Source organism: Legionella yabuuchiae, assembly GCF_900640115.1.
GTDB classification, from domain to species: Bacteria; Pseudomonadota; Gammaproteobacteria; order Legionellales; family Legionellaceae; genus Legionella_A; species Legionella_A yabuuchiae.
Window position 1 is genome coordinate 1 of record NZ_CAAAIW010000001.1, and the last position, 57,671, is coordinate 57,671.

Sequence of the window (57,671 nt, forward strand, 5' to 3'; positions counted from 1 at the left end):
GGTTTATTATGAAATTCATTCTGATGTCTACGAAGCAATAACCAGAGAAAAACGCATCAAGAAGTGGAACCGACAATGGAAAATAAACCTTATCGAGCAAAACAACCCCCAGTGGCTTGATTTGGGCATTGGATTATTTGGAGGGATGGTTGCCCGCCTGCGCGGGCATGACAGGTTTTTTGTCATGTACAGAGATAAATTTTATAGATATACCTGTGATCTTTCAAAATGCATGGTTTATATTTTTTCTTTTTCACCCTGCAGCATTTTAAAAAGCGAATAATGGCTCATTCCCTTGCGAGTTTTTTAAAATGCGGCAGGGCGGAAAAGAAAGGTGCCTAAAGCCGCACATTTTGAACGATGACGTGTATAAATGTGAGATAAGAAAGGAGATGGCACTGCTTCAGGATGATGATAGGACTATAAGTTAGAACCTATCATCACAGAACCTGAAGTGTATACCCGTTTAACCCGCGGCAGACATGCCGAGTTTTGTTTTAAAGAATTCTGCCATATGATCATGGCAAGTAGTAGGGTGTGATTGATTTTCTTCTAGCGGAACTAGCTTGCGACGTGGGAGGAAGTGAGGGACTTTTCCATACTGTTTCGCTTTTTCATTATGATCATCGCCTGAATTTGGAGCGGGCTTGAAATAATGATGTTCTGGATTATCCGCTAATAAAGCACTCTCATCAGGATTTAGAGACTTGCCTAGCTTCTCTTTAGTTAAAACTGCGTTTCGATCTTCATCAAATTTTGAAGCCATAGACGCCCAACTATCATGGATAATTCCATCTGTTTCTTCGAAGCTTCGCGAGTCCTTACTCATACGAACAACCGAATAGTTTTTATCTTCAGGCGGAATTTTTTCCCAAGCGCTGGCAGCATCGGTTCTCCAGCCTGCCAACCAAAGGACGGGCGCGAGAAGAACGTACATTAAACCTGCAACAAAATATTTTAACCAGGTCACTGGATTTTTTAAACTACTATCCGAATGTGGGAGTATATATCCAGATAAAAACCGTGGCATAGAACGAAACGAGCGTTCATTGTAAAGCTTAACTTTGTAGCCGTCTTCATGTAATTTCGCAGCGGCTATAGTTGCGGTTACTCCCCCGAGGCACAGACCTTCAATTCCAATATTTTCTGGCTTTGCTCCAAGTTCAATGAGTCGCTGAACTTGCGCAATAACATCGTTAACCATGTTTTCATGAGTCCAAACCATTCCTTTACTATAATCAACTCCTCGGTAATTAAAGCTTACCATTGTGCAACCAATGTGTTGAGCGGAGTAATTCATGTCTTTAATCCAATGCGTGAAATTACGTTCTCTAGGTAAGCAGGTAATAACAAATGTTCTTTGACTCATCGGTTTTGTTTCTTCACCGGCAGCAATAATCTCTGCGGAATCTAAAACCGCACCGTCTGTTGTTTTTAACGTGAAAAACTGAAGATTGTGGGTTCGTTTGGTTTCCAGCGCTTCAGTTCCATACTTTTCTTTTAACCGATTAAAAAAATACTCGAGTAGAGGTGCATCCAACAGTTCACGTCCTTTAAAATGAATTTGATTCCAACTAAACTTCCTATGTTTGCACTTCAATGCGGTAGATTTTCCTTGAACCAACAAATCAATTTCATTGAGCATCGAATCAATGTGAGCTTTATGCTTTGGATTGTCAAAACGAAGCGTTCTTCGTTTGATTGAATTTAAAAATGGAAGTTTCATTACTGCATTATTAAATTTCAACAAATAATCTTTAAATATCTTATGCGATTCATGTTTGGCCAGATTGACTATGACCAAGTCGTTTTCATCGGCAATAAAGTTATCCTGATTATTGTTGTCCGATGTAAGTAAAGCCTCGCTTTCTTTATCGGACATCACGACTAAATGAACTGGGCGTTGTCGTTTAACATCACTAGGATCTAAAGCAAGAATGGTTACAATACGGGCTAATAAAAAAGAAACCGTCCAAAATGGTATTGAAAATGGGGCTTTCAATAGATTAAATAACATCTGCCGGGCACTTGGTCGAGATTTAGAGAGTTCGAAATAATTATTTTCGGGCTTTAATTTAAAATTTTTTACTTGACTCATAGCTTCCTTATCCGTAAAAGAGTATTTGAAATGCAGAGTGGACATTATATAATCGATTTATTAAGAGAAGATTAACTGGAGTTTCCCTGTTTTGATTTTGCCATTCCCACGTTGCCTAGGAATCGAACACTAAGACTACTATAATGCACTTATTGCGCATGGATCTCCTGCCTTTATGAGATGACAAGCTACCACTATGACTTGGTGGTGGTTAGGTATAATTAAATGATCCTCATCATGTCTTAATTAAAACCTTTTTGCGCTTAATATTCTCTTAATTTTTCTTTCGTTATAATATCCCAACTGAATGCTTAAGGAGTTTAAGGTAATGACCGTCCAATACGAATATGATCCCCACAAACATATTAAAATATGGTTGAGCAAAAACCCCGCTATTTTCATGAACTTTGAAAATCAGATGCGGCTTATTGAAATGCGGGTAAAAAATCCTAAGGATGAAATAAATCTTGTCTATGATTCTTCTTTGTTAAATGAACAAGCGCTTCAAGATTTGGACAAGTTTTGTAAAGAGAACGACATTAAGCCAGTTGACATCGAAGACTTTTCCACGGATGAAATGACTGTACAGGAGCGGCAACTTTTTGCTGCATATAAGGACGAAATTCAACATTTAAATGAAGGCGGTAATTTAGCTGTAGCGAGTGATATTTTACGTTGGATAAAACCTGTCTATAGCTTAGGCACCTATACCGACTTTGATGTCCCGGTTGATACCTCTAGTTTACCAAAGCTCGTCCAGGTCGATTCTCCGTTGCTATTAAATATTGGAAGCTTAAAATTAGGTAATAACGAACTTATTATATCGAATAACGACTACATCGCTATTGTGGATGGTGAGGCTGGGAAGGAACAAATTGAAAAGGTCCAAAAAGGGATTTTAGATCGATTAAATGAATATGACTCCGACTTTATTGAAAGCGCTACTAAGAAATTAGGTGGGGATAGTTTTTTATATAGCCGAATCTCTAGCTATATGAAAAATCGAGCCGAATCCGAGTACATCGAAAAATCGCGGCAGTTCAATAGCGGAGTAAATACATCCAAAAACCCTCCTATGTCATCTAGAGAACTTCGCCAATTTATAAATAATGTGACCAAGGATCCTGACAGTTTTTGGAAGTTTCGTAGAAAAGGAAAGGATGATACTAAAGAATTAGTTGTAAAAAGACTTAGAAAAAATCTCTCAGACTCATTAGGCGTAATCAAATGGTTCTTTTTCAATAAAGAATATCGTGAAATAAAAGCGGTCCTCGCTAAAAGTGATGATGAAGTTTTAAAGTACCTCATGAAAAAAGAGCGTTCGTTGTACATGAAGTCTATCGTAGTATGTACGACTGGACCCGTTGAAATTGCTAAGTGTTTATTTAATGGCTATGTTCTAAAGTCCTCTGAGTTTGATAAGGATGCTGCACCAATGTCATTTAACCATTATGGCTTGAAGAAAGCCTTTCAATCTCAAAACTCAATTCCTATGCATGAAACTCCCCTAGGAATGCTTAAATTTCTTGGAGCAGCTGATGGCGAATTAAATGATTCTTCTTGGTTGGAGGAAGGGGTGCAGTTGCAGCAATCTCGCCAAGAAAGATTACTTGAAAAACAACGTGAATTGCAGTCCAACTTGCCGAGTGAGCTCCAAACATTACGTGCTAAAGCCGAAGAAAATATTAAGCGGATTGAAGACAAATCAACAGGATTCTTTTCTTTCTTTGGGCGAAGAGCAAGAGAGGCAAAATTAGAGGCATTGCAGAAGTTACTCAAATGTTTTCATGATGATACTCACGAGTTCAGCATTGATGAATATAGAACTTTGTTAGTGAGTATTCATGAGAAACGAAAGGACGTTTTCGCTGGCGTTTTCTTTAGTCGCACTCAGGATATTGTAGAGAAACTAGAAAAAGCTTGTACAGAAGCATTGGTGTTCCGTGTTGCTAAGGATGGTAAATCTTTGAATTTTGAAGACCAACCAGCAAATGATTGTTCATTGATATAGTATTTCTTTAATCTTCTGAAAGTAGATAACCACTCGATCAAAACCGAATGGTTATCTACCGCCAAATTCATTTCTTTTACCCCAAACTTCTAAAACTTGTCTAAACTAAAAAATAATAACAACAAGGAGTTTCATGATGCAACTTCAGGCCATTAATCCAGCAACGGAAGCTGTCACTCAAACCTATACCACCTATACCAAAGACCAAATCAATGCCTATATTGATGCTGCAGACATTAGTTTTAAAGCGTGGCGTACCACGACGTTTGAGCAACGGCGGGAACGAATGCTTGCGATGGCGGGGCTATTGCGTAATCAACAAGATGAATTAGCAAAACTCATGGCCACTGAAATGGGAAAGCCTATTTCCGCAGGCAAAGGTGAGATTGAAAAGTGTGCTTGGGTTTGTGAACATTTTGCTGATGAAGGGGAGCACTATCTCGAACCGCGATTGATTCAGACTGAAATGCACAAAACCAAAGTTTGCTATCAACCACTGGGTGTGCTGTTTGCTATCATGCCCTGGAACTTTCCTTTCTGGCAGGTCTTTCGCTTTGCCGCCCCCAACATCATGGCTGGGAATGCCGCCATTTTAAAACATGCGCCCATCTGCATGGGAACTGGTATAAGAATTGCCAAGTTATTTCTCGAGGCCGGTTTTCCCGAACATTTGTTTCAACATTTTGTACTGGATAATGAACTGGCGGCATATGTGATTGCTCAGGATAAAATTAAAGGGGTCACTTTAACCGGTAGCGAACATGCTGGATGCACGGTGGGGGCAGAAGCCGCAGGGCATCTAAAAAAAGTTGTCTTGGAGTTAGGGGGCAACGATCCCTACGTGGTATTAAGTGATGCCGATTTAGATTTAGCCGCGGACTCTATTGTCACATCACGAATGAATAATTCAGGACAAGTTTGCATTGCAGCCAAACGAACGATTGTGGTTGAAGACTGCGTGGATGAGTTAACAAATAAAATTATGGAACGAGTAAAACAATATTCCATAGGTGACCCCCTGGATCCAGATACGAATTTTGGACCAATGGCACGAGAAGACTTAAGAGATACCGTACATCAGCAAGTGTTAGACAGTCAGAAAAAAGGGGCCAAAGTACTTTATGGCGGCGAAATTCCAGAGAGAAAGGGATTTTATTATCCTCCTACGGTTTTAACGCACGTAAAACCAGGCATGCCGGCCTTTGATGATGAGTTATTTGGCCCAGTTGTTGCTATCATTGTGGCTGATAATGAGCAACATGCCATACAATTAGCCAATCAAAGCCGATTTGGTTTGGGCGCTGCGGTGTTCACGCGCGATATTGAGCGCGGTGAAAAAATCGCGACTTATGATATTCATGTTGGAAGCTGTTTTGTGAACGCGTATGTGGCCTCTGACCCGCGTGTGCCCTTTGGAGGAATCAATCACTCGGGCTTCGGACGCGAATTATCCAAAGAAGGAATCATGGAATTTGTAAATGTTAAAACCGTGAGTATTAAATAACTTATGAGTAATAAACAACTAATTGTAGTCGATTCCAAACGTCAAACGATGGCGTGTTATGAAGACGATCGATTATGGCGAAGCTATCTGGTATCTACAGGAAAAAATGGCATGGGCGAGCTTAAGAATAGTTATTGTACGCCTCGCGGTTGGCATCGGGTTCATAGCATTATTGGCCTTCGCCATGCGGAAAACAGCGTTTTTGTTGCACGGGAATGGACAGGCGAAATCTATTCTTCTGAATTAGGTCAAACTTATCCCGATAGAGATTGGATTTTAACCCGAATTATTCAGTTAGATGGTATGGAACCAGGTCGCAATAAAGGCGGTGAGGTTGATAGCCTAGAACGTTATATATACCTTCATGGCACTCCAGACAACACCATACTTGGTCAACCAGGCTCAAAAGGATGCATTCGCATGAGAAATAAGGACATCATTCAACTTGCAAACTGGGTTCAGACGGATGCAAGCGTTTATATTGAATAATCGTTTAAGTTTGCTTAAGCACGAACAATAGGTTTTGAGTTATTTTCACACGTTTAGGTTCCGCTCATTGATGAAATCCATGTACGATAGGTGTATAATCCTAGAAAAAGCAGTTAAGCCCTACTACGCAAGCTAATAGCACGAATCTGTTGGCTTTTTTTAATATTTTTTGCTCACCGTAGTGGTGTGACTACTGCCTTCACAAAAAATATTAAAAAAAGCCAACATCTTCAGCACTCTTAACTTGCTCGCTACAAGCTCAACTGCTTTTTTTGGGATAATTCGTGTCAATTTATATCAATACCGATTGGGGTTTTTGAATGTCATACAAATTTGAAGAGGGTAAAGATCAGATTTTAAACACGGTCGTTAAAAAAATTAAATCCAAAATGAATGGGCAGCAAGCAAAGCTTTGCTCTGAATTTTTCTTGCAGTTTTTTGGCACCGTCGCTTTAGAAGATTTGCAGGAATGGTCCTCTGATGATTTGTATGGAGCCGCGATTAGTTATTGGCATCTTCTTCAAAGTCGCGAGCCTGGGGAAATCAAAATACGCGTTTATAATCCCGATTTTGAACGGCATGGCTGGCAAACAACCCACACTGTGATTGAAATCATTTCTGATGACATGCCCTTTTTGGTTGATTCCGTCCGCATGGCGGTAAATCGTATGGGATTATCCTCGCATTTGATCATTCACTTGGGTGCATTACAAGTTGAGCGTAATGACCAAAATGAAATTAAAGCGATTGTTGCTCCCAGTGCAAAGCGTGCAAAGAAAACCGATGACACCGCGTTAATTTATATGGAAATTGATCGTCAAACTGACCCTCAAATTCTTGACGAGCTTTATAAACATTTAGAACGTGTATTAGAAGATAATCGATTAACCGTTGAAGATTGGATGGCTATGCGCGAGCGCGTTCGAGATATTATTCATGAATTAGACCATGCGCCTAAATCGCTTGATCCGGCTGAGGTTGAAGAAACAAAAGCGTTTCTCAATTGGATTGAAGATCATCATTTCACCTTTCTTGGTGTTCGTGATTATGAAATTGTACAAAAAGGTAAAGAAACCATTTTACAAGCAATTCCAGATACTGGCTTAGGCGTCTTAAGTCAGGGGTTAAGTAAATCGTCAGTACGCAGTATTTCTGCAATGACTCCAGAGGCACGCGAACTGACTTTGTCGTCGCGTATTCTGGTGATGTCAAAAACCAATACATTGTCTACGGTTCATCGCGATGCTTATACCGATTACATTGGCGTCAAACGCTTTGATAAAAAAGGCAAAGTGATTGGTGAGCGAAGAATCATTGGTTTATATACTTCAGCAGCGTATAACACCAACCCCAAGCATATTCCATTTTTGCGTCATAAAGTTGCGCAAATTATGAAAAACTCAATGCTTCACCCCCGCAGTCATGCCGGTAAAGTCTTGCTCAATATTCTTGAAACGCTTCCTCGTGATGACTTAATTCAAGCTTCCGAAGATGAGCTCCTAGAAATTGGAATGGGTATATTTCATATGCAAGAACGACGTCGCATCCGTATGTTTGCACGTACAGATGTATATCGTCGTTTTATTTCTTGTTTGGTGTATGTACCAAGAGATCGTTTCAATACAGAGTTGCGACAAGAAATGCAAGATGTGCTTAGCGACGCCTTTCATGCAAAAGAAGTTACTTTTTCAACGCATTTTTCTGAGTCAGTCTTAGCAAGAATTCATTTCATTATACGGATTGATCCTCAGGAAACGCCTAATATCAATTTTAAAGAAGTTGAACAGCAACTCATCGAAATTGGACGGTCTTGGACGGATGATCTTCATCAAAATTTAAAGGACGCCTTTGGAGAAGAAAAAGCCAATCAAGTTTATTCCACTTATAAAAATGCTTTTCCAGCCGTCTATAAAACCAATTTCACACCAAGAACAGCGGTTTTTGATATCAAGCATATTGAGCAGCTGTCTGATGAGCATCCCTTAGGTATGAATTTTTATCGTCCTTTAGATAACTCATCGGATACATTTCGTTTGAAAATGTATCAGCACGATACCACTATTGCAATTTCTGATGTGCTTCCTATTATTGAAAACCTTGGGATGAGAGCGATCACCGAGCGGCCATATGCACTTAAATTTGGCAAAGGGAAGGTCGCTTGGATTAATGATTTTATTTTGCAATACACCAACGGTTCTGTATTTAATTTCGATGAAATTCGGGAATTGTTCCAAAAAGCGTTCACTCATATCTGGTTTAATGATGCTGAAAACGATGGGTTTAATCAGCTCGTGCTGGGAGCTAGCTTAGATTGGCGCCAAGTCTCAGTGCTTCGAACCTACGCTAAGTATTTCAAGCAAATAGGAATTACGTTTAGCCAAGATTATATTATCTCCGCACTCAATAATAATGCTCAATTAGCTAAAAAATTGGTTCGGCTTTTTGAACTGCATTTCTCGCCTGAAGAAATCGAACACCGCGAAAAACAGATGCATTCGTTAGTTGCGGAAATATTAACGGATTTAGATTCAGTCGAAAATCTGGACGAAGATAAGATTATTCGTCAATACGTACAAGCCATCACCTCTACGCTACGAACCAATTTTTATCAGTTGGATGAAGAAGGACAGCCTAAATCATATATTTCAATCAAACTGAATAGTAAAACCATAGCCGGTGTTCCACGACCACACCCCATGTTTGAAATATTTGTCTATTCACCAAGATTAGAAGGCGTTCATTTAAGATGTGGTCGAGTCGCGCGGGGGGGGATTCGCTGGTCGGATCGTAAAGAAGATTTTCGCACAGAAATTTTGGGGTTGATGAAAGCGCAACAAGTTAAAAACGCAATCATCGTTCCCAGTGGCGCTAAAGGCGGATTCGTTGCAAAACAACTCCCAGTCAATGGAACGCGTGAGGAAATTTTAGAAGAAGGAATTAATTGTTATCGTTTATTTATTCGAGGACTTCTCGATATTACCGATAACTACATACAGGGGGCCATTGTAAAACCCGATAACGTGGTTTGTTACGATGAGGATGATCCTTATCTTGTTGTAGCGGCAGATAAAGGAACGGCTACTTTTTCAGATATTGCGAATGAGCTATCGCAGCGGTATGGCTTTTGGTTAGGAGACGCGTTTGCTTCTGGTGGTTCAATTGGCTATGACCATAAAAAAATGGGGATCACGGCTAAAGGGGCTTGGGAGTCTGTTAAACGCCACTTTTATGAAATCGGTGTTGATATTCAAACCACTGATTTTACCGTAGTTGGCATTGGGGATATGGCTGGCGATGTGTTTGGTAATGGCATGTTGTTATCAAAACATATTAAATTAGTCGCGGCCTTTAACCATATGCATATTTTCATTGACCCGGATCCAGAACCCAAGACAAGCTACAAAGAACGCGAGCGTTTATTTAATCTTCCTCGTTCTACGTGGGCTGATTATGATAAAAAACAAATCTCAAAAGGTGGCGGTGTTTTTAATCGTTCTGCTAAATCAATACCCCTTACTAAAGAAATCCGAGACTTGCTGGGTATTAAGCAAACCTCCGTTGAGCCAAACGAGCTCATCCGCATGATTTTACAAGCGAAAGTGGATTTACTCTGGAGCGCAGGGATTGGAACGTTTGTTAAAGCCAGAACAGAAACCAATCAGGAAGTCGGTGATAGAACGAATGACGCCATTCGAGTTAATGCAAAGCAGTTAAATTGTAAAGTCGTAGGAGAGGGCGGAAATCTTGGACTTACTCAGTTGGCGCGCGTTGAATATTCATTAAATGGTGGATTAATTTATACCGACTTTATTGATAATTCAGGGGGAGTGAGCTGCTCAGACAAAGAAGTCAATATTAAAATCTTGTTAGACATGATAGTACGAGCAGGTGATCTGACTGAAAAACAGCGAAATGAACTCTTAGTTGAGATGACTGACGAAGTATCTCGCTTGGTTTTACGTGAGAATAATGCACAAACTCGCGCTTTAAGTATGATGGAAGCGCAGTCGGTTCGTTCCATTGAACTACACTCTCGCTATATCAATGAATTAGAACGTACAGGAAAAATTGATAGAAGCCTTGAGTTTTTACCTGAGGAAAAAGTATTAATGGAGCGTAAGCTGGCGGGACGTGGTTTAAGTAGTCCCGGCATGGCTGTTTTATTTTGCTATAGTAAAATTCTTCTAAAAGAAGCCATTTTGGCTTCAGATGTTCCAGAGGATAGTTTTTTAAATTTTGCTTTAATACGTTCTTTCCCAATTCCATTGCGTGAGCGATTTAGTGAACAAATGCAATCCCATCCCTTGAAACGCGAAATTATTGCTACGAGCTTAAGTAACACTATTATCAATGAAATGGGATTTACATTTGTGTTTCGTATGCAAGATGAAACTGGGGCTCCTATTTCAGCGATTGTTCGATCGTTCATGATCGCAAGAGCAGTGATGGATATGGACTCCGTATGGAAACAAATTGATACGCTTGAAAATAAAATTTCAGCGGATGCACAGGCTGAAATAATGCTCATGTATGTTCGGTTGCTACGACGGATGGCTCGATGGTTTTTGCGGAATCAACGTAAAAGACTGGATATCAGTAAAACCGTTGAATTATGTGCCCCTGGAGTTAAAGAGCTTAAAAAAGCGATGCCAGAAGTCTTCGGTGCAACTCATCGTGTAAAATATGAAGAGCATTTAAATGTATATTTAGCGATGGGAATTAATAAAGAGCTCGCTCATGAGCTAACCATCACTCGTGGTATGTTTGCAGCGTTAGATATTATTGATATTGCGCATGAATTCAAAGTAAAAATATCTAAGGTGGCTGAAATCTATTTTAATATCGGTGAATATCTTGAGTTGGCTTGGATCAGAACGCAAGTGATTATTCATCCTACCGATAATCATTGGGAGGCTTTATCCCGAGAAGCATTGCGTGATGATTTGGATTGGCAGCAACGGCAATTAACCTATGGAATTATCCAGCTAAATGGTTGTAAAAAAGACTTTTTCAAGTGCTTTAATAGTTGGTCTGAAAAACACGCTTCGTTAATTGAGAGATGGCGGCATGTGTTAGGTAATCTACGTTCAAGTTCAACATTAAATTACACAATGTTTTTCGTCGCAACACGTGAACTGTTAGATTTAACTCAAACCACCGTGCAGTCTCAGCTAGCGGATAACAATTAGATTGTTCACGAAGCCAACGAGTAGGTTTTTATGTGTATTAATTTTACAGTTTTGTAGCCGGATTACGCCAAAGGCGTAATCCGGGATGAGTCTGGCAAGATTGAAATCCTGGGTTACGGTTAAGGTAATACAGAAAATTAATTGAATAGGGCTCTTGCAGAATAGGTGTTAAATCTCCTAATATGACCGTAGATTTAAATTGAGTTGTTCAAGGAGAGCATAAAAATGAAGTCTATGGCTCAGTATTCATCTGGATCAAAGTTTTTTCATTGGTTAATCGCAGTTATAGTTACCTTTATGCTTTGTTTTGGATTCTTTCTGGATGACCTGCCCAAGACGATTCAACCTATAGCTTATATGATGCATAAATCCTTTGGAATCACAGTACTAATGCTGATGATTCTTCGAGTCAGTTGGATTATTAAATCAGGAAAGCCGAGTTTACCTAACACCGTCCCATTTTGGGAGAAAGCGTTTTCACGTCTAGTTCAATATAGCTTTTATCTTTTTTTATTTGCAATGCCTCTTTCTGGTTGGATCATGTCTGCTGCAGCCGATAAAACCCCAGTATTCTTTGGGCTTTTTAAGGCTCCTTTACCAATAGCTCCCAACCAATCTTTGGCAAAATTTATGAATCAAACCCATGGTATTCTTGCTTGGGTGTTAATCGGACTTCTGATTTTACACATTGCTGGAGCGTTAAAGCATTATTTCTGGGATAGAGATCAGGTATTGCAAAGTATGCTCCCCGAATAAGAATGGCTTAATTTTTTAATCATCTAACGGAACTAGAGCAACTTCTTTATCATGCCCCTCAATGAAGCAGTGTGCAGGAAGGTTGTCTTTTAATACCGATGCTGCAATTAACACTTTGTCTTTTCCGATAGGACAAAAATCCACTAATTCTCCAACTTCTATGGATGGTTCATCTGTGGATATTAATTTCAAGCCCGATCGAAGCGTTTGGGCGCTAGAAATAATAAATAATTTCATCTCATGCTTTAATTTAGCTCGATAATGCGTGCGCGCAATAATTTCTTGCCCAAGATAACAACCCTTATTAAAACTTATTCGTTCGGTGTTATGTAACTCTAGCCGATGCGGTAAAAACAAACCTCGCGATACAGGATAAAGTTCATACATCTCATTAAGCAATTGCAGTTTATGCCAAGCCAAACTGCCTTTCCATTGGTTCCGTGCGATAAAAGGCTGTTTAATTGAGTCCATATTAAAATCGTCTAATAAAATAATATGCAACTTTGGGCCAATAGTGTAAATGCAAATCGCTTCAGTTTGATTTACGTGATATAGGCTTTCTGGCAAAGAAATCGTTGATGGCATTAGATCATTAGGATTTTGACAGTAAAATCCTAATACGTGCGGCATAGGTTTTTGAGAGAGCTTGATTCTTGAAAACATGGCGGTTTTCGCCAAATTCGTTAGGGTCGCTTCTACCATATCTTCAGGTAAAATGAGTTTCAGTCCGTTCCATTGCAGCACATCTACTAGCGCTAAGATACGGCCTTTGATATTACAGAGCGCTCCTGGTTTCATCTGGGTAGGCTGAACGCTCGCCACGTCAGTAGTAAGCTGACCTTGCAAAAAGGCTTGACTATTATCACCTTGGAGTTGAATCATTCCAAGGTAGGATAAATCAAACAAATAGTTTTTAGTTGGGTCAAATTGCAACGCTTGCTCAAGCGAGGTATATAAGGAATAAGGTCGGTCGTTGAGTACGTAAGTATTGGTTGTCATGGCGTTTAGCAATTGCTGATTTAGTGCGCATAGTGTAGCATTGCATCTATATTTGTTAATACTTTTTTTTATGATCTCTCCTCACCGAACAGCTAAAATTAAATGGAATTGCCGCAGAGGAATGCTGGAACTCGATTTAATCCTTAATCGATTTGTGGAACATAGATTAGAGACGTTATCTGAAGATCAACTGCGTTCATTTGAAACGTTACTCGAATTACAAGACCCAGAACTTTATTATTGGCTAATGACGGATGAGCCTATTTCTAACATGGAGTTAAGAGAGATTGTTAGCCTTATCAAATTTGCGAATAAAGCTTAAGCCATCTAAAGACTTTAACAAGCTACGTAAAGCATTGGCTGGGCTTACAATAATTATTTTTAGTCAATCTTTATTTATTACTAATATTGTTGCTTTTTTATTAGTCGGCCTTACAACGCTTATCCTCATCATACTGTACAAAGGTCAATTTTCTGAAGAAACAATTGATCAGATTGAACACAATAAAAACGGTTGGGTTCTTCGTGACTATAAAAATAGATCGTATAAATTCGAGCGGTTGGAACTATCCTTTGACTCAGGATTTTTTACAGTGATCACATTCACCAGCTTATACTCCAAGAAAAAATTGATTTTATTTCATGATCAAATAACCGAATCACAATTAAAACAAATTCGGATTATCCACAAAATTACGTAATGTTATAGCGTCGCTTTATTAGGCCCACAATATGCGTTTGATTTTAAATTAGAGCCACCAACTTATCGGAAGTATGTTTTCGGGTAACAATATAAATAACAAATTATTTCAGAAAAAATAGGCAACGCTCCTAAAGTTTTTTGCAATCTTCTCACTCTTAATTTGCGCACAGATGTTTCAGTTTACTTCGATCTGCCCCCTCTCCCGCGCTAGGAGTTTGAGTCTTAGGTCCGACCCGGTCACATCGGTAACAAATATGACCGGACACATAGGTAACAGTTAATCTACATCCAGACAAATAGCTAGGAGTGTTTGTGATGCCTTGGATAGAGACTGAACCTATGAACGAAAAAATTAAATTTATTTCAGCGTACCTCAATAATGAAGAGGCTACATTTATTGAATTATGTGAACGTTTCAATATCAGTAGTAAAACGGGCTATAAATGTATTAATCGATACAAAGAGGAAGGAGTTGATGGCCTTAAAGAGCGCTCAAAAGCGCCCCATGTTCAAGCAAACAGAATGGCGAGCCATATTGAACAGAGCATCCTTGCTGTAAAAAGCCACTACCCAAATTGGGGCTCTAAAAAGATAAAAAATTGGTTGCAACAGGAAAGAAGCGATATATACCCGTAATCTTTCAAAATGCGTGATTTATGCTTTTTCTTTTTCGCCCTGCCGCATTTTAAAAAACTCGCAAGGGAATGAGCCATTACTCGCTTTTTAAAATGCGGCAGGACAAAAAATAAAGGCGCCTAAAAACACGCATTTTGAAAGATTACGGGTATATTATGGCCGGCAAAAAGTACTATTGATGACCTATTAAGGCGCCATGGCTTAGTAACTCGAGCTAAAAGAAAAAGAAGCGTAGCGCCTTATACACAACCGTTTGTTTTATGTGGTCAATCCAATGATTCATGGAGCATTGATTATAAAGGCCAGTTTTTACTAGGTGATAAGCAATGATGCTATCCGTTGACAGTGACTGATAATTTCAGTCGTTACTTGCTAGCTATTGAAGGTTCTGGACGAATTTCTGGCGCAGAAGTAAAACAAACGCTTACTAATTTATTCGTTGCGTATGGGTTACCTTTAGCTCTTAGAAGTGATAATGGCGTTCCGTTTGCAAGTCATGCTGTAGCGGGATTATCGGAGTTGTCTGTTTGGTTAATCAAATTAGGCATTGTTCCTGAGCGTATACGCAAAGGCCATCCTGAAGAAAATGGCCGCCATGAACGAATGCATCTTACACTTAAAAAAGAAACAGCTTCACCACCGCAGTACAANTATATACCCGTAATCTTTCAAAATGCGTGATTTATGCTTTTTCTTTTTCGCCCTGCCGCATTTTAAAAAACTCGCAAGGGAATGAGCCATTACTCGCTTTTTAAAATGCGGCAGGACAAAAAATAAAGGCGCCTAAAAACACGCATTTTGAAAGATTACTGGTATACACACAATCCACTCGTGAGTTTCCATCCAAAATACCGAATGTTGAATACAGTAATGATTTTGATATAACCAGAAAAATTAGAACGAATGGCACTATGAAATGGCGAGGGAAAGAGCTTTTTGTTTCTGAAACGCTTATTGGCGAAACAATCGGAATGAAAGCTCATAGCGAAACGGAATGGCTTATGCACTTCTCTTTTTTGCCGTTGGCCATATTTGATGAGAAAACTCTCAAAGTAAATAAATTATGATAAATTAGTGTTACCGATGTGACCAGGCATCTTTGTTACCTATGTGCCGGTCACACAGACATTATCATACGACTCAAACTCCTAGCGCGGGAGAGGGGGCAGATCGAAGTAAACTGAAACATCTGTGCGCAAATTAAGAGTGAGAAGATTACAAAAAAAACTTTAGGGACATTGCCTGGTTTTCGGTGGAAAATAAAATGTATTTGCAAACCATCAAAAATTTATAACTTCTTAACGTTTATAAAAAAGAATTATCCATTAAGCAGCTTAAGTCTCGAAAATATATGAGGCAGGCCGATACCAATTGAAGAACGGGTCTATAATTTAATCGTGGTTTGATTTTTATCAGGAGCCGCAACATTTATTTAGGAGAGTACGATGAATATTAAAAAATTACTACTGATTCCAACGGCCATGTCGTTAGGCCTGGCTTGTTCATTCGCATTTGCCGCAGAAAATAGTGATAAGAGTGCGATGGTAACTTTGGTGACGAAGGACGGAAAACAGATTCGGTGTTATGTGCACAGCGGTGATCAGAAAGAAGCGGCCTATTTGAAAAGAGGCACGACCGTCCAATTGGGCTCCCGCCTACCGCAGTAGGCCCCGGGTTGGGCCACGCACTCGCAGCAGCGGTCTGCGGTAATAAGATGATGCACAGCTGGGTCTGGTCGGCGTCGCCCGCTTGACGACATCTAGAGTTTTTGGTTAGAAAATCAGCTTGTCCATTGGGCGAAATGCATTTCTGGGATCGGATTCACAATCAGTTTTACTGGTAGATGAGGATCACAAGCAGCTTTTGCCCATTGGATAAACCGTTGCCAATACGCATAGAGGCGACTGCTATTCGCCCCTTGCTCAAAAAGCTGTCGTAATTTGGCGATTGCTTTATTCAAAGTGACTTTTACGAGGGTTAATTGTTCTGGTCTGAAATGATAACCCAGAAAATCAAACCCTTTTTCTATTTTACCTATCCAGGTTTTATCGGGATGAAGGGTTAAGCGCAATTCATCCAGTATCTGGTAAGTACATCGAATGACTTTTTTTAAACTGGTTCTTGTTTTACAAAGCACGACCCAATCGTCCATGTAGCGAGCATAAAAAACGCCTTTTATTTTGCTCATAGCTTGGTCCAGCCGATGAAGTGCGACTGCTCCTAATAATGGAGAAAGGGGTGATCCTCTTGGTAATCCCTTTTCATGGTCATAATAAAGTCCGCCCCAAGTACTTGGGACTTTAAGGTTTTGATGATGAGTGAAGTGAAAGGCCGGTCGCCCGTCAAAGTCAATAAGTCCTCATATAACGTCTCATGATGGATGTGCTCATAAAACCCCTTGATGTCACTTTTAAAAACGAAGCGATAATGTTTAAGGTTTTTCCTCGTATGATTCACGGCGACCTTTAATCCACCATGGTCTTTCACGTGATAGCAATGCGGGCTTAATAGTTTATTAACCTTAAGAAAGTCCGAGAGGATAAGTCCCATCGCTTTCAACAACAAGCTATCTTGGCTGCAATAAAGACTCAAGGTTTCATCCGGCATACGATACTGGGTTCTTGGAGAAAATACATAATCCATTCGCTTAAGAGCGGCTGCAATCTCTGGCAAGAGCGTTTTTTTATGATGTCGCACATGCCAGCAATCACTATTGGCGCCTCGGTGAGCAGATGCTTTACAAAGCCAGAGATAAGCCTGGTTGATAATTAAATTAAGTGTTTCTGGTTTTAACAAAGAAGCCATAATCAGTGATACTTGAACAAGGTAGCACGATAATTATCAACGATATGCTTTTACTAAGCAAAAAGAGCGCATTTTGATATTCAGAATCTAAAGCAACAATTAAACAATAAGTTTTGTTTTCACCCAAATCCCCGCGAAATTTTTGATCAGCTAGCTCTATTAGCTAGAGAATTGATATCTTTGCAATTTTTTTTACACAAGGAATACAGGTTGCAGTTGCAACAGGTATGAGATATCACAACAGAAGTTATTGACCATCATGGCTTGGTAGCAGCAGTTAGTTGTAATTTTGCCAAAAAGGTATCAGATAATATTAAATCACCAGCAGCACAATTTTATGACGCGATTCTTAAAAAAAACAGGTGGTTTATTGATTCTGGTAGGTATTATTTTGGGGTTCTATTAGCTGCTTCAGCCATGTACAAATCCAATTTGCACCTATAAAAACTAGCTATAGATGTAGTTACAAAAATCGATCTGACAGGGAAGGATTAGATCAAATCAAGGGCTTCGGTTCTAATTTTTAAGGTGCACTAGGACAATTTGAAGGATACTTATCAAATCGAACAAATTGAAACTGGCAGAACAATTGTACTCAAACGACCGAACCAAGACAATATTCATAACGTCTTCATCTCCGCACGGTACGATTTTTGAAAACGTCGTTGCGAGGAGCGCAGCGACGAAGCAATCTAGAGGCTTTGAGGTAGTGAATGACGACATCAGTGTTTCATAAAAACCCTCCCAATAAGGGTTAACCTTTTCAATCAAAGCCAACTTCTTTTTTCTTGAGCCACCTTTTAGTCGCTTTTCTCTAGCTATAGCACTGACCATGTCTTCTATAAGCTCATAATAGACAAGATAGTTACAGCCATATTGTTGAGTAAACCCAGGGACGTCCGCCTATTGATGTTCATGTACTCGTTTTATTAAATCACAGGTCACACCGGTGTAAATTGTGCCATTGCGTCTATTCGCCATGATATAAATGGCGGGCTGTTTAATTGGCAACTTTCTTCCTTATTGTTGGACTATTTCATGTCACTGAGCATGTCGTTGGAGCAATACTCAAAAATACCAGTAATTTTTCAATGCGCTCAGGTTGTGTTACCCGTGTATCCTCAACATTAAATCCACGTCGTTTGAGGCATAAAAAAGCGTTTCTATTTCCCAGCGCAAAGCACTCCATCCGTGACTTGTTCCATAAAAAATAACCTTTTAAAATACCGACCAACTCATTGATATTTATTCCTGGCTCCATGTCATTTTCTTGACGGAAAAACTATGGATTATCAATGAATCAGTGAGCTACTTCCATGCATTAAGACCTCTAGATTGCTTTAGTTTAGATAAACAACAGATACCTCCCTAGATTGCTACTAGAAAGTAAATCACAGGTGCGTTATTGAATTTACTATGCCAGGAAAAGCAAAACAAACCCTAAGTGTTGAATAGCTCCGATTTATCAATACTTCCTTGTTATTTGCTCCAACATCAAAGTTATTTTGATTACCTATATTATTGATGTATAATTGCACACAATAGCCAATTTTAAAGCGATAAACTCCCATGCTTACTCAACTTAGAGAATTAATTGATAATCAAGACGTCGCTGCGTTGACAGCGTTTATTGCTGAACATCAGGAATTAAATTACGCATCGATTAGCCCCAACGGCGCATCAGCACTTTGGTGGGCTTTGATGCCCCCCAAAGGCAAATCCGTATCTTATGAGGTGATTAAGTGCCTGCTTGATTATATCAAAGGAGACGGCACGCCTCTTATTAACCCCACGCAACCGCTTGCCGGCCTAACGCCGCGGCAATACATAGTTGCGCACAATCAGGAAAACGCGCTAGACGATGTTTTAAGAATAGTAACAGCGGATGAAAACCAATATCAGCTCCTAACCCGCCCTCAAGCACAAGCAGGCCTTGCCGCACTGGCTGATGACGCTCAAAATGTCCATGATGCCAGGATTAGTCAACTTGCCCGCAAAAACACCATTCAACTGTACGAGCATTACATTGAGGGCAAAGGTTTTGCGCTTGATGAAGAAGTATGCCAAAAGACTTTTAAAGAAATAACCTCCTTTATTGAAAACCACCCGAGCCTACGCGCTGATAAAGCGAGACAAATGAAAGAAGGGCTGAGTTATTGTTTTAATACGCCGGGGCAATTTAGTTTTAGAAACGGTCAACATGACACGAAAGATGAATTTAGTCTCACTCTTGCACAGTTGACTAGTCTCGTCTGGCTAGCTGCCAATGAAAAAGAAGAACGCCTACTTCCTGAAGACAGCAACGATAAAGATGGCGTTTTGCGCCTTGAAGCAAGAAAAGTAGCGCTTTTAAATACGCTTTATGATAACGCTACAGCTTATGGCCAAGGCCGCCACAGTTGCGCCGGTGGCGCTTGCCATCGTTTGGGCTCATCACTGGCATCGCTACATCGTTTAGTTGATGCCTTTCCCGCGGACGTAAAGCTAACAGGCGATGCGGCAAATATCGTTACCATTCGCGTCCTAGGCGAGGCGCTGGGCGAGTTATTACAAGAAGAGCCCGAGCATCATTTGGCCTTAGTGCGTTTTTTCTCGTTTGAAGACTATGGCCAGGAAGAGAAAGATAAAGAAACATACCATGCGTTTATTGAAGCGCGAGCAGAGACCCTTGAGCGCACGTTAGATGGTGAAAATATTGCGGAAGAACAAATTGCAGCTACGATTGAAGCCATACGTGGGGATTATCCTTCCTATCCGCTTTCATGCCATAAAATAAGCCATCAGCTATCTGCTTTAATGATGGCTTATGAAAAAGAAGAGCTGGATAAGAAGATATTTTTTGAAGAGAAACCGGCACAAGAGATAATGAATCAGGGCATTCAATGCCTGGCTGAGTATTTAAAAGAAAATGAAGCCTTTAGTAAGCTGCTTGACGCCCATGGTTATAGTCCTAGCTCTGATGAGAAGGTAGCCTTTGCAAAAGAGTTTATTACACAATGGTTTCAGCAAAAAACGTCTGAAGGCGCGGCGATAGACATCAGTAATTTTCTTAAAAATAACCTTCAGGAAGAACAATTAGCCTTCCCTGCGCAATGCTTTTATCTTGCTTATTTTAAAAGCCAACAAGCCATTATGGCAGAAAATAATCCTCACCAGGCGCTATGGTTAAGTCAACTTACTAATCAACAGATTATCGCTTTGATGGGCGGGGTTGCGCAAAATAAGGAGGGTCAAATTGGCCAACAAGACCTTGCACTGCTTCCCTTACTAGTAGAAGAAGCCCTGCTTCAAGGAGTGACCGCGAACTTAAACCTTCAAGGGATAAGCTTTCAACATATGGACCTAAGAGGTCATGATTTCTTCGGTGTGAATTTAGATAACGCGCGCTTTATTGACTGCTTATTACCCATTAACGCAAACCCTGCCAGTTGCGAGGCGATACATCTTGAAGATTGCCACTTGCCACTGATTGCAAGCGATGCCCCGGCAATTGCTATTGCCAAATTATTTGAATGCCGCCCACGGTCAAAATTAACGCTCGCGCTTTATCTTAAAAAAGTTAATTCAGCGGATGATTTAAAGGCATGGGATAAAGATGGCAATACTGCGTTGATGCTGGCGGCCGGGTTTGGGCACACAGAAGCCGTGAACGCCATTCTTGCAAGCCAGCACTGCAATAGTGAGGTTTTAAAGGCGCAGAATGAAAATGGCGATACCGCGTTGATATTGGCGGCCAAGTACGGGCATACAGAAGCCGTGAACGCCATTCTTACAAGCCCGCATTGCAATAGCGTGATTTTAAAGGCGCAGAACAATTCTGGCGATACCGCGTTGATATCGGCGGCCCGGCGCGGACATACAGAAGCCGTGAACGCCATTCTTGCAAGCCAACATTGCAATAGCGAGGTTTTAAAGGCACAGGATAAAAATAACTTTACCGCGTTGATATGGGCGACCTTTAGTGGACATACAGAAGCAGTAAAAGCCATTCTTGCAAGCCCGCATTGCAATAGCGAGGCTTTAAAGGCGCAGGACAAATGTGGCACTACCGCGTTGATGTTGGCCTGCGAAAGTCATACAGAAGCCATGAGCGCCATTCTTGCAAGCCCGCATTGCAATAGTGAGGTTTTAAAGGCACAGAATAGATTCGGCAATACCGCGTTGATATTGGCGGCTCTGAACGGACGTACTGAAGTAGTAAAAGCCATTCTTGAAAGCCAACATTGCAATAGCGAGGTTTTAAAGGCGCAGGCCAATTATGGCGATACCGCGTTGATATTGGCGGCCGGCAAAGGACAAACTGAAGCCGTGAACGCCATTCTTACAAGCAAGCATTGCAATAGCGAGGTTTTAAAGGCACCGAACAATTATGGCTATACCGTGTTGATATTGGCGGCCGGCGCAGGACAAACTGAAGCCGTGAACGCCATTCTTACAAGTAAGCATTGCAATAGCGAGGTTTTAAAGGCACAGAACAATTCTGGCGATACCGCGTTGATATTGGCGGCCGGCGCAGGACAAACTGAAGCCGTGAACGCCATTCTTACAAGTAAGCATTGCAATAGCGAGGTTTTAAAGGCGCAGAACAATTATGGCGATACCGCATTGATATTGGCGGCCCGGCGCGGACATACTGAAGCCGTGAACGCCGTTCTTACAAGTAAGCATTGCAATAGCGAGGTTTTAAAGGCACAGAACAATTCTGGCGATACCGCGTTGATATTGGCGGCTCGGCTCGAACGTACAGAAGCCGTGAAAGCCATTCTTGCAAGCCCGCATTGTGATAACGACGCTTTAAAGGCGCAGAACAATTCTGACGATACCGCATTGATATGGGCGGCTCGCGAAGGACGTACAGAAGCCGTGAAAGCCATTCTTGCAAGCCCGCATTGTGATAACGACGCTTTAAAGGCGCAGAACAATTCTGACGATACCGCGTTGATACTGGCGGCTCAGCGCAGAGATACTGAAGCCGTGAAGGCCATTCTTGCAAGCCCGCATTGTGATAGCGAGGTTTTAAATGCGCAGAACAAAAATCGCGATACCGCGTTGATACTGGCGGCTCGGCGCGGAGATACTGAAGCAGTAAAAGCAATTCTTGGAAGCCCGCATTGCAATAGCGAGGTTTTAAAGGCGCAAGATAAAGGTGGCTATACCGCGTTGATACAGGCGGCTCAGCGCAGAGATACTGAAGCCGTGAACGCCATTCTTGCAAGCCCGCATTGCAATAGCAAGGTTTTAAAGGCGCAAGATCAATATGGCATTACTGCGTTGATGCACGTGATCTGCGAAAGACAAACTGAAGCTTTGCGCGCCATTCGTGCAAGTCTTCTTGCAAGCCCGCATTGCAATAGCGAGGTTTTAAATGTGCGGAGTAAATGTGGCGAAACCGCGCTTCAACTAGCTCAGCGTAATAACCATCACGAAATAGCTCAAGAAATAGCCAAACATTATCCCCCTTTGCTAAGTAATATTAGCATGATGATATTAGGAGGGTTTATAGCCGCTGTGGGAATAAGCGCTATCGCTATTGCATTTACCGTGTTAAATGTCGCTACCTTTGGAGCAGCAGGCATTGCCTTAGCGACGATGGGCGTAGCAGCAACGTTAACTGGAGTTGGTTTATTCGCTGCTGGCGCCCATAAACAAAAGGCCAGCCAATCAAGTCGTTTATCACCGCCCGAAGCAGGGTCTGACGAAACACCTGCTGCTGTTTAACGACATTAATTTGTTTCATGCGTGTAACCGCGGAAGTTCCCTTGGCCGACTCACCATATATGCGTATAACGCTTGGCAAACGTGTGATGGGCAATCGACTCTGGCCTATCCACTTCTGTTCCCTATAATGCGCGATAAGCCGTTTCAGTTGCGACCAGGGATATCCCGTCATCAACTTCATATATTCAAAGACAGATTGGACGACTCATCTGGTTTAGCCCTTTGTTCTTCTTTTTCACCCTTTTTTAGGCTCATTTTGTATTGGCTCTCTAGTCGAACTACAGTACTTTTTTAATTTTATGTTTTAAGCTATTCTTACCAGAAAGATCTTTATCTATTGCTGTAAGTCGGAATAAAACTGAAGATATGATAAAAAAAGATCGCCGTATCTTCCCCCTAAAAAATTGCAAATGGAAAAAATAATGAAAACTCTATTTCTAGCTATAGCAATGCTATTATCTTTTGTATCCTTTGCAAAAACCTTAGTGATTGGTAGCTCTCCTTTAAACCCTCCTTTTGAAATCTTAGCTGAAGCACCAAATCGATTTTATGGTTTTGATACGGATCTGATGATGGAAATCTGCAAGCGCACACAAAACAAGTGTGAGTTTAAATCAGTCCGCTTTAATGATTTATTTACTCAAATTAACACGAAGAAAATTGATCTTGCTATTTCAGCCATCATTATCACACCTGAGCGACAAAACAAGTTTCTTTTTAGCACCCCATACTTACAAAGTTCTGCCCGTTTTTTAACGCTAAATCGCTCTTCTGCAAAAAATATAAATGATTTGGTAAATAAAAAAATTGGTGTTCGCTTAGGAACGCCCTTTAAAGAATTAGCCTACAAGTTATTTAAAAACAATATTACCATTGTTGAATATGCTATTACGGCCGATTTATTAGAGGCATTGGGAAAGCGTGAAGTCGATGCTATATTAATGGATGAGCTTGCCGCAGAGTATTGGGCGCTTAATTACGACGATACTTATAAGCTTTTAGATAATGAATTTCCTGTAGGAAATGGTTATGGAGTCATGGCATCTTTAGAAAATAAAGAACTCATTGCAAAGGTTAATCAAGCTATAAAAGAAATAGAAGCTGATGACACTTATATTCAGCTCTATAAACAATATTTTACATTGTAGAGCCAATTTACTAGCTTCAAGTAGACTCGATTGCGCCGAAATACTTTGCACCAAATCGTTCAAATGCATTATCAAAAGCACTTAATAAGTATCTTTTCGCGTCTCGACCATCGAGATATCCTGAAGCGCTGCCTTGACTTTAGACTCTACTGACTTTGGCAATTCACGTAATATAACCATAATCTTTCAAAATGCTATTTTTTGGTCGATTCGATTTTTTTGGCTAAACTGCTTTTAAAGAGTAATAGCGAGCTCTATTGGGAATCTTTAAAAGCAGCTCTGGGGGGAAAAGCGATAGAAAAAATCTAGCATTTTAAAAAATTCTTAATATATATCCATTAACACTTAAAGCTAATTGATAGGATCTAGCAATAGAAACCTTAATTTATTGTTTATTCCGCATTTGAGTAAGCTGAGAGAAAAACTCCGGTTTGTTTAATCCCATTGCAGCAAATATTTGCGGAACTCTATCCCAACTATTTTCTTGATCAATGCTGTCTACAACCAGCTCAAAACCATGTTTTTTATCCTGTTCAACACCCCAACCGTTGATATAGCATAAGCCATGCATTCGTTTAGCACGGATATGCCCTAAGTTCTCAGAGGCATTAATATAAGCTAGTGCTTCTTCATATAATGTTTTTTTTCGACGTTCATTACTAGGACTTGCAAAAACACCATCTTTTTGAAGACTTTCCCGAAATTTTGCCTCTTCTAGTAATTGCTTCCCTAAAATGTATTGCGCCTCAGCATCTTCAATAACTGCAGCTGCACGATAGCACTCCAATGCCATTTCACGAGCAAAAGGCCACTTCTTATTGCCTTGCTTCCCATTAAAAATTGCAGCTAGCGTATAATAAATGCCAACTTCCTTTTTCAAAATTTCGTCACTAGGTTGGCTGTGAACTCGACTTTGTTGCATCGACTTCGCTTTTTTTATTAATCGTTTTACTTTAAAACGTGTAAAAAACCACATCGTTGCTCCTGTTGTTATCGTGGAGGAATAGGAGGAATGTACAATAACCACTCAATTATCTCTACGGCGATAATAACCAAAATAAGAATTATTACAATTTTAGCTAAAATGCTTCTTGTTCGGCGAAGATCCCTACGTAAGACCATTCTTTTATCAAGCTCGCTTTGATCTCTTGCTTCACTGTAGTATTGCCTATCAATACGATTTGAAACCAAGCAAGCTAACAATGCTGCTAGCAAACCTGGGATGAAAAATGCTAAAAATACGATGACCGCAGCAAAATATTCACCAATATTATATGAACGCTCTAAATGTTCACGCCAGATAAATAATGAGCCAGGAACATCATAAACCCACCCAAAAATCAAATGCGGCAGCACATAGATGCTAAATCCTATTAGAATCATAGCCAATAGTAAAAATATTATTCCCATTGTAAATAGGGCTTTATTTTCGTTATAACGTTCTCTATCCATAGGAAATATTCTGCAATTTTCAAAATCTTAAGGTCATAAATTCAACATAGCAGATCATGCAAGAATTGCCAATATTCAATGGCATGAAAGTCGTATTTAGAAGTATTTTGGGTATATAATAAAATTTACCGTTTCTTTTTTCTGAGCTATGGCCCTGAAGAAGCTCTACACCAGGGTAGAGTTGGATTTATTTTTTCAAGAATAAGCAAAATATAAATCATAAGCGCTTGCATACGCGCACTAATCGAATAAGATGAGAGAGGTTCTTTAATCTATTATGAAACGTCAGGTTTATATGGTTTCAGATGGCACAGGTATTACGGCTGAATCCTTAGGTAATAGCCTATTAACTCAATTCGAAACCGTCACATTTGAAAAGCAAACTATACCTTATATTGATTGCGTTGAAAAAGCGGAAAAGATCCGACATAAGCTCGATCAGGATTTTGAAGAAACAGGGATAAAACCCATTGTTTTTTTAACGTCCGTAAACCCTGGAGTGAGCACAACCTTAAAGAAGGCCAATGCCTGTATCTTAGACCTGTTCAATACTTTCTTGTCTCCTTTAGAGCTTGAGCTTAATATAAAGTCATCCTATACCGTTGGCCGCACTCACGGCGTTTCTAATCCACAGTCGTATGATCACCGAATCGAAGCTGTGAACTATGCCTTGGCGCACGACGATGGCGTTAAAATCAAAGAATACGATAAAGCCGATATCATTTTGATTGGAGTATCTAGATGCGGAAAAACCCCCAGTTGTTTATATATGGCTTTGCAATTTGGCATTCTTGCAGCCAATTATCCTTTCACTGATGAGGAATTGCGCGAACTTAAATTGCCAAGCGCTTTGAAGCCCTATAAAGCAAAGTTGTTTGGTTTAACCATAGATCCCATTCGGCTTCATCAAATTCGATCCGAGCGTCGTCCCGATAGCCAATACGCTTCTATGGAACAGTGTCGTGTCGAAATCTTTGAAGTGGAAGAAATGTATAAGCTTGAAAAAATCCCATATTTAAATTCAACGCGTTACTCTATTGAAGAAATTTCGACCAAAATCATAGCTACAGCGGGAATCAAACGGAAAATGTAAATCACAAACTCCGCATTGTACAAAAAGGATATAGTCAATGAATCCATTCAATGCATTATAAATCAAGCACTCTATTTTCGACAGAACCAACGATTCCACATTTGGTTTATTGTGAAATTCATTCTGATGTCTACGAAGCAATAACCAGAGAAAAACGCATCAAGAAGTGGAACCGACAATGGAAAATAAACCTTATCGAGCAAAACAACCCCCAGTGGCTTGATTTGGGCATCGGATTATTTTGATGGATGGTTGCCCGCCTGCGCGGGCATGACAGGTTTTTTATCATGTACAGAGGACGTTGCGTATTAAATATAGAAAAAAGCCAATTTTTTTTGTTAGAATAGAAGCCGCGTCAACGTAAATATACCCAATCAACTTCAAAATGCGATATTTTAGCCGATTCAATAAAGGTCACATTTTGAATGTTGATTGGATATAACTGTTAAAACTTATTATCTTTTTCAGCCCAAAGCTTCATAAAATCATCAATGGACGTGTTAACTAACTTGTCAAAATCAATCATGAGTTCGAAAATTTGCTCTGTTTTTTCTTGAGTAAAGTAGCTATTTAAATTTCGCTTAAATTTCTTCTTAAGAACTGGTATACCTTCTTCGCGTCGACGACGGTGTCCAATAGGATATTCTATGGTCACTAAATCGCTTTCTGTTCCATCTTTGAAACTAATTTTGATGCTATTTGCAATAGAGCGCTTCTCAGGGTCGTGATAATCTTTCGAAAATTGCTTATTTTCTTGAACTTCCATTTTTTCACGAAGTTTATCAATACGCGGATCTGAGGCCGCCTCATCTTCATAATCTTCCGCTGTTAAATCGCCTTTCAACAAAGCAACAGCAACCATATATTGCAAGCAATGGTCGCGGTCAGCGGGATTATGAAGTTTTCCTTTTTTACTAATGATACGTATCGCTGACTCGTGGGTGATAAGCTCAATTCGTTGAATATCATCAATACGATCTTTAACTACAGGATGTAATTCTACTGCACACTCTACGGCGGTTTGCGCATGGAATTCAGCGGGATAAGAAAGCTTGAAGAGAATATTTTCCATGACATAACTGCCATAGGGCCGTTGAAACTTAAATTTCTTTCCTGAAAAAAGCGCATCGTAAAATCCCCACGTTGGCGCAGTCAATGCGCTAGGGTACCCCATCTCGCCAGTTTTAGAAATTAACGCTAAGCGTACCGCTCTGGCTGTTGCATCTCCTGCGGCCCATGATTTTCTTGAGCCAGCATTTGGTGCATGACGATAAGTTCTCAAGCTTTGACCATCCACAAACACTTGCGATATGGTGCGTTGTATCATGTCTTTATCGCCGCCCAGCAATTTGGAGACCACCGCCGCTGTTGCTAATTTTACTAACACAACGTGATCTAAACCTTCTTTATTAAAACTATTTTCCAAAGCCATGCACCCTTGAATTTCATGGGCTTTAATCATGGCCGTCAAGAGGTCTTGTATCAACAAATCCTGTCCTTCTGTTCGGCTTACATAATCCGCAACGGCTAAGATCCCCCCGAGATTATCGGAAGGATGCCCCCATTCAGCGGCAAGCCAAGTATCATTGTAATCTAACCAGCGAATCATCGTTCCAATATTAAATGCCCCTTGGACTGGATCTAATTCAAAATTAGTTCCTGGAACCCTAGCCCCACCAGGTAATACAGCACCAGGAACAACAGGTCCTAGGAGTTTTGTACAGGCAGAAAAATTTAGCGCAAGGATCCCACAACCTAGCGTATCCATTAAACAATATCGTGCCGTGTCATAAGCTTCTGAGCTTGAAATATCATGTTCATCAACATAATCTGCTATATCTTTAATAGCTTTATCATAGTCTGGCTTGATATTTTCTTCAGCGTATGAACTCATGCTTAATCTCTCTCTTCAATGGGTACGTATGAACGTTCTTCTGGACCAACATACTCAGCCGTCGGCCTGATTAATTTATTATTCTCGCGTTGCTCAAATACGTGTGCAGACCAACCAGTAATTCTTGACATCACGAAAATTGGCGTAAACAGTGAGGTTGGGATATCACAATAGTGGTATGCAGAAGCGCTGTAAAAATCTAAATTAGGAAATAAACCCTTCTCACGACGCATTACCTCTTCAATGCGCTCTGAAATTTTGTAGAGGGTCATGTCATTTTGTTCTTTAGATAATTTTTTTGACCACTGCTTGATTATATCCGAACGAGGATCGCACTCTTTATAGACTCGATGTCCAAAACCCATTATTTTTTCTTTATTTTCAAGCATTTCCATTAATTTTTCTTCAGCCTCATCCGCATCAGTAAATTGTTCAATTAACTCCATAGCGGCTTCATTAGCACCACCATGCAGTGGTCCCCGTAATGTACCTATCGCCGAAGTGATGGCCGAATAAAAATCCGACAAGGTTGCCGCGGTAACTCTGGCTGCAAACGTTGATGCGTTAAACTCATGTTCTGCATAAAGAATAAGCGAGACGTTCATCATATCCCGTTGAGCTTTATCAGGAGCATTACCATGCAATAAAGCCAAAAAATGACCTCCCAAACTGGTCTCATCGCTTTCACCCGTGATTTGCTTGCCTTCAAACTGATATAAATACCAATAGCAAAGCATACCCGGAAAAATAGCCAGCAAGCGATCAGCAATATCATACTGCTCTTCGAAATCAAGTTCAGGTTCAAGTGTTCCTAAAAATGAGCATCCGGTTCGAAGTACATCCATGGGATGGGTATCCTTTGGGATTAACCTCAGTACCGTTTTCAAGTCTTGAGGCAAATAGCGCAAACGAATCAATTTATTGATATAGTCTTTTAACTCCTGCTGCGTAGGCAATTTGCCGTGAATTAAGAGATAGGCAACCTCTTCAAATGAAGCCTGTTCAGATAAGTCCTCTATGGAGTATCCACGGTAGTTTAAACCAACACCTTCATTCCCTACGGTAGCAATTGCAGATTGACCTGCAGTAACACCCGCTAATCCACCTGATTTATTCGCCATCCTGTTCTCCCATAAACTGATCCAATTTTCTTTCGTAATCCTGGTATTTAAGGACTTGGTACAATTCTTCTCGTGTTTGCATCTCATTGAGCCGACCTTTTTGGGTCCCTTGCTCAATGATAGAACAATAAACATTCAAGGCTGCTTGCGACATCGCCCGAAACGCGCTTAAAGGATATAAGATTAACTTAACTCCTGCGGTACTTAATTCTTCTTTTGTAAATAATGGCGTTTTCCCAAACTCAGTAATATTCGCCAAAATCGGCACATTAATATGTGATGAAAAATCTCGATATTCATCCAGTTTAGTCAATGCCTCAGGAAATATCATATCCGCTCCAAGCTCGATATAATATTCAGCTCGCTCGACAGCACCAGAGAGGCCTTCTTTAGCAAAAGCATCGGTTCTTGCCATAATGACAAAATCAGGATCAGTACGAGCATCTACTGCAGCTTTAATCCTATCCCCCATTTCCTGCATAGAAACAATTTCTTTATTTGGGCGATGACCGCAACGTTTAGCCACGATCTGATCTTCAATATGAACAGCAGCAGCACCAGCTCGCTCCATTTGTTTGATCGTTCTAGCAATATTGAACACATGTCCCCACCCTGTATCGACATCAACCAGTAGCGGTAAGTTGCTGGCCGAGGTGATACGACGAACATCTTCTAAGACTTCGGCTAAGCCAGTCATTCCAAGATCAGGCAAACCATAGGACGCATTGGCGACACCAGCACCAGATAAATAAAGCGCTTGTCCACCGGCTTTTTCAACGAGCATCGCAGAGTAAGCATTAACTGCACCAAGCAATTGTACTGGTGGGGTTTCTTTTACTAATACTCTTAACTTTTTTCCCATTGAATGAAGCATTTAAATTCACTCCTTTGCATTTGTAACACGTTGATTTTTCTAGATCAACCACAGTCCATCAAAGCAATAAACTACCTTTAAAGTACCAGCGGCAATACCCAGCAATATTTACTCGATCTGAGAGCACCTCACAAAATAACTCTCCTTTTCGTAGCCCACCTTGAATTCCTCTTAGTACCTTTTTATTCAATTGCTCCGACCAGTAAGGCGCAATAACGCAATGCGCAGATCCGGTTACGGGATCTTCTAAAATATTGTGCTTGGGATAAAAACAACGCGAGTAAAAGTCAGAATCACTGGCTTTTGATGTAAGAATCAGACCACGTTTAGGAAGATCTGCTAAGCCCTGGAAATCAATGTTTGCCTTGGCAACGTCTTTCTCACTTGGCAGAACAATCATGTAATCCAATTCACTAATAAAGGCCTTGTTTAGAGAAACATCCACAACACCTTCTAAACAGGAGGTATCCTTTAATGGATCAAAGGATAAACGGGGGAAATCCATCACCAGGAGTTGTTCTTTTTTTCGAACATAAAGCGGGCCGCTTAAGCTTGAAAATTTGATAGAATTGCTTTTGCATAGATCTAACTCAAAGAGTAAAAAACCCGCTGCAAGTGTGGCATGGCCGCACAAGTTAATTTCACCCTTAGGAGTAAACCATCGAATTTGATACCCGTCTGGTTCTTCGAGAATAAATGCCGTTTCAGATAAGTTATTTTCAGCTGCAATAGCTTGTAACAGCTCATCATTAAGCCACTCCGTTAAGAGGCATACGGCAGCAGGGTTACCATGAAAAACTTTATCCGTAAACGCATCGATTTGATATAAGTCAATATTATGCACAGATACTTCCTTATTCCCTGTAATTGCGGAAGATTATCATTTTACTCTGAAATAACAAAGTTCCTTTCTATTTTTTTCTTCAAAAATCGTGACGGGGAAATAGCCTCTATTAATCTCCTTGGGAGAATTGAAGGTTCATGGTTAATTACCCCCGCCAACCATTCTGTGCATAAAGGAATCGTTGTTAAGCCACGCGATCCAAACCCCGCTAAAACGTATAACCCAGGATAGACTGGTGCTGGTTTTGGAATCCAGCGCTTAGCATTAGTTGCTAAACCAGAATAAAGCGTTTCGAACATTGATGATTGTATTACTGATCCAGCTACAGGCAAGTAATCTGGGGTACTAGCTCGTACACCTGCCCAGTTTGCAATGATTTGATCATTCCATTCTCCTTGGACTGGCAAATGGTTTAATACGTTTAAATTTATTTTATCATCCATTGGGGAACATTCAGCGTGATTGACGCCTAAATCATAGGTTGCTCCAAGGTGATGATGGCCTTCATAAACTGGTAGTACATGCCCGTTACCACATACAGGAATTTTCAATAAAGCACTGGTTTTAGTCGGAGGAATCAACGACATCTGCCCTCGAATTGGTTTTAAAGGGAGATATTGAGTTTCTTTAAAATGGTTCGCTTTATAACCCGTCGCTACAATAAGAGCTTCTGCCTGAAACTTGTTCACACACCAAGCCTTACCATTCCTAGTAATTTGACCAACATGGCAATCTCCATCCCAATTAATACGCCCATGATCTAGAAGATGCTCGCATAATTTTCTCGAATTTATCCAACCGGCCTGCGGGATGTAGAGAGCGGTTGAAGCAATAGGAACACCAGCTATTTTTGTCGCTTCATCAGAGCTTAATATAGCGCCTAGCTCAGGATATGCATCCATCCACTCGTTCAGGCTAGCAAAATAATCTTTGGTTTTCTTAGAATCAGCAAGCTGTAGTATCCCCTTTAATTCTCCAAATGACTGTTGCTTAAGAATAGAGCGATACATCCTCACAGCATATTGAAAAGCCAATAACATAAAATCCGTCATCGGCGCACTAAAGGCTGAGAAATTAGGAAAGAGCACGGCTTGCTCGTTTGCAGAAGCACCTCGTCCAGGCCCTGCTTCTTCATCCAGCACAGTAACATTCCATCCGCGATTAGCTAAATTACGCGCCATGAAACATCCTGCAAGACCGCCACCTAATATGATCGCCTGACGTGAACATGGCTTGTCTATGACTGAAAAAGCCCAGGGAGTATTCCTTCTTTTAATAGAAACCGTATCATTTTGAAACTGCGCTGTCAGCATTTCGCGTTTACGGCCAAACCCTGGTTTTTTCAAACAATTAAATCCTGCAGCCTTTAAACTCTGCTTCACTACACTGGCCACAGAAAACGTAGCCAGTGTGGTAGAGCGGTCGGACAACAATCCAAGTATGGTTAACAGTTCAGGGGTCCACATGGTGGGGTTTTTAGCCGGAGAAAATCCATCTAGAAACCAAGCATCTACTGCTTTTGACTGCAATTGAGATTCTAAGCGAACATCGCCTGTTTTTAATAACTGCTCCCAACACTCCAGAGCCTCACCAAACATGAGCGTCAACTTTACACGCCCATGTGCAAATTGAAGATGATGAAATCCCGGAGTCAAGCTAGGATATTGGCTAATGAGTTCTTCAGCTTGTTCACCTAGCTCAGGCCATAAAGCCAAACATCTCTTTAAATCGTCTTTTAATAATGGATGCTGTTCACAGGAGATAAAATGCAAACACACATGCTCAGGCGCATGTTGAAGCCATAAGAACCAGCTCAACAAAAAATTTAAACCGCTACCAAACCCTGTTTCCCCAATTACAAAGTGGGAACATGAACGATCATGATGCATGGCTTGCCAGCGCTCAATGAGATGATTACCCTCAATAAAGACATGGGTAGACTCAGCTAAGCCATTATCAAGAGAAAAGTATATATCATCAAAGCCCGTGGCAATGGGAACCCCCTCTTGCCAGCTAATGTTAGCAGGGATAATGGGAATAAATCGTTTGCTCAAATCTAATTACTCAGCAACTTGTCCATTTTCTTAGCACTACATCGGCGGCATGCTTGGTGTATTGAATTTCATCCAAACCATGAGCGCTTGATACAAACCCTGCTTCAAACATCGATGGTGCAAAGTACACGCCCTCTTTCAACATGCCATGAAAAAAATGCCTAAAGAGTGACTCATTGGATGCAGCAACATCATTAAAATCAAAGACATTGGCTTGATCTGTAAAGCAAAAGCCAAACATCCCCCCAATTGCTGCGCCGCAAAATGGGATATCATAGGCTTTAGCAACGGAATCTAAGGCACTGATTAAAGCGGCCGATAGTTCATTTAACTGTTCATAAAATCCAGGGCGCTCTAACTCGCTTAGAGTAGCCAAGCCTGCTGCCATGGCTAATGGATTTCCAGACAAAGTGCCCGCTTGATAGACCGGACCTTCTGGAGCCAGATAATCCATTATCTCTGCCTTACCACCAATGGCACCAACTGGCATTCCGCCACCAATCACTTTTCCAAGCGTCGTGAGTTCAGGAACAATACCATAGTGCCCCTGGGCACCATTGATGCCAACTCGAAACCCAGTCATTACTTCATCAAAAATTAAAACAGCATTATAATCATTACACAGCGCTCTTAGTCCTGACAAAAAGTCAGGCTTTGGCCTGACAAAGCCCATATTGCCAGCGATAGGCTCTACGATCACAGCGGCAATATCATCCTTAAACTGTTCAAATAAGTGTGAAACTTGATCGAGATGGTTAAAATCGGCGGTTAACGTATGCTCGGTGATGCTATCAGGTATCCCTGGCGTCGCAGGAATTCCTAGGGTTAAAACGCCAGAACCAGCTTTGACCAACAATCCATCACTATGACCATGATAACAGCCATTAAACTTAATTACTTTTCGCTTCCCTGTATATCCTCTCGCCAGTCGAATAGCCGTCATGGTAGCCTCGGTTCCAGAGTTTACCATGCGAATTTTTTCAATCGCTGGCATTAATCCCGTAATTTTTTGGGCTAACTGAATTTCTAATTCGGTCGGAGCTCCAAAACTCATGCCATTGTTAAGTACCGCAGAAACTGCTTCAATTACCCTAGGGTGACAATGACCTAAAATAAGTGGCCCCCAAGATCCTACATAATCAATGTAGCGATTATTATCCACATCCACCAAATAAGCCCCTGTTCCTTGCTTAAAAAACAAGGGCTCACCCCCTACCCCTTTAAAGGCCCGAACGGGCGAGTTAACGCCCCCTGGAATAAGCGCTTTCGCTGCAAGAAACAGATCATGTGATTGGCTCATCATTCACCCTGGATTTAAAATGTATGTATTTTACTCACTACGCTTGCAAATCTCCAGCAGAGATTTCTTTACATTATTCTCCATAGCCTATAAATTAGGCACTTTTTACAATTAGAAAAGAACTATGGAACCTTATAAAAAATTCATTTGCGTCATTTGCGGTTTTATTTACGATGAGGAAGAAGGCTGGCCTGAAGACGGCATAGCGCCCGGTACGCGCTGGGAAGAGGTGCCAGAAAATTGGTTTTGCCCAGACTGTGGGGCCGGTAAAGAAGATTTCGAAATGGTTGAGATTGAATAACTAGAAAGGTTTAACAACCACCAAAAGTACAATTAGTATTAAAAAAAAGGTTGGAATTTCGTTAAACAGTCGAAAGTAACGGCTAGAATGTGGACAAGATCGCGTCAAGAAATGTTTACGATACAGTCCACACGTTAAATGATAACCCCATAACAAAATAACCAACAATAATTTGGTATGCATCCAGCCCGCGCGTAAGTAATAACTAGGATTGTACAAGAGCAATGAAATACCCAATGCTGTTGTGAGAAGACCCGCGGGCCACATAATCCCGTAATAAAGTCTTTTTTCCATTATCTTAAATCGTTCCAACCCTACGTCGTCATGGGTTTGGCAGTGGTACACAAACAGTCGCGGCAAATAAAATAAACCAGCGAACCATGCAACCATCGCTATGATATGAAATGCTTTGAGATACAACATTATGTGCTATCCTTTTTGTTTTTCCTTCGCGAGTATCTGATAAGATTCAATGCCTCGACACCAAGCGAAAATCCCATAGCGAAGTACACATAACCCCGTGGAACATGGAATGCAAAACTATCGGCCACCAATACCATCCCAATTAGAATTAAAAAGCTTAAGGCTAACATTTTAACGGTTGGGAACCGCTCTATAAAGTGACTGACCGGCTCACTGGCAAAAATCATCACCAAAATAGCACAAGTAATAGCCAACGCCATAACCCAAAAACGATCCGTTAAACCAATTGCGGTGAGCACACTATCTAATGAAAAAATAATATCCATTATCGCGACTTGAATGACTACCGCGCGAAGCGTGATGTCTTTAGGTTGAAATTCACGAATTTCTTTTTCTCCATTAGAAACTTCAAAATGAATTTCTTGTGTGGCTTTAGCAATCAAAAATCCCCCACCAAGCAATAAAAAAACATCGCGAAAGGAATAGCTAAACTCACCCCAAGTCACAAAAGGTGTTTTAAGCTTCACGATCCAAACAGCAGAAGCTAATAAAATTAAACGGGTTACCCAGGCAAACGTTAGTCCCCAACGTCTTGCTTTTTTACGCTGAGCTTGTGGAAGCTTCTCAGTCAGGATGGATAAAAAAACAAGATTGTCAATCCCAAGAATAATTTCAAGAATAATGAGTGCGCTTAAGCTTAGAAAAATATCTAAAAGTTCCACTATGAAATAATCTCCCTGAAATGAATAGACTTCTTCACAAACTCGCTGATTCGGAAAACTTGGACTGAACACTGGTGCCCGAATCAGCGAGTTTGTGAAGAAGTCTATTAGATTGTAACAAGCTAAAGCGGATTGTCTAGACTCGTATGATTCCTTTTCGTAAATTGCTTGGTTATAATACGTTGTTAGCATACATGATTTATTTTACAGGTGGCCACAATAATTAATTTAATCAAAAAGTTACTACGGAATAAGCGGGGTGTTAATCTCGAACCAATCGACACTATTCACACCATTCCCCGTAGCAAACATCAAATTTCTAAGCCAGATATTAGTGATAATGCGCTTAAGGTCGTCAACCGCTTAAACAGTGCTGGCTTTGAAGCCTATCTCGTCGGTGGCAGTGTACGCGACCTTTTATTGCGCAAAGCGCCTAAGGATTTTGATGTCGCAACCAACGCAACGCCTAATGAAATCCGCAACTTATTTAAAAATGCCCGAATCATTGGCCGTCGTTTTAAATTGGTCCATATTCTTTTTCATCGTGAAATCATAGAAGTAGCAACCTTTAGAGGCCATGAAGCTTCTGACGCACAGCAATTATTAAACGATCGTGGCATGCTTATTCGTGATAATGTCTATGGCACCTTAGAAGAAGACGCCTGGCGACGCGATTTTACAATAAACTCGCTTTACTATAATGTATTAGATTCAACCATCATTGATTACACTGGTGGTTTTGAAGACATTGATAAGCGCTTGATTCGAATTATTGGCGAGCCCGTGGTTCGTTACAAAGAAGATCCTGTAAGAATGTTAAGGGCCATTCGCTTTAGCGCTAAATTAAATTTTGACCTGGCTGAACATACGGCAGCCCCACTATCTGAATTAAGTCATTTAATTACTCATGTTTCAAGCTCACGACTGTTTGATGAGATGACAAAACTGTATCAATGTGGTAACGCTGAATCCGTTCATCGACTCATGTTGCAATATGGTTTTTTTGAGCAGCTTTTTCATCAAACCTCTACCCTGCTTGATAAAAAATATCCTACACATGCTTTGATTGGGATCGCCTTAGAAAATACCGATAACCGCATTAAACAAAACAAACCGGTGACACCGGCGTTTTTATTTGCTGTTATTCTTTGGTTTCCTTTATTAGAAAGAGCAGAGCGTCTACGAGAAGAGGGCATAGATCCCTTGCCTGCATTAGAACAAGCGATGTCACAAGTCATCGCCGAACAAAATCGGATTGTCTCCATACCAAAACGGTTTACGCAAGTGATGCGAGAAATATGGATCTTACAATATCGTTTATCCAAACGAACAGGAAGACGGGCCTTTAATATTATGCAGCATCCGCGTTTCCGCGCAGCCTACGATTTTCTAGCATTACGAGCGCTCGCTGGGGATGAATCGATGGAGCTTGCCGACTGGTGGACTAAATTCCAAGAGGAAAATCCTAGTGTTCAAAATCAAATGGTAGCTGAATTAACGCCGAGCCTTCCGCGCAAACGTCGTCGACGAAAGCCGAAGCCCTCTTTATGACAACTTGTTTTTTAGCTTTGGGCAGTAATTTAAAACACCCAGAAAGGCAATTGCGCCTTGCCATTAAGGCTTTACGTCAATTGCCAAGAACTTTCATAATTAATCAGTCTAGAATATACATTACCGAACCATTAGGTTCGGCTTTTCAGCCTGCCTATCGTAATCAAGTCATTGAATTACACACAAAAATCCCTCCATTAAAACTGCTGAATTACTGCCAATCCATTGAGCTAAAGCATAAGCGCATCCGAAAACGTCGTTGGGCTCCTAGAACCCTGGATATTGATATTTTGCTTTATGGCGATCAAACCTTAAATACATCTCGCTTGACGCTCCCCCACCCAGAGCTTCATCGTCGTGATTTTGTGCTAATTCCTTTGCTTGAGCTTCTTTGCTACTGGCCCGATCAATATAAATCGATTAAACTTGACCTAAATTCAATACTTTAGGCGAGGGAGTTGTGTATAAATCGATATTGCATCCAACCGATCTAAGTGAAAGTCATTTTCACTTATGTGAAAAAGCAGTCGAGTTTGCCAACCTTTTTAATGCGAAGCTCTATTTACTTCATGTGATTGAACCTCCTGCGTCATTGCAAATTGCTCAAAGTTTAGGTTTTGCTGAATTTGACAAGCCTAGGAAAGAGGATGCTCGGGCTGTGATGAACGTTTTAGGAGAGGCATTAACTATTCCGACTGAGAGACAATACGTTGAAGTCGGATCAATAAAAATGCATGTTTTAAACATGATCATCCAATTATCTTGTGATCTAGTTATTATTGGTAGTCATGAACCCAATCAACTTCCACAGTTTTTAGGAAGTACAGCCCACGCTGTGGTGCAAAAAGCGCCCTGCGACGTTCTTACAATAAAAATATAAAACATCCATTTGGTGAATGGATGTTTTATTGTTTTAATCACAATGGCTAATTAGTACCATCCGTAGCCATAACCATAGCAAGGATTACAAGTGGCGCAGCAAGTAGTTGTTGTGTATGTTGCTACAGGTCTTGCACAGCTAGCGCCACAAGATGCTGTATAAACACCACAGCCTCCTAGCGCTAAGGTTGAAACTAATAATGTAAATCCAATTAGATACCGTCTCATAATTGCTTCCTTGTCATTTTGAGCGAGTACTTTTATTATAATTTATGGCAATGAATTATTCAAATTGGTCGCAATAAGATCTGATCTTGCGCCTTTGCTATACTAAAAGAAAGGTGATTAAAAAATGGATTTCATCATGAACACTCGCACAAGGACTACGAACAATAGATTGATTATTTTTTTGGCGATGTCTGTGTTTTTAATAAGTACTGTATTTACAACGATCGCTGTCGCCCATTACGCTGAACATCTATACCCTGAGCATACTTACAATCCTTACTATTTGCATCATCCGTCTCATATTATTTATTCTCCTCACCATTACCACTACGTGCCAAATCATCTTCATATACATCATACACCAGCCCATGACATTGATTTCCACTATTGGACCGATTGGTACAAGATCAGTTCAAACTGTTATCGAAGCTGCTTTGTTGATCGGCTGGGTAGAACTTTAAAATGCGCCCATGAATGTCACTAAATTTAACCTATACCCGTGATCGTTCAAAATGCGGCAGGGCTAAAAAGAGATAGCGTAAATCACGCATTTTGAACGATCACAGGTATAATAAAAGGAATTAAGCTCATAGCGAGCAAGTTAAGAGTGCTGAAGATGTTGGAAAGAACTTACCGATAGAGATTGCTTGGACAAGGAGCTCTAAACAGAAATTGCTGAGCAACGCGTATGCTAAGTTGGCGTGATTTTAAATTTGGGCTATGATTGCGACTTTTAGATTTCAGGAGTTGATATATGAAACCAGGGCAAGACAATCTGTCTACTAAGCGCCAGATGAATGTGGATGGTAAGACTTACCATTACTTTAGTTTAAAAGAAGCCGAACAAAATCACTTTAAAGGCATTAGCCGACTGCCCTACTCCTTAAAAGTGCTGTTCGAAAACTTATTACGTTTTGAAGACGGCACTACGGTTAAAATAGAAGATATCAAAGCCGTTGCTGACTGGTTAGATAAAAAAACATCACAGCATGAAATTGCTTATCGCCCTGCGCGTGTTTTGATGCAAGATTTTACTGGAGTGCCCGCTGTTGTAGATTTGGCAGCCATGCGAACAGCAATTGAACAAATGGGAGGCAAAGCCGAAAAAATATCTCCCCTTTCTCCCGTTGATCTAGTCATTGACCACTCAATTATGGTCGATCGCTTTGCGACCGAAGATGCCATGCAAATCAATACTGCAATTGAAATCGAGCGCAATAAGGAGCGCTATGAGTTCTTACGTTGGGGTCAAAAAGCCTTTGCAAACTTTCAAGTGGTTCCGCCGGGCACAGGAATCTGCCATCAGGTCAACCTTGAATACCTAGGTAAAACGGTTTGGAACACTGAAGTTGATGGCATAACCTATGCTTATCCAGATACCCTAGTTGGAACGGATTCGCATACTACGATGATTAATGGATTAGGTGTTCTAGGCTGGGGAGTTGGGGGTATCGAAGCCGAAGCGGCTATGCTTGGTCAACCCGTTTCCATGCTTATCCCTGAGGTCATAGGCTTTAAATTAACCGGTAAATTACGAGAAGGCATTACTGCAACTGATTTAGTATTAACCGTTACTCAGATGCTTCGTAAAAAAGGCGTGGTGGGTAAATTCGTCGAGTTTTATGGTCCTGGCCTTGCTGATTTACCCTTGGCCGATCGAGCAACCATTTCAAATATGGCACCAGAGTATGGCGCTACATGTGGCTTTTTCCCAGTCGATAAAGAAACAGTACGCTATTTACGTTTAACCGGTCGTGACGAACATACGATTGCATTAGTTGAAGCCTATTGTAAAGAACAAGGATTATGGTATGAAAAAGGCAGCGAGGAACCAGTCTTTACCGATACGCTGTCGCTGGATTTAAGTACAGTTGAACCCTCTCTTGCTGGCCCCAAGCGCCCCCAAGATAAAGTTAATTTAACAACATTACCTGAAGAGTTTGATGCATTTCTAAAGCAATCTGGGAAAGAAGAAGAAAAAAACAGTGAGTTTGCGGTTGATAACGAATCTTATGCGCTTCAACACGGTGACGTGGTGATCGCTGCGATCACCAGCTGCACCAATACCTCAAACCCAAGTGTGCTCATGGCTGCAGGGTTATTAGCAAAAAAAGCAGTTGAGAAAGGATTGCAACGTAAACCGTGGGTGAAATCTTCACTTGCTCCTGGCTCAAAAGTAGTCACGGATTATTTAAACCTTGCAGGGCTACAAACTTACCTTGATGAACTTGGATTTAATCTAGTAGGCTACGGTTGTACAACCTGCATTGGTAATTCAGGTCCTCTTCCTGATCCCGTCTCTCAGGCTATTTCAAAATATGATTTAGTTGTGAGTTCGGTCTTATCTGGAAACCGAAATTTCGAGGGTCGCGTTCATCCACAAGTTCGTGCAAACTGGCTCGCTTCCCCTCCTTTGGTTGTTGCTTATGCTTTAGCCGGTTCAACGACACTTGATCTTAGCAAAGAACCTCTTGGCAAAGACAAAGATGGCAACGATGTTTATCTAAAAGATATTTGGCCTTCGAACGCGGAAGTGGCTGTAAAAGTCTCTAAAGTAAGCGGCAGCATGTTCAAAAAAGAATACGCCGAGGTCTTTGAAGGCGATGAACTATGGCAAGCGATTAAAGTTGGCTCAGACAAAACTTACGCGTGGGATGACAATTCCACCTACATTCAACACCCACCTTTTTTCGAAAATCTCACAAATAAACCCGAGCCAATTAACCCCGTCAACGAAGCCCACATTCTTGCTTTGTTAGGAGACTCAATCACGACGGATCACATTTCGCCAGCTGGCGCCATTAAAGCCAATTCACCCGCAGGTTTGTATTTAAAATCCAAAGGGGTTGGTGAAAAAGACTTTAACTCCTATGGTTCACGGCGTGGTAATCACGAAGTCATGATGCGAGGAACCTTTGCTAATATTCGTATTCGCAATGAAATGACTCCCGATATCGAAGGCGGCTTTACCAAGCACATTCCTTCAGGTGAAATTATGCCGATATTTGATGCAGCCATGAAGTACCAAGAGACCAATCAGCCTCTTGTGGTCATTGCTGGAAAAGAATATGGAACTGGATCATCTCGTGATTGGGCTGCCAAAGGAACCAATCTGCTGGGAGTCAAAGCGGTTATTACTGAAAGCTTTGAGCGCATTCATCGTTCCAACTTAATTGGAATGGGGGTTTTACCGCTGCAATTTATGCCAGGGACTACCCGTAAAACACTCGACTTAGATGGAAGTGAGCGAATTAGTATCCAAGTGGGCGATGATTTAAAACCAGCGTCCATTTTGCCGGTAACCATTACGCGTCAAGACGGTACAGAAGAGCAAGTTGAGGTTTTATGTCGCATTGATACTGCGAACGAACTTGAATACTACCGGAATGGCGGTATCTTGCAGTATGTTTTACGCAATTTAATGGCATAAGACTCCCTGAAGTTCTTGATGAAGCAATGTGTGCTTATGCTTCATCAAGACATCATTTTTGTGAAATACCTGCTATTTTAATACTATAAGTACTTGAAAAGTTATTTGATCTTTGATGACAAAGGACAGTCAATGGCCATGTTGACCCGAGCAAAACAACAAAGAATCTCGCTACTATTGGAGAAGCCCTGGTTTTTGCCTGTGGTCATCTGCTTTATTATGAATGTTGTTGGGGTATCTTTAAGCCTAGAATACAATAATCTCATTTTTGGAGAAGGTGTATCCATTTCCCAAGGACGTCAACAAACCATCCTCATGATTATGGCCAGTTCTCTCATGACTTTAGTTGGTGTTACCTTCTCAATTAGCATGTTGATTTTATCCAGTGTCGCGACTCAATATGGACCACGATTACTGCCTAATTTTCTTCATTCTAAGATTGCACAATTTACCCTAGGGTTATTTTTAGGCACGTTTATTTTCTGCTTGTACGCAATCTATTATCCAACCAGCGATACAATCCGAGGGGTGCAAACTGTTTATGCGTTTATTTTGACCTTAACCTGTCTTTTTATTTTAGTCATTTTTATTAATTATGTGATTAAATCCATTCGTATTGATGGTTTATTAAAGCTAGTGGTGGATCAAACTGAGAAAGCAATCACCCTGAACCACAGTAAGCCAGCCAATGAGGATAGAAAGAAGCGAAAAATATCAAAAACGATGAAAACCGATCAGGTTGTTTGCAGTGTTCACAACGGATACATTCACGGTGTTGATTACGAAAAAATAAAACAAATAGCTCAAGAAAACGACTTACGTATCCATGTTTGTTATAAGCCAGGCGATTATGTATACGATCGAAATGCTTTAATGTGGATTTATATTAAGGGGAAAAATAAAAATATTGAAACACAAATTTCATACTTGAAGTCTACGATCAATGTGCTTGATAGACGAGTCATTAGCCAAGACATCGAATATGGCTTTGATCAAATTTCTGAAATTGCCGTTCGGGCGCTTTCTCCTGGCATTAACGACCCGTACACAGCGAGAGATTGTGCTTTTTCAATTGGAAAATTATTACTTTATCTTGATAAACATGAAGATTTAGAATACAACGCTATTGTAGAGGATAAAAAAACATTAGTTACGTATAAGCCATTTACCTATGAGGGAATCATTGATTCTGCTTTAAGTCGATTACGGCAGGCTGCTAAAGACGATGTGACGATTATACTTGCTATTTATGATATGATTATCAATGTCGCTAAATTATTAAATCGAACTCCACTCAGAACAGCGCTTATTAATCAAGCCCATGAGTTAAGTAATTTTATAGAAGGTTTAGAATTTACCGGCCATGACCTGAAAGCAATCAAAGAACGAGAAGTTAACCTTGCCCATATTGAAAAAGAAATTCATTGACTGCGCTATAAAAACACACCATTATTCCAATTTTAAATCATTTATCTCAAATTGTTTTAAGGATTTTACGTGCGACGCCAATCTAAGCGAGTATTAAGTGTTTTCACATTGGTTATGATTAACGTAATTGCCGTTGATAGTCTGCGCACATTGCCGTTAACCGCATCATTGGGGCTATCGCTTGTCTTTTACTATTCTCTAGCTGCGATCGCTTTTTTTGTGCCAGTAGCCTTAGTCTCAGCAGAACTCGCCACCGCTTTTCCCGAAACCGGGGGCATTTACATTTGGGTTCGTGAAGCGTTTGGGAGACGAGCCGGTTTTATTACTATTTGGTTACAATGGATATACAATGTTGTGTGGTATCCAACCATACTTGCATTTATTGCAGCAACCATTGCTTATTTATTTGCCCCGCAGTTAGCTCAGCATAAGCTTTTTTTATTGCTTACTATATATTCTTTATTTTGGATTTTTACGCTATTAAATTGCTTTGGAATGAAGGTTTCTGGATTAGTGAGTATCATTGGCGCCATTTTAGGAACGTTGATCCCTATGATTGGGATTATTGTTTTAGGCGGACTATGGATTTATCAAGGTAAACCGCTCGCAATTAGCCCCGAAATGTCCTGGTTACCTGATTTTTCGGCTATTGGAAATTTATCGCTTTTCTCAGCAGTATTGTTTGGCTTGTTAGGCATCGAAATGTCAGCAGTTCACGCCGAAGAAGTCAAAAACCCCCAAAGAGACTATCCACGCGCTCTGTTTTATTCAACCATAATCATTTTATTGACGTTGGTTTTAGGATCATTAGCCATCGTCATTGTGATTCCTGGGACTCAATTGAGCGTGGTTTCTGGGTTTATTGATGCTTATGCCATCTTTTTTAACGCCTACCATATGCCATGGATGACCTATTTGACGGCGACATTCATCATCATTGGAAGCTTAAGCGGCGTAGCCGCCTGGATCATCGGGCCAACGAAGGGGTTATTGGTTTCTGCACGTGACGGATGTCTCCCTGCGGTGTTTTCCAAAGTGAATCGATACGGAGCTCCATTTCCTATTTTAATCATTCAAGGATTGATTTTCATGGTGCTTAGCACTGTTTTTATCTTAGTAGAGTCCATCAATGCAGCATATTGGATATTGAGCGATTTATGCGCTCAAATGGCTTTGATCGTGTATCTATTTATGTTTGCCGCAGCCATTAGGCTACGTTATAACAAACCCTATCAGGTCGGCGCCTTTCGAATCCCAGGTGGTAATATTATGATGTGGCTCATTGCAGGTATTGGGATACTCTGTTGCGTTACCGCAATACTCATTGGATTCGCACCACCAACTCAGATTGATGTAGGTAACCGTTGGTTCTTTGAAGGTTTTCTGCTTGGGGGCTTATTTATTTTTGTGGTGTTGCCTTGGTTTTTGGTTAAGAAACATTAGGACTGACGCATACTGAGCCAGTCCTAATGATCGTTATGCCCCTACTCCTCAGGAATAGACATAAGCGTTGCATTACCTCCCGCAGCGGTTGTATCAACGGTATAGGTTCTTTCGTGGCATAACCGAGGCAGATAAAATGGACCGCCAGCTTTCGGACCAGTACCCGATAATCCTTCTCCGCCAAATGGCTGTAACCCTACTACGGCCCCAATCATATTACGATTCACATAACAGTTTCCAACATGCACCCGCTCCCGAATATACTCAGCCGTTTGGTTGATTCGGCTATGAATTCCAAGCGTTAATCCATATCCTGTGCTATTGATTTGCTGAATCACCTCATCAAGATTATTTCGTTTAAAACGAATCACATGAAGCACTGGACCAAACACTTCTTTTTCTAAAGCATTTATATGATCAATCTCTAAAGCGATAGGCGATAAATAATAACCTTTAGACTCTATTGAAGTTGAACATTGATAAATAGTTTCATAAGTTTGAACCATTTTCTCTACATGGGCTTTTAAATTATTCAGAGCTTCTTGATCAATGACCGGTCCAATATCTGTTTTTAATAAAGCAGGATCACCAATTTCAAGCTCAGCCATGGCTCCTTTAAGCAGTTCTTTTAATCGGGGATATACCTCATCTTGAACATATAACACTCTTAGTGCTGAACAACGTTGACCCGCTGAGCCAAACGCTGAGGTAATCACATCTGCAACGACTTGTTCCAGTAATGCTGAAGAATCGACAATCATGGCATTTTGACCCCCGGTTTCTGCAATGAGAGGAATGATTTCACCGCCCCGGGTTGCCAGTGTTTTATTAATTAATGCTGCGGTTTGTGTTGAGCCCGTAAAAATGACACCTTTGATGCGCTTATCTTGAACTAATTTTGCACCAATGGTTTCTCCTTTCCCAGGCAGAAGTTGAATCACACCCTTTGGAACACCTGCCTTATACATTAATTCAACGGCCAGATAGGCGATTATAGGCGTTTGTTCCGCGGGTTTTGCAATGACACAATTACCCGTAACAAGAGCAGCAACAGCTTGTCCTGTAAAAATAGCGAGTGGGAAGTTCCATGGACTGATGCATAACACAACCCCTCTGGGATGAAGTGATAATTCATTACGTTCGCCAGTATATCCATGAAGTTCAAGAGGACTTGACATTAACTGTTCAGCCTTAGTGGCATAGTAACGACAAAAATCAATTGCTTCACGTACTTCTGCAACCCCATCATAGAGTGATTTACCTGCTTCTAACGATGCAATGGCCAAAAAGCGGGACATATTTTTTTGCAGCAAATCAGCGAACCGGCGGATAATGGCTGCACGCTCTGCAACAGGGATGTTACTCCAGTTTTGAAAAGATTCGACACCCCTAGCAACAGCCCAATCAGTATCTTCTTCCGTTGCATCAAGAACCATTCCTATTGCTTGATCAGGATTTTGCGGAGAAAAGGATGCACGGCCGAGATTTGCATCGAATGTCTTGTCTTTTATAAGGGCTGTACTATGCCATTCATGTTCACTCCAATCATTCAGTTCCTTTTGCAAACAGGCTTGCGCTTCCCGATTGGAAAAGTCAATACCCATTGAGTTAGCCCGGATCGGTAGAAAAATATCTTTCGGCAGTGGAATATTTTGATTAATTTTATCCAGAAGCGCTTTTGACTTAACAACTGGGTCTTCAACCAACAGGCTAATAGGCGCTTTATCATCAACAATTCGATTCACAAACGAAGAATTTGCCCCGTTTTCCAGTAATCGCCGCACAAGATAAGGAAGTAAATCTTCGTGCGTACCAACTGGAGCATATATGCGGCAAGGAATGCCTAGGCGGTTTGAGGGAACGATTTGATCATACAGTTCATTACCCATACCGTGTAAACATTGAAATTCAAAATCACGATAGTCCCCAACCAGGCCAAGAATCAGAGCCACTGAATATGCGTTATGGGTAGCAAATTGCGGATAAATAACATCCGTCACGGTCAATAGTTTTCGTGCACAAGCTTGAAAAGAGGTATCTGTAAATGCTTTCCGCGTAAAAACAGGATATTCATCTAACCCTTGCATTTGCGTTTTTTTAATTTCACTATCCCAATAAGCCCCTTTAATCAGACGTACCATAATGCGACGTTTATGTTCACGAGCTAATTGAGCGATCCAGTCTAAAAGATAGAACGCTCTTTTTTGATAGGATTGAACAGCCATTCCGAATCCTTCCCATCCATCTAAAGCCGGATCTTTAACGACACGTTCAATCACATCCAGAGAAATATCCAATCGCTCCGACTCTTCTGCATCTACCGTTAAAGCAATGTTATATTTTTTGGCAAGTTTAGCTAAGGAGAGCAATCTAGGAGGTAATTCTTCTAGAACGCGTTTGTATTGAGCTTCTTGATATCTTGGATGTAAGGCTGAGAGTTTAATAGAAATTCCAGGATTAGAATATACTGATCCCTTCCCTTTTGCTTCTTCACCAATTGCCTCAATAGCGTTGGTATAGGCTTCAAGGTAGCGCCTAGCATCAGTTTTAGTTAATGCCGCCTCTCCCAGCATATCATAGGAATATCGATAGCCAATAGCCTCTTTTTTCTTAGCGCGAGTGAGTGCTTCTTGAATGGTTTGACCCATGACGAATTGCTTACTCATAATTCGCATAGCTTTATCGACTGCCTTACGAACAACCGCTTCGCTACTACGATTAATAAGCTTCATGAGTGCTTTTGTTAGAACAGAATCCGCCTTCTCAGGAGAAAGAACTTTACCAGTCAGCATTAACGCCCAGGTAGTAGCGTTCACAAAGAAAGATTCACTTTGACCGCGGTGAGCCTTCCAATTGGCGCTAGCTAATTTGTCTTTAATTAAGTCATCGATTGTATCGTTATCCGGTACGCGCAATAAAGCTTCCGCCAAACACATAAGCGCGATTCCCTCATCACTAGAGAGTGCATATTCCGATAAAAATGAATCTATCCCCATACTTTTTTTTCTTTCAGAGCGCACTTGCTCAACAAGTTTTTTAGCCTCTTGCTTTATAGAAAATAAAGTCTTTTCATCCAGTTCAGCTCGATCTATCAGCCTTGAAACAATACTATATTCATCTTCTCGGTACGCATCATTAATCGCTGCGCGTAAGCCTTCTGGCTGATGAAGAGATTGCTTATCAAGCATGTTGCCTCCAGAGTATAAAATTGACGGGGTGAAGGATAATCTAATTTTTTAACAAACGAAACTAAATTTATACTTTTTTGTTGTATATCATCAAAAAAGTATGATCAAAAGACTTCTGTATAATTATAATCCTTACATGGCAAAAATCTGTCATGTACGGAGACAATTTTAGTTAGGGATGAGGCTCTATTTGGATTAATACTCTTGCATTTTTCATGCCATCATAACTCACTCTAAAATGCAACCCAATCTATTGATTAATTTCAATTATTTTCTGATCAATATGTTTTCTACATGGTTGCTCAATCCCCTTTTGGCTTTACAATTGCCTGCATTGTCTATATAATCGACATTTTTTGCGGTGTAGCTTAGGAGTTTTTTTACAGTTCGCCGCGACTACGGGAAGATGCTTTATCAGCCTGTGTTACCTTGACCAAGATAACAATATGGAGCAGTATGAATACGATTTTAACGCTAATTTCGCTAGTTATGTTTTCTAGCAATCTGACGTCAAGCGCGGCGATTTTTGCTAAGCCAGCTGCTTTTGATATCAACAAAGAAGTTAATCATTTAAGTCTAAAAGCACCCAATCTGAATAAAAATGTTCTGAAAATTGCCTTGGCCGCTTATCATAAAGCCTCTGCGAAAGGCGCCGTAAAAAAACCTGTTCTTACCGTCATTGACTATTCCCTACCTTCTTCGAAACAACGCATGTGGATATTTGATTTAAAACGGGAACGTCTTTTATATAATACCCACGTAGCCCATGGAAAAAATTCTGGACTCGATGTTCCTAAACATTTTTCAAATAGGTCTTCCAGTAAAGAAACCAGTCTTGGTACTTATGTGACCCGCGATACTTACTTCGGTTCTAAGGGTTTATCATTGAATTTACAAGGGCTTGAAAAAGGATTTAACGATAATGCTTATAACCGCAGAGTAGTCATCCATGGAGCATGGTATGTAGAGCCCTCTTTCATTAAGCAAGCTGGGCGTGCCGGCCGCAGCTGGGGATGTCCATCGGTCGCAAAATCGCTGGCAAAACCCATCATCAATACTTTAAAAGGCGGCTCGGTTGTATTCGCCTACTATCCAGACAAACATTATCTTTCACACTCTGGTTACGCAGTGGCATAAAAAAAGCCAGGGCAAGCCCTGGCTTTTACAGTCTTCCAATCAAGACTTTCGTCTTGAAACATCATCCTTGATGATCAGATCCTTCTGACCAAAATCCGTTTTTGATGACCTCTTTCCATGAAGTCTTTGATAAATGTAGCAACAAATATGTCCATATGCAACACAGGATGATAAAATGTTTAATGAAATGCCCTTAGAAATGCAAAAATAAAATTTATTATTTTTCATTTAGTTATGTATTTCTTGGCGAAGTTCTTTTATTTAATAGACGGTTTTCCTAATTAAAAGTAAGATATTTCTTACAGAAAAATAAGATTTTTTCTTACCAAAGAAGTCAATACGAAGAACAATTTAGATGCGTTCAAAGAGATAGGATAAAAGAGTTTTAAAGAAGAAAGCTGGGTTAGGACTATATTTTTAAAACTAATAATCTTATGATAAATTAATTTTTAAAAAGAAGCTATGGCAATTTTAACCATGAACCAAACACTTTCACCTTTTAAAAAAGATAAGCTAAAAATCATTGACTGGCTAATTGAACATTTTCCAGGTGCTTTTTTTAAAAAAGCCAACCAAATAAAACCTCTAAAGTTAGGAATTTTTGAAGATATCGTTGATTTTTATGATCGGCTCGATAGCCCTCCATTCAGCAAAAAAGCACTACGTGAAGCTTTAAATTATTACAGCGGTTCGCCTGCTTATTTAAATTGCCAAACATCAAATACTGCTAGGGTAGATCTCTACGGTAATGAGGTGGATGTGGTTACTGAAGAGCAAGCCAAATACGCTAAACAGCGGTATAATCAGCGTTTTGCAGAGAAAAAGAAAAAACCAATTAATTCAATTGCGAAGTAAGGATAAGGCATAGTCCCTAGATTTTTTTGCATGCCATTAAATAATTAATTTGAACGGATTCTTGCAAGAAAGAGTTTCGGTTGATGGGGTTATATCCTAAGCCAGACAGGCCAATGACATCCATGCCTTGCTCACGAGCCCACGCGGCTAGTTCACTAGGTTTAATAAACTTACTGTAATCATGAGTCTGCCGAGGTAATAATTTTAAAACATACTCGGCCATTAGCACGGCACCGCCATAAGCGGCTATTGTTCGGTTAATGGTTGATAAAAAAAGAATACCGCCAGGCTTTAACACTCTTGCACAATGCTCAATTACCAAGACTGGATCAGCGACATGCTCAAGCATTTCCATGCAGGTGATTATATCAAAACCTTCAGACTCAAGCTTCTCAACTGGCTCGCAAAGATAGTTTATCTCTAAACCTTGCTCCTGTGCGTGCATCAAAGCAATGTTGATCGCCTCTTTCTCTGCGTCAATGCCCGTAACGTTAGCACCAAGTAAAGCCATGCGTTCAGACAATATTCCCCCACCACAACCAACGTCAAGTACCGATTGATTGGAGAAGTCGACGTATCGTTGCATAAACTCAATGCGTGCGGGATTAATATCATGTAACGTTTTAAGTGGTCCTTCAGGATTCCACCATTCTCTAGCCAGATGTGAGAACTTTGCTACTTCTTGCGCATCAATGGTTGTTTCTTTTGTCATCTTTCACCAACAATTCTAAAGGCTTAAAAAACTCAATTACGTCTTCATTAGTAATGAAGCTTAAGTTATAGGGGTGCTCAGCAATGATATGAGAAAATAATTGCATCTCGGGCAACTGCTTGGCTATTCGACCAAACATAATTAATTTTACAGAAGGTTTTAGCTCCGCTAGTTGGGTTAGAAGAAAATGCATGAAAGGCTGCCATTTCTGTGCATGGTAATTCACTTTACCTTCACTGTAAACCAAAGTAGCATTCAATAACAAAAACCCTTTATCAATCAAGCTCCCAAAGAAATCTGGAGCCGTTTGTACGTATTTTGAATGGTCTAAGTTAGCAATGGCTTCTTGCGAAAAATCTAATTGTAAATCCCCTCTTGCGTGCAATAACATTTTAAGAAAATTTCGTAAAGAAGTAGCGCGATTAACCGCTTTGCTAAACCCCGTCTCACTCCAGAGCGTTCCAACTGAGTCATCCCAAAAGGCATATCCATTCGCTGATTGTTCTCTTGGATAAGGAGATTCACCAAATAAAAGGTACTCAGTAGAAGATAACGGCAAACTAAATGCGTTTAATAATTGCTTTTTTCCTGGGAGCCAGTCTTCATGATGCCATAACCTCTCCAGGTAATCATGATCCATTTGTTTAAATCCTGCCTTAAGCAGATCACGCCATTCTGGATGAGCAGACTGCAAGAGCTCATTCATTTTGTCTTTCCTTTTAAATGGAATACATTATAACCCGCAATTCTCAGCAATCCCATAACCATCTCGTCAGTCGATGAAGTTTAAAGCTTACAAGCTACGTATGAACCTGATAGAAAAACAAGGTATCTTCTCTTCAAGCCTTAAATATAGCATTTTGAATGCATCTTGGATAAAGCAACTCTAGATAATACAAAAATCAAAGAGGTAGAGAAACATGGATGTTATTAATGATTCAATAAAGATGGCAGGAATGGGCATATTAATATTTTTATATGCAATTTTTCTGCTAAGAATAGCAAAAGCAACAATTCGACTTAAAAGACCATTTGATTTCGTGATTATAATATTAATTGGCTCCTTGCTGAACTGGACGATCAAGGGCACGGCAGACCTAATTCCAACATTAATTATGCTTCAAAAATTTTTTGCTTGGATTTCTTATTATTCTGATTGGTTAGGGTTTATTTTGAAAGGAGAGGCCCAACTATTAGTAGAAAACGGCGATTTAAAATGGGATCAAATGAAAGCAAGCAAAATGACTGAAAATGATTTATTAGAAGAAGCCCGAAAAAATAAGATCTTAGACATTAAAAAGATTAAAAAAGCCTATTTGGAAAGAGATGGAAACATCAGTTTTATTGAGTAATTTTTATAGAAATAAGGTAAACCTGTAATCTGGTTAAAATCAATTTTTCAAAATTACAGAAGTTTCTTACTTTAGGCTTTTAGTGGAAGAATTCATTCATACGTGTTGGCAGGACGCACCGGCTTTGATCGCTCAAGATGCTCTTTCACACTACATTATAGAATTAGACAGCAACTAGCAGTCTCTGGCTGCATAACTCTCCCAAGACCGCGGTTTTTGCTCGACATAAGTTTGGAAAAAGCGCGCCGCTCCCCCGCCCACTGAACCGCGCCGGCAAACACCGCACCGTCGGCGGAATGTGTGTAACCAAGCCCAGAAAAAGAATCAAATGACAGAGGGAAAATTGCGCCACGGACATTTCTAAAATTAAAACTGCGCCAGGAGTCTTCCTTCAATATTACCCGACCGAAAAGCCCCTGAGCAAAATCCATCGCGATATTGGCAGGCAGGAACCGCTGTATAAAACCTATGATCTGCCGCCGAAATAAATCGTCTTGGTACCAGCTCCAATTATCAAGTTGGCTATCACGAAGGCTAAATGCCTTGAGAAGATGTTGTGGGTTAAACACCGCCTCTTGGGATGAGCGCTGAGTGAAATTTGACCTAAATTGCTCAAGCTCGCGCCAGAGTACTGTATCGTTAGGCAACACAAGGCTGAGTGCCATTTGTACATCCGCATCACTGCTTTGAGTAATTGCCTGCACGATTGAACTGAAGTCAAACGAGGTTTGTTCTTGAGAATACGTTTCATGCCCTTCTGGAAAAATTTCTTGATACTGGCGAACCATTTCCTCCTCTGGCATGTAATGGGCCAACATCGCACAGAGTTCATTATCCATGGCGCAAAGAGAGGCCTGAAAAGCAGTCTTTTGTTTGACCTTACGTCTTGAATAATCCATGACCGTGACTTTTTCGGTGACTAGTGTCTCCACTAAGGAGGGATTGGCTTGAAGTATTGCTTCTGACTTTGTAAAGTCCCCATAAACAATTGATTGCACTAATTGAGTCGCCAAGGGAGACGATTTCTTGAAGAATCCTTCATGCCTGCTCACGGTCCTTCTTTCAGTTTCTGCCTGCTGCAAAACATCAGAAAGTCTATTGACTATCGTGGTCTGAGCGAGCAGAGTTTGTAATGGGCTATTTTCCAATAACAGCTGACGCCCTTTCTTAGTACTCACTAACGTTTCTGCAACCGTCTTGCCAACGTATTTGCCCTGTTCAATGACGGTATTCATGCCTGACACCGTCATCGTTTCCAAAAGATGCGGATGCTCATGCAACCAGTAGAGGGTATCGCTTTTATGCGCTTGGCTAAACAAGAACCACAGTGCTTCATTAATGTCTTCGCCCGCTTCTACATATGCTCTCACCGCAGCCGCATCCTTCTCAATAATGGCAATAGTAAAATAGATGGTTTGCAAATTCGGTTCTTTTTTCAGTTGAGCCGTTAATTGAGGCGCTTCATTATGAAGAATCGCTAATACCTCTTTTTGAGCATTGGGCGATTTATTATCGAGATAAGCGCTCACCAAGCCCACTTTTTGTTCCATGCTCCATTCACTGAAAAACTCCAAACACTGGACTAATTCATAACCATGGGGAATTAGCGTGCTCAAGGTTTTTGAGTCCAATAATCTACTTTCATCGAGCAACAGGCCATCTAATAAAGCAGCCTCTCCTTCATGAAGCGTGACATAACCTTCAGCTCTTAATTTTTGCAACAGATGATGTTTGACATGCTGCCAATTAATATCGGTGACGCAGCCAAACTCTTCATCTAAGTCTAATAATTCTTGCATTGGGATGGGAATAAAGAGGTTGAGGCATTCAAAAAATTTTGAATACGCCTCTTCTTTATAGTCATTTTCAACGTCACGTTTTCCTTGGTATCCATGTGGTACAATCAAGCCTTCTAGTTCATCACGCAGTGTATTCACTAGAGCGAATAACTGAAAGTGATTGGCAAAACCAGCGTTTAGTCGGGCAATAATGTCACCATCAGAAAGGTCGCGGCTTCCCACGTGTGAATAAACATCGCCAGTATTAATAGACCAAACGATAAACCCTGCGTTTCTGGCAACTTCAATCACCCGGTTGTGCACATGAATGCCTTGAGGACTCTTTGCTGCAATAATGCTCGCTATTCTATCCACAAGCTTAAAGCGTACCTGGGCAATTACTTCATCCATGTTTTGTGGCATGTTGAAGCGACTAATGATGTAATTCACTCGACTAGTGAACCCAGGTGAGCACTGTTCCACATCCTCTTTAATTCCTAAAGCAATCATATTCTTTTGTTCATCGGTTGTTTTAGGATGCGTAAAGAGAACGTACAGCGTGCTTAAGGACTCCAGTAGCTGAGGTTTTAAAGAGTACGTTGATTGCGCCCCTACGTGTCGGTCTAATTCTTTAAAAAACCACCCTTGTTCTGTTAACAGAATCACTGTATTTGTTTGGTGATCGAAGACTTTTTGCTTCGTCTCATCATTGAGTTTCAATTGCACGCTCAAAAGCGCATAAAAGTCGGTGAGCCAATCATGTGGGAGATTTGTTGGCACCGTGATGGCTAAGCGCTTCGGTTGCTGTGTGTGGCATTTATCAGAGTTCAAAATCGGCATAAACTCGCTCTTTTATTTGGTTAATCTAATGCAGTGTGATTGAATAATGCCCATTATAACCTAGGCAGGAGCAAAGATTAAGCAATGCTGGTTGTTTTTTATTGATTCGGCTTAAAGTTGGATTTTTTAATTATAAAACAGGACAATTAAAACTTGCAGGCGCAGATGAGATAGCACAAGTAAGTGTAGGTTTTTGCCTGTGTATAACTCAATGACAATTTTAAAACCCGCTTGCGAATAGATTCATTTTCCGCTAATGTCTTAGCGTTTAACAGGGAGTTTGCGCATGTTGAAATCATTGCAGGACTTAATTGGCACAACACAAGCTAATCATAAAACAATGATCCATCAACTCCATCAATTTTGCCACATTAATTCCGGAACAGAAAATCTCAATGGTTTAAAAGAAATGCATCAGACACTGATGTCCGCCTTTACACCGTTAGCAGATGAAATTGAATCGAAAGTTTTTCCAGAAATTCCTTTAATTACAATGGCAGGGGAACGAATCTATAAGCCATGCGGCAAAGGGTTACTCATTCGCAAAAGACCTGAGAAAAAACGTAGGGTTCTGTTGTGTGGCCATATGGATACAGTTTATGGAGTAGATCACCCCTTTCAATCCCTTACTTATATAGATGATAATCGTGTGAATGGCCCTGGTGTAAGTGATATGAAAGGCGGATTGATTGTCATTTTGCACGCATTGAGCGGATTTGAAAAAACCCCCTTCGCGACTGATCTTGGATGGGATGTATTTATTAACGCCGATGAAGAAATTGGCTCACCTGCATCAGCCGCTTATCTTGAGGAGTTATCCAAAGATTATCAAGCCGCATTAGTCTATGAACCAGCCATGACTGAATCAGGAACACTGGCTAAAAACCGCAAAGGTAGCGGGAAGCTCACCTTAATCGCAACAGGTAAAGCCGCTCATGCAGGACGTTCCTTTTATGAAGGACGAAATGCTATTTGTTATCTGGCTGAAATGTTGTTGGATATTCATGCATTAAATGAATCGAAAGAAAACTTTACGATTAACATTGGCAAAATTTCTGGTGGTGATGCTTTAAACATAGTTCCTGACAAAGCTGTAGCCAAATTGGATGTTCGAATTACTCATCCTGATGATGAGGACTTAATTCGCCAGAAAATAAATAGCATCATTCAAAAACATCAGCATAAGGATTATAGTTTAACGTTAGAGGGTGATTTTGGTCGTCCAGTCAAACGCATTAATCCCGCAACGGAACGATTATTTAAGCGCATTCAAAACATTGGCTCCGATCTAGGATTGTCCATAGACTGGAAGGACAGTGGTGGCTGCTGTGATGGTAATAACTTAGCTTCGCATGGACTGCCTGTCATGGATACGTTAGGTGTTCGAGGTGGAAATATACATAGCTCAGATGAATATATCCTCTTAGACAGTTTAGTTGAACGATCTTGCTTAAGCGCCTTGTTGCTCGTTGACTTGGCTCAAGGTGGGCTTGAGGATCTGTCGAAACAATAAGAGCAAAGGAAACGCCATGATGCTGTTTCGTAGCGCTAAAAAAGACGATTTAAAAGACATTTATGACCTTGCCCAAAGCAGTGGCGTTGGCTTAACCACATTACCAGCCGATAAGGAATTATTATCTAAACGGCTTGAATGGTCTCTTGAATCGTTTAAAAAAACAGTAACCGATCCATTTAACGAGTACTATTTGTTCGTGCTGGAAGATCCATCTCAAGGCAAGGTAGTTGGCACTTCGGCGATTGAAGCCTCCGTAGGTCATGATACTCCGTTTTATTCTTATAAATTATCGAAGCGTACCAGAGTATGCCATGATCTTGGCATTCGATCAGACTATGAGGTTCTTAGCCTAGTCAATGATAAACAGGGAGCCAGTGAACTCTGTACTTTATTTCTTGCCCCAGATTATCGGCACAGCGGCAACGGAGTATTGTTGTCACGAGCGCGATTTTTATTCATCGCCCACTACCCAGTTCGTTTTGCACCGATAGTCATCGCTGAAATGCGAGGAATTTCGGATGAAAACGGCCTGTCCCCTTTTTGGGATGCGGTGGGCAGCCATTTCTTTCACATGTCATTTTCTAAAGCGGATCGCTTAACCATTGCTACCAATAAGCAATTTATTGCAGACTTAATGCCTCGAAACCCAGTTTATGTAAAATTGTTAAATCCGAAGGCTCAAGAGGTCGTAGGTAAACCACACGCCTCAACCGTGCCCGCTATGAATATTTTATTGCGTGAAGGATTTCGTTACAGTCAGTATGTGGATATTTTTGATGCGGGTCCAACCATAGAAGCACCCAGAGAAGCCATTCGAACCGGCGCGTTAAGTCGTGTTATGACTGTTAAAAACATTAGTGATGACGTGAGCAGCAGGCGTTATATACTCGCAAACACCAAACTTGATTTTAGAGCGAGTGTTTGTCAAGTTGTGTTTAATCATGAGAAGCAGTCTTGTATTTTAAGTAAGGAAGCGTCTGAGTTGTTGCAAATTAAATGTGGTGATACTGTCAGAATAGCGCCTTTGATGTTGGAAGAGAATCCGAATTTTTCTGAGGTTAAACATGGATAAATTAAGTCATTATTATGGTGGAGCTTGGCGTGAAGGACATGGGGAGCCATTCAATTCTGTCAATCCAATCGATAATACGGTGCTTTGGTCAGGCTATAGCGCTCTCAATGAGCAAATTCAAGAAGCAG

The 57,671-nt window shown here is 40.7% G+C and carries 45 protein-coding genes and 3 pseudogenes (1 of these 48 running past the window's edge); 27 read left to right on the forward strand and 21 right to left on the reverse strand.

All coding sequences use genetic code 11. The annotated features are described in order from the left end of the window. The coding region (locus E1O47_RS12645; protein WP_479724347.1) for a GIY-YIG nuclease family protein at positions 1–283 on the forward strand (283 nt) is incomplete at its 5' end. 183 nt (positions 284–466) lie between these two features. Here E1O47_RS12645 and E1O47_RS00010 read toward each other — a convergent pair. Beyond that, positions 467–2,098: an alpha/beta hydrolase family protein gene (locus tag E1O47_RS00010; RefSeq protein ID WP_133129227.1), complete on the reverse strand. Its 1,632-nt coding sequence runs from the start codon at positions 2,096–2,098 to the stop codon at positions 467–469. 328 nt (positions 2,099–2,426) lie between these two features. On the opposite strand from E1O47_RS00010, the gene E1O47_RS00015 reads away from it, so the two are divergent. From E1O47_RS00015 to E1O47_RS00035, 5 genes are all read left to right on the forward strand, one after another. Further along, the gene (locus E1O47_RS00015; RefSeq protein WP_165474994.1) at positions 2,427–4,109 is read left to right on the forward strand and encodes a glycosyltransferase family 88 protein; all 1,683 of its coding nucleotides are present in this window, start codon (positions 2,427–2,429) and stop codon (positions 4,107–4,109) included. Positions 4,110–4,245: 136 nt separating this feature from the next. Then, complete coding sequence (locus tag E1O47_RS00020) at positions 4,246–5,613, forward strand: NAD-dependent succinate-semialdehyde dehydrogenase (RefSeq protein WP_133129357.1); 1,368 nt, start codon at positions 4,246–4,248, stop codon at positions 5,611–5,613. Positions 5,614–5,616: 3 nt separating this feature from the next. Beyond that, complete coding sequence (locus E1O47_RS00025; protein ID WP_133129229.1) at positions 5,617–6,102, forward strand: L,D-transpeptidase; 486 nt, start codon at positions 5,617–5,619, stop codon at positions 6,100–6,102. A 320-nt stretch (positions 6,103–6,422) separates the two neighbouring features. Further along, positions 6,423–11,291 carry an NAD-glutamate dehydrogenase gene (locus tag E1O47_RS00030; RefSeq protein WP_133129230.1) on the forward strand — a complete coding sequence of 1,623 codons (4,869 nt, stop codon included), beginning with the start codon at positions 6,423–6,425 and terminating at the stop codon, positions 11,289–11,291. A gap of 225 nt (positions 11,292–11,516) precedes the next feature. After that, positions 11,517–12,047: a cytochrome b gene (locus E1O47_RS00035; RefSeq protein ID WP_242601936.1), complete on the forward strand. Its 531-nt coding sequence runs from the start codon at positions 11,517–11,519 to the stop codon at positions 12,045–12,047. Between the two features lie 15 nt (positions 12,048–12,062). Here the strand turns inward: E1O47_RS00035 and ygfZ are convergent, their stop codons facing one another. After that, complete coding sequence (gene ygfZ / locus E1O47_RS00040; RefSeq protein ID WP_133129231.1) at positions 12,063–13,046, reverse strand: CAF17-like 4Fe-4S cluster assembly/insertion protein YgfZ; 984 nt, start codon at positions 13,044–13,046, stop codon at positions 12,063–12,065. A gap of 121 nt (positions 13,047–13,167) precedes the next feature. Between ygfZ and E1O47_RS00045 the strand changes: the two genes are divergently transcribed. The 5 genes from E1O47_RS00045 (at position 13,168) to E1O47_RS00065 (ending at position 16,052) form a co-directional block, all read left to right on the forward strand. Then, entirely contained in the window at positions 13,168–13,368 is a 201-nt protein-coding gene (locus tag E1O47_RS00045; protein WP_242601938.1) for a succinate dehydrogenase assembly factor 2, read from the forward strand. Then, the gene (locus E1O47_RS00050; protein WP_133129232.1) at positions 13,334–13,747 is read left to right on the forward strand and encodes a hypothetical protein; all 414 of its coding nucleotides are present in this window, start codon (positions 13,334–13,336) and stop codon (positions 13,745–13,747) included. The genes E1O47_RS00045 and E1O47_RS00050 overlap by 35 nt, the downstream gene beginning before the upstream one ends. A gap of 317 nt (positions 13,748–14,064) precedes the next feature. Further along, a complete protein-coding gene (locus E1O47_RS00055) occupies positions 14,065–14,385 on the forward strand; it encodes a helix-turn-helix domain-containing protein (protein WP_133129233.1) in 321 nt (106 codons plus the stop codon). A 339-nt stretch (positions 14,386–14,724) separates the two neighbouring features. Continuing rightward, positions 14,725–15,066, forward strand: coding sequence for a DDE-type integrase/transposase/recombinase (locus E1O47_RS00060; RefSeq protein ID WP_133129234.1), 342 nt, complete (start codon positions 14,725–14,727; stop codon positions 15,064–15,066). Between the two features lie 764 nt (positions 15,067–15,830). Further along, positions 15,831–16,052: a hypothetical protein gene (locus E1O47_RS00065; RefSeq protein ID WP_133129235.1), complete on the forward strand. Its 222-nt coding sequence runs from the start codon at positions 15,831–15,833 to the stop codon at positions 16,050–16,052. Between the two features lie 113 nt (positions 16,053–16,165). Here E1O47_RS00065 and E1O47_RS00070 read toward each other — a convergent pair. From E1O47_RS00070 to E1O47_RS00080, 4 genes and pseudogenes are all read right to left on the reverse strand, one after another. After that, a pseudogene (locus E1O47_RS00070) lies at positions 16,166–16,597 on the reverse strand (reverse transcriptase domain-containing protein); the annotation flags it as partial. A gap of 8 nt (positions 16,598–16,605) precedes the next feature. Next, entirely contained in the window at positions 16,606–17,190 is a 585-nt protein-coding gene (locus tag E1O47_RS12455) for an RNA-dependent RNA polymerase family protein (protein WP_242601939.1), read from the reverse strand. A gap of 720 nt (positions 17,191–17,910) precedes the next feature. Then, a pseudogene (locus E1O47_RS00075) lies at positions 17,911–18,201 on the reverse strand (GIY-YIG nuclease family protein); the annotation flags it as partial. A 49-nt stretch (positions 18,202–18,250) separates the two neighbouring features. After that, positions 18,251–18,372, reverse strand: a pseudogene (locus tag E1O47_RS00080) (transposase); the annotation flags it as partial. Between the two features lie 387 nt (positions 18,373–18,759). Here E1O47_RS00080 and E1O47_RS00085 point away from each other — a divergent pair. Beyond that, positions 18,760–22,908, forward strand: coding sequence for an ankyrin repeat domain-containing protein (locus E1O47_RS00085; protein ID WP_133129237.1), 4,149 nt, complete (start codon positions 18,760–18,762; stop codon positions 22,906–22,908). A gap of 422 nt (positions 22,909–23,330) precedes the next feature. Then, the gene (locus E1O47_RS00090; RefSeq protein ID WP_165474997.1) at positions 23,331–24,056 is read left to right on the forward strand and encodes a transporter substrate-binding domain-containing protein; all 726 of its coding nucleotides are present in this window, start codon (positions 23,331–23,333) and stop codon (positions 24,054–24,056) included. 385 nt (positions 24,057–24,441) lie between these two features. Here E1O47_RS00090 and E1O47_RS00095 read toward each other — a convergent pair whose 3' ends face one another. Continuing rightward, on the reverse strand, positions 24,442–25,032 hold the full coding sequence (locus tag E1O47_RS00095) for an SEL1-like repeat protein (protein ID WP_133129239.1): 591 nt from the start codon (positions 25,030–25,032) through the stop codon (positions 24,442–24,444). A gap of 14 nt (positions 25,033–25,046) precedes the next feature. Further along, entirely contained in the window at positions 25,047–25,508 is a 462-nt protein-coding gene (locus E1O47_RS00100; protein ID WP_133129240.1) for a hypothetical protein, read from the reverse strand. A gap of 277 nt (positions 25,509–25,785) precedes the next feature. On the opposite strand from E1O47_RS00100, the gene ppsR reads away from it, so the two are divergent. Beyond that, positions 25,786–26,601, forward strand: coding sequence for a posphoenolpyruvate synthetase regulatory kinase/phosphorylase PpsR (ppsR, locus tag E1O47_RS00105; RefSeq protein ID WP_133129241.1), 816 nt, complete (start codon positions 25,786–25,788; stop codon positions 26,599–26,601). A 445-nt stretch (positions 26,602–27,046) separates the two neighbouring features. On the opposite strand, the gene E1O47_RS00115 is transcribed toward ppsR, so the two are convergent. The 6 genes from E1O47_RS00115 to hemL are packed head-to-tail and all read right to left on the reverse strand — an operon-like array spanning position 27,047 to position 34,688. Beyond that, positions 27,047–28,495, reverse strand: a complete 1,449-nt coding sequence (locus tag E1O47_RS00115) for a bifunctional 2-methylcitrate dehydratase/aconitate hydratase (RefSeq protein ID WP_133129242.1) — start codon at positions 28,493–28,495, stop codon at positions 27,047–27,049. A gap of 2 nt (positions 28,496–28,497) precedes the next feature. Further along, positions 28,498–29,616 carry a bifunctional 2-methylcitrate synthase/citrate synthase gene (gene prpC, locus E1O47_RS00120; RefSeq protein ID WP_133129243.1) on the reverse strand — a complete coding sequence of 373 codons (1,119 nt, stop codon included), beginning with the start codon at positions 29,614–29,616 and terminating at the stop codon, positions 28,498–28,500. Beyond that, the gene (prpB, locus tag E1O47_RS00125; RefSeq protein ID WP_133129244.1) at positions 29,606–30,490 is read right to left on the reverse strand and encodes a methylisocitrate lyase; all 885 of its coding nucleotides are present in this window, start codon (positions 30,488–30,490) and stop codon (positions 29,606–29,608) included. The genes prpC and prpB overlap by 11 nt, the downstream gene beginning before the upstream one ends. Positions 30,491–30,548: 58 nt before the next feature. Then, positions 30,549–31,334 carry a PhzF family phenazine biosynthesis protein gene (locus tag E1O47_RS00130; RefSeq protein ID WP_133129245.1) on the reverse strand — a complete coding sequence of 262 codons (786 nt, stop codon included), beginning with the start codon at positions 31,332–31,334 and terminating at the stop codon, positions 30,549–30,551. Positions 31,335–31,375: 41 nt separating this feature from the next. Continuing rightward, positions 31,376–33,388 (reverse strand): bifunctional tRNA (5-methylaminomethyl-2-thiouridine)(34)-methyltransferase MnmC2/FAD-dependent 5-carboxymethylaminomethyl-2-thiouridine(34) oxidoreductase MnmC1, encoded by a 2,013-nt coding sequence (gene mnmC, locus E1O47_RS00135; protein ID WP_133129246.1) that lies wholly within the window; start codon positions 33,386–33,388, stop codon positions 31,376–31,378. A gap of 10 nt (positions 33,389–33,398) precedes the next feature. Further along, positions 33,399–34,688, reverse strand: coding sequence for a glutamate-1-semialdehyde 2,1-aminomutase (gene hemL / locus E1O47_RS00140; RefSeq protein WP_133129247.1), 1,290 nt, complete (start codon positions 34,686–34,688; stop codon positions 33,399–33,401). 124 nt (positions 34,689–34,812) lie between these two features. On the opposite strand from hemL, the gene E1O47_RS00145 reads away from it, so the two are divergent. Continuing rightward, positions 34,813–34,989: a rubredoxin gene (locus E1O47_RS00145; protein WP_133129248.1), complete on the forward strand. Its 177-nt coding sequence runs from the start codon at positions 34,813–34,815 to the stop codon at positions 34,987–34,989. Here the strand turns inward: E1O47_RS00145 and hemJ are convergent, their stop codons facing one another. Together hemJ and E1O47_RS00155 are read right to left on the reverse strand one after the other, a co-directional pair. After that, positions 34,990–35,412, reverse strand: a complete 423-nt coding sequence (gene hemJ, locus E1O47_RS00150; protein ID WP_133129249.1) for a protoporphyrinogen oxidase HemJ — start codon at positions 35,410–35,412, stop codon at positions 34,990–34,992. Further along, on the reverse strand, positions 35,412–36,134 hold the full coding sequence (locus E1O47_RS00155; protein WP_133129250.1) for a TerC family protein: 723 nt from the start codon (positions 36,132–36,134) through the stop codon (positions 35,412–35,414). Before E1O47_RS00155 ends, hemJ begins: the two co-directional genes overlap by 1 nt. A gap of 276 nt (positions 36,135–36,410) precedes the next feature. On the opposite strand from E1O47_RS00155, the gene pcnB reads away from it, so the two are divergent. From pcnB to E1O47_RS00170, 3 genes are read left to right on the forward strand one after another with little or no spacing between them, the layout of a single operon-like run. Then, the gene (gene pcnB / locus E1O47_RS00160; RefSeq protein ID WP_133129360.1) at positions 36,411–37,685 is read left to right on the forward strand and encodes a polynucleotide adenylyltransferase PcnB; all 1,275 of its coding nucleotides are present in this window, start codon (positions 36,411–36,413) and stop codon (positions 37,683–37,685) included. Next, positions 37,682–38,134 carry a 2-amino-4-hydroxy-6-hydroxymethyldihydropteridine diphosphokinase gene (gene folK, locus E1O47_RS00165; protein WP_133129251.1) on the forward strand — a complete coding sequence of 151 codons (453 nt, stop codon included), beginning with the start codon at positions 37,682–37,684 and terminating at the stop codon, positions 38,132–38,134. The genes pcnB and folK overlap by 4 nt, the downstream gene beginning before the upstream one ends. Before the next feature lie 11 nt (positions 38,135–38,145). Next, positions 38,146–38,565 carry a universal stress protein gene (locus E1O47_RS00170; RefSeq protein ID WP_133129252.1) on the forward strand — a complete coding sequence of 140 codons (420 nt, stop codon included), beginning with the start codon at positions 38,146–38,148 and terminating at the stop codon, positions 38,563–38,565. 50 nt (positions 38,566–38,615) lie between these two features. Here the strand turns inward: E1O47_RS00170 and E1O47_RS12195 are convergent, their stop codons facing one another. Beyond that, complete coding sequence (locus tag E1O47_RS12195) at positions 38,616–38,792, reverse strand: hypothetical protein (protein WP_165474999.1); 177 nt, start codon at positions 38,790–38,792, stop codon at positions 38,616–38,618. A 754-nt stretch (positions 38,793–39,546) separates the two neighbouring features. On the opposite strand from E1O47_RS12195, the gene acnA reads away from it, so the two are divergent. The 3 genes from acnA to E1O47_RS00185 all read left to right on the forward strand — a co-directional run bounded on the left by acnA (position 39,547) and on the right by E1O47_RS00185 (position 45,093). Then, positions 39,547–42,222, forward strand: a complete 2,676-nt coding sequence (acnA, locus tag E1O47_RS00175) for an aconitate hydratase AcnA (protein WP_133129253.1) — start codon at positions 39,547–39,549, stop codon at positions 42,220–42,222. Positions 42,223–42,354: 132 nt separating this feature from the next. Further along, positions 42,355–43,650, forward strand: a complete 1,296-nt coding sequence (locus tag E1O47_RS00180) for a DUF2254 domain-containing protein (protein ID WP_133129254.1) — start codon at positions 42,355–42,357, stop codon at positions 43,648–43,650. 69 nt (positions 43,651–43,719) lie between these two features. Next, positions 43,720–45,093 carry an APC family permease gene (locus E1O47_RS00185; RefSeq protein ID WP_341272516.1) on the forward strand — a complete coding sequence of 458 codons (1,374 nt, stop codon included), beginning with the start codon at positions 43,720–43,722 and terminating at the stop codon, positions 45,091–45,093. Positions 45,094–45,134: 41 nt separating this feature from the next. Here E1O47_RS00185 and putA read toward each other — a convergent pair whose 3' ends face one another. Further along, on the reverse strand, positions 45,135–48,281 hold the full coding sequence (putA, locus tag E1O47_RS00190; RefSeq protein ID WP_133129255.1) for a bifunctional proline dehydrogenase/L-glutamate gamma-semialdehyde dehydrogenase PutA: 3,147 nt from the start codon (positions 48,279–48,281) through the stop codon (positions 45,135–45,137). Positions 48,282–48,737: 456 nt separating this feature from the next. Here putA and E1O47_RS00195 point away from each other — a divergent pair, with 456 nt between their 5' ends. Together E1O47_RS00195 and E1O47_RS00200 are read left to right on the forward strand one after the other, a co-directional pair. Then, positions 48,738–49,418 (forward strand): murein L,D-transpeptidase catalytic domain family protein, encoded by a 681-nt coding sequence (locus tag E1O47_RS00195; RefSeq protein WP_133129256.1) that lies wholly within the window; start codon positions 48,738–48,740, stop codon positions 49,416–49,418. A 477-nt stretch (positions 49,419–49,895) separates the two neighbouring features. After that, positions 49,896–50,273 carry a ProQ/FINO family protein gene (locus tag E1O47_RS00200; RefSeq protein WP_133129257.1) on the forward strand — a complete coding sequence of 126 codons (378 nt, stop codon included), beginning with the start codon at positions 49,896–49,898 and terminating at the stop codon, positions 50,271–50,273. Between the two features lie 16 nt (positions 50,274–50,289). On the opposite strand, the gene ubiG is transcribed toward E1O47_RS00200, so the two are convergent. Both ubiG and E1O47_RS00210 read right to left on the reverse strand, forming a co-directional pair. Continuing rightward, the gene (ubiG, locus tag E1O47_RS00205) at positions 50,290–50,985 is read right to left on the reverse strand and encodes a bifunctional 2-polyprenyl-6-hydroxyphenol methylase/3-demethylubiquinol 3-O-methyltransferase UbiG (RefSeq protein WP_133129258.1); all 696 of its coding nucleotides are present in this window, start codon (positions 50,983–50,985) and stop codon (positions 50,290–50,292) included. Next, a complete protein-coding gene (locus E1O47_RS00210; RefSeq protein WP_133129259.1) occupies positions 50,963–51,691 on the reverse strand; it encodes a uracil-DNA glycosylase family protein in 729 nt (242 codons plus the stop codon). Before E1O47_RS00210 ends, ubiG begins: the two co-directional genes overlap by 23 nt. A 214-nt stretch (positions 51,692–51,905) precedes the next feature. Here E1O47_RS00210 and E1O47_RS00215 point away from each other — a divergent pair, with 214 nt between their 5' ends. Beyond that, a complete protein-coding gene (locus E1O47_RS00215) occupies positions 51,906–52,337 on the forward strand; it encodes a YetF domain-containing protein (RefSeq protein WP_133129260.1) in 432 nt (143 codons plus the stop codon). A 155-nt stretch (positions 52,338–52,492) separates the two neighbouring features. Here the strand turns inward: E1O47_RS00215 and E1O47_RS00220 are convergent, their stop codons facing one another. Further along, complete coding sequence (locus E1O47_RS00220; RefSeq protein WP_133129261.1) at positions 52,493–54,955, reverse strand: hypothetical protein; 2,463 nt, start codon at positions 54,953–54,955, stop codon at positions 52,493–52,495. 286 nt (positions 54,956–55,241) lie between these two features. Here E1O47_RS00220 and E1O47_RS00225 point away from each other — a divergent pair, with 286 nt between their 5' ends. The 3 genes in view from E1O47_RS00225 to astD are tightly spaced (at most 16 nt apart) and all read left to right on the forward strand, a layout consistent with a single transcriptional unit that may run on beyond the window. Further along, on the forward strand, positions 55,242–56,468 hold the full coding sequence (locus tag E1O47_RS00225; protein WP_133129262.1) for a hydrolase: 1,227 nt from the start codon (positions 55,242–55,244) through the stop codon (positions 56,466–56,468). A gap of 16 nt (positions 56,469–56,484) precedes the next feature. Further along, positions 56,485–57,543, forward strand: a complete 1,059-nt coding sequence (locus tag E1O47_RS00230) for an arginine N-succinyltransferase (protein ID WP_133129263.1) — start codon at positions 56,485–56,487, stop codon at positions 57,541–57,543. Continuing rightward, positions 57,536–57,671: the start of a succinylglutamate-semialdehyde dehydrogenase gene (gene astD / locus E1O47_RS00235; protein ID WP_133129264.1), read on the forward strand. It continues 1,334 nt past the right edge of the window; the window shows 136 of its 1,470 coding nt (coding positions 1–136); its start codon is at positions 57,536–57,538; its stop codon lies beyond the right edge, outside the window. Before E1O47_RS00230 ends, astD begins: the two co-directional genes overlap by 8 nt.

Excerpts from the sequence above, each read along its gene's own strand:
- E1O47_RS00010 (WP_133129227.1), bottom strand. The coding sequence starts at position 2,098 with ATGAGTCAAGTAAAAAATTTTAAATTAAAGCCCGAAAATAATTATTTC.
- E1O47_RS00015 (WP_165474994.1), top strand. The coding sequence starts at position 2,427 with ATGACCGTCCAATACGAATATGATCCCCACAAACATATTAAAATATGG.
- E1O47_RS00020 (WP_133129357.1), top strand. The coding sequence starts at position 4,246 with ATGCAACTTCAGGCCATTAATCCAGCAACGGAAGCTGTCACTCAAACC.
- E1O47_RS00025 (WP_133129229.1), top strand. The coding sequence starts at position 5,617 with ATGAGTAATAAACAACTAATTGTAGTCGATTCCAAACGTCAAACGATG.
- E1O47_RS00030 (WP_133129230.1), top strand. The coding sequence starts at position 6,423 with ATGTCATACAAATTTGAAGAGGGTAAAGATCAGATTTTAAACACGGTC.
- E1O47_RS00035 (WP_242601936.1), top strand. The coding sequence starts at position 11,517 with ATGAAGTCTATGGCTCAGTATTCATCTGGATCAAAGTTTTTTCATTGG.
- ygfZ (WP_133129231.1), bottom strand. The coding sequence starts at position 13,046 with ATGACAACCAATACTTACGTACTCAACGACCGACCTTATTCCTTATAT.
- E1O47_RS00045 (WP_242601938.1), top strand. The coding sequence starts at position 13,168 with ATGCTGGAACTCGATTTAATCCTTAATCGATTTGTGGAACATAGATTA.
- E1O47_RS00055 (WP_133129233.1), top strand. The coding sequence starts at position 14,065 with ATGCCTTGGATAGAGACTGAACCTATGAACGAAAAAATTAAATTTATT.
- E1O47_RS00065 (WP_133129235.1), top strand. The coding sequence starts at position 15,831 with ATGAATATTAAAAAATTACTACTGATTCCAACGGCCATGTCGTTAGGC.
- E1O47_RS12455 (WP_242601939.1), bottom strand. The coding sequence starts at position 17,190 with ATGGCTTCTTTGTTAAAACCAGAAACACTTAATTTAATTATCAACCAG.
- E1O47_RS00085 (WP_133129237.1), top strand. The coding sequence starts at position 18,760 with ATGCTTACTCAACTTAGAGAATTAATTGATAATCAAGACGTCGCTGCG.
- E1O47_RS00090 (WP_165474997.1), top strand. The coding sequence starts at position 23,331 with ATGAAAACTCTATTTCTAGCTATAGCAATGCTATTATCTTTTGTATCC.
- E1O47_RS00095 (WP_133129239.1), bottom strand. The coding sequence starts at position 25,032 with ATGTGGTTTTTTACACGTTTTAAAGTAAAACGATTAATAAAAAAAGCG.
- E1O47_RS00100 (WP_133129240.1), bottom strand. The coding sequence starts at position 25,508 with ATGGATAGAGAACGTTATAACGAAAATAAAGCCCTATTTACAATGGGA.
- ppsR (WP_133129241.1), top strand. The coding sequence starts at position 25,786 with ATGAAACGTCAGGTTTATATGGTTTCAGATGGCACAGGTATTACGGCT.
- E1O47_RS00115 (WP_133129242.1), bottom strand. The coding sequence starts at position 28,495 with ATGAGTTCATACGCTGAAGAAAATATCAAGCCAGACTATGATAAAGCT.
- prpC (WP_133129243.1), bottom strand. The coding sequence starts at position 29,616 with ATGGCGAATAAATCAGGTGGATTAGCGGGTGTTACTGCAGGTCAATCT.
- prpB (WP_133129244.1), bottom strand. The coding sequence starts at position 30,490 with ATGCTTCATTCAATGGGAAAAAAGTTAAGAGTATTAGTAAAAGAAACC.
- hemL (WP_133129247.1), bottom strand. The coding sequence starts at position 34,688 with ATGAGCCAATCACATGATCTGTTTCTTGCAGCGAAAGCGCTTATTCCA.
- E1O47_RS00145 (WP_133129248.1), top strand. The coding sequence starts at position 34,813 with ATGGAACCTTATAAAAAATTCATTTGCGTCATTTGCGGTTTTATTTAC.
- hemJ (WP_133129249.1), bottom strand. The coding sequence starts at position 35,412 with ATGTTGTATCTCAAAGCATTTCATATCATAGCGATGGTTGCATGGTTC.
- folK (WP_133129251.1), top strand. The coding sequence starts at position 37,682 with ATGACAACTTGTTTTTTAGCTTTGGGCAGTAATTTAAAACACCCAGAA.
- E1O47_RS12195 (WP_165474999.1), bottom strand. The coding sequence starts at position 38,792 with ATGAGACGGTATCTAATTGGATTTACATTATTAGTTTCAACCTTAGCG.
- acnA (WP_133129253.1), top strand. The coding sequence starts at position 39,547 with ATGAAACCAGGGCAAGACAATCTGTCTACTAAGCGCCAGATGAATGTG.
- E1O47_RS00180 (WP_133129254.1), top strand. The coding sequence starts at position 42,355 with ATGGCCATGTTGACCCGAGCAAAACAACAAAGAATCTCGCTACTATTG.
- putA (WP_133129255.1), bottom strand. The coding sequence starts at position 48,281 with ATGCTTGATAAGCAATCTCTTCATCAGCCAGAAGGCTTACGCGCAGCG.
- E1O47_RS00195 (WP_133129256.1), top strand. The coding sequence starts at position 48,738 with ATGAATACGATTTTAACGCTAATTTCGCTAGTTATGTTTTCTAGCAAT.
- E1O47_RS00200 (WP_133129257.1), top strand. The coding sequence starts at position 49,896 with ATGAACCAAACACTTTCACCTTTTAAAAAAGATAAGCTAAAAATCATT.
- ubiG (WP_133129258.1), bottom strand. The coding sequence starts at position 50,985 with ATGACAAAAGAAACAACCATTGATGCGCAAGAAGTAGCAAAGTTCTCA.
- E1O47_RS00210 (WP_133129259.1), bottom strand. The coding sequence starts at position 51,691 with ATGAATGAGCTCTTGCAGTCTGCTCATCCAGAATGGCGTGATCTGCTT.
- E1O47_RS00215 (WP_133129260.1), top strand. The coding sequence starts at position 51,906 with ATGGATGTTATTAATGATTCAATAAAGATGGCAGGAATGGGCATATTA.
- E1O47_RS00220 (WP_133129261.1), bottom strand. The coding sequence starts at position 54,955 with ATGCCGATTTTGAACTCTGATAAATGCCACACACAGCAACCGAAGCGC.
- E1O47_RS00225 (WP_133129262.1), top strand. The coding sequence starts at position 55,242 with ATGTTGAAATCATTGCAGGACTTAATTGGCACAACACAAGCTAATCAT.
- E1O47_RS00230 (WP_133129263.1), top strand. The coding sequence starts at position 56,485 with ATGATGCTGTTTCGTAGCGCTAAAAAAGACGATTTAAAAGACATTTAT.